Annotated in this window: 53 protein-coding genes and 2 pseudogenes (2 of these 55 cut by a window edge); 26 read left to right on the forward strand and 29 right to left on the reverse strand. The window is 71.7% G+C overall.

Annotation, left to right across the window (positions count from 1 at the left end; all coding sequences use genetic code 11):
- Window positions 1–589, forward strand: partial view of a hypothetical protein gene (locus AB0G56_RS14540; RefSeq protein ID WP_360969115.1) — the 3' portion only. 707 nt of this gene lie to the left of the window's left edge; the window shows 589 of its 1,296 coding nt (coding positions 708–1,296); the start codon falls outside the window, past its left edge; the stop codon is at window positions 587–589.
- Window positions 590–641: 52 nt separating this feature from the next.
- Here AB0G56_RS14540 and AB0G56_RS14545 read toward each other — a convergent pair whose 3' ends face one another.
- From AB0G56_RS14545 to AB0G56_RS14555, 3 genes are all read right to left on the reverse strand, one after another.
- Window positions 642–1,775 carry an amidase domain-containing protein gene (locus AB0G56_RS14545; RefSeq protein WP_360969118.1) on the reverse strand — a complete coding sequence of 378 codons (1,134 nt, stop codon included), beginning with the start codon at window positions 1,773–1,775 and terminating at the stop codon, window positions 642–644.
- Between the two features lie 175 nt (window positions 1,776–1,950).
- The gene (locus tag AB0G56_RS14550; protein WP_360968778.1) at window positions 1,951–3,255 is read right to left on the reverse strand and encodes a hypothetical protein; all 1,305 of its coding nucleotides are present in this window, start codon (window positions 3,253–3,255) and stop codon (window positions 1,951–1,953) included.
- A gap of 122 nt (window positions 3,256–3,377) precedes the next feature.
- Window positions 3,378–5,828, reverse strand: coding sequence for a transglycosylase domain-containing protein (locus AB0G56_RS14555; RefSeq protein WP_360968781.1), 2,451 nt, complete (start codon window positions 5,826–5,828; stop codon window positions 3,378–3,380).
- 633 nt (window positions 5,829–6,461) lie between these two features.
- Here AB0G56_RS14555 and AB0G56_RS14560 point away from each other — a divergent pair.
- Window positions 6,462–6,677, forward strand: coding sequence for a zinc ribbon domain-containing protein (locus tag AB0G56_RS14560; RefSeq protein WP_360968784.1), 216 nt, complete (start codon window positions 6,462–6,464; stop codon window positions 6,675–6,677).
- A 46-nt stretch (window positions 6,678–6,723) separates the two neighbouring features.
- Here AB0G56_RS14560 and AB0G56_RS14565 read toward each other — a convergent pair whose 3' ends face one another.
- From AB0G56_RS14565 to AB0G56_RS14575, 3 genes are all read right to left on the reverse strand, one after another.
- Window positions 6,724–7,539 carry an HAD family hydrolase gene (locus tag AB0G56_RS14565; RefSeq protein ID WP_360968787.1) on the reverse strand — a complete coding sequence of 272 codons (816 nt, stop codon included), beginning with the start codon at window positions 7,537–7,539 and terminating at the stop codon, window positions 6,724–6,726.
- The gene (locus tag AB0G56_RS14570; RefSeq protein ID WP_360968789.1) at window positions 7,536–10,001 is read right to left on the reverse strand and encodes a phosphoribosyltransferase; all 2,466 of its coding nucleotides are present in this window, start codon (window positions 9,999–10,001) and stop codon (window positions 7,536–7,538) included. Before AB0G56_RS14570 ends, AB0G56_RS14565 begins: the two co-directional genes overlap by 4 nt.
- Window positions 10,002–10,199: 198 nt before the next feature.
- Window positions 10,200–11,369 (reverse strand): HpcH/HpaI aldolase/citrate lyase family protein, encoded by a 1,170-nt coding sequence (locus AB0G56_RS14575; protein WP_360968791.1) that lies wholly within the window; start codon window positions 11,367–11,369, stop codon window positions 10,200–10,202.
- 171 nt (window positions 11,370–11,540) lie between these two features.
- Between AB0G56_RS14575 and AB0G56_RS14580 the strand changes: the two genes are divergently transcribed.
- A complete protein-coding gene (locus AB0G56_RS14580; RefSeq protein ID WP_360968793.1) occupies window positions 11,541–12,356 on the forward strand; it encodes a TerD family protein in 816 nt (271 codons plus the stop codon).
- A gap of 27 nt (window positions 12,357–12,383) precedes the next feature.
- On the opposite strand, the gene AB0G56_RS14585 is transcribed toward AB0G56_RS14580, so the two are convergent.
- The 7 genes from AB0G56_RS14585 to AB0G56_RS14615 form a co-directional block, all read right to left on the reverse strand.
- The gene (locus AB0G56_RS14585; protein ID WP_360968796.1) at window positions 12,384–12,554 is read right to left on the reverse strand and encodes a hypothetical protein; all 171 of its coding nucleotides are present in this window, start codon (window positions 12,552–12,554) and stop codon (window positions 12,384–12,386) included.
- A 388-nt stretch (window positions 12,555–12,942) separates the two neighbouring features.
- The gene (locus tag AB0G56_RS14590) at window positions 12,943–13,680 is read right to left on the reverse strand and encodes a Tellurium resistance (protein ID WP_360968799.1); all 738 of its coding nucleotides are present in this window, start codon (window positions 13,678–13,680) and stop codon (window positions 12,943–12,945) included.
- A 138-nt stretch (window positions 13,681–13,818) separates the two neighbouring features.
- Entirely contained in the window at window positions 13,819–14,967 is a 1,149-nt protein-coding gene (locus AB0G56_RS14595) for a DUF475 domain-containing protein (RefSeq protein ID WP_360968802.1), read from the reverse strand.
- Window positions 14,968–15,017: 50 nt separating this feature from the next.
- Window positions 15,018–15,596: a TerD family protein gene (locus AB0G56_RS14600; protein ID WP_360968805.1), complete on the reverse strand. Its 579-nt coding sequence runs from the start codon at window positions 15,594–15,596 to the stop codon at window positions 15,018–15,020.
- A 99-nt stretch (window positions 15,597–15,695) separates the two neighbouring features.
- Entirely contained in the window at window positions 15,696–16,271 is a 576-nt protein-coding gene (locus AB0G56_RS14605; protein WP_360968808.1) for a TerD family protein, read from the reverse strand.
- Window positions 16,272–16,421: 150 nt separating this feature from the next.
- Window positions 16,422–16,880: a peroxiredoxin gene (locus AB0G56_RS14610; RefSeq protein ID WP_360968811.1), complete on the reverse strand. Its 459-nt coding sequence runs from the start codon at window positions 16,878–16,880 to the stop codon at window positions 16,422–16,424.
- A gap of 138 nt (window positions 16,881–17,018) precedes the next feature.
- The gene (locus AB0G56_RS14615; protein WP_360968813.1) at window positions 17,019–17,453 is read right to left on the reverse strand and encodes a DUF3052 domain-containing protein; all 435 of its coding nucleotides are present in this window, start codon (window positions 17,451–17,453) and stop codon (window positions 17,019–17,021) included.
- 442 nt (window positions 17,454–17,895) lie between these two features.
- Here AB0G56_RS14615 and aceE point away from each other — a divergent pair, with 442 nt between their 5' ends.
- Window positions 17,896–20,643 carry a pyruvate dehydrogenase (acetyl-transferring), homodimeric type gene (aceE, locus tag AB0G56_RS14620; protein WP_360968816.1) on the forward strand — a complete coding sequence of 916 codons (2,748 nt, stop codon included), beginning with the start codon at window positions 17,896–17,898 and terminating at the stop codon, window positions 20,641–20,643.
- A gap of 90 nt (window positions 20,644–20,733) precedes the next feature.
- Here the strand turns inward: aceE and AB0G56_RS14625 are convergent, their stop codons facing one another.
- Window positions 20,734–21,042 (reverse strand): small hydrophobic protein, encoded by a 309-nt coding sequence (locus AB0G56_RS14625; protein WP_360969121.1) that lies wholly within the window; start codon window positions 21,040–21,042, stop codon window positions 20,734–20,736.
- 297 nt (window positions 21,043–21,339) lie between these two features.
- A complete protein-coding gene (locus AB0G56_RS14630) occupies window positions 21,340–22,956 on the reverse strand; it encodes an MFS transporter (RefSeq protein WP_360968819.1) in 1,617 nt (538 codons plus the stop codon).
- A gap of 123 nt (window positions 22,957–23,079) precedes the next feature.
- On the opposite strand from AB0G56_RS14630, the gene AB0G56_RS14635 reads away from it, so the two are divergent.
- From AB0G56_RS14635 to AB0G56_RS14645, 3 genes are all read left to right on the forward strand, one after another.
- A complete protein-coding gene (locus AB0G56_RS14635) occupies window positions 23,080–23,760 on the forward strand; it encodes a TetR family transcriptional regulator (RefSeq protein WP_360968822.1) in 681 nt (226 codons plus the stop codon).
- 139 nt (window positions 23,761–23,899) lie between these two features.
- A complete protein-coding gene (locus tag AB0G56_RS14640) occupies window positions 23,900–25,117 on the forward strand; it encodes an alpha/beta hydrolase (RefSeq protein WP_360968825.1) in 1,218 nt (405 codons plus the stop codon).
- Window positions 25,118–25,183: 66 nt separating this feature from the next.
- A complete protein-coding gene (locus AB0G56_RS14645; RefSeq protein ID WP_360968827.1) occupies window positions 25,184–26,035 on the forward strand; it encodes a DUF4429 domain-containing protein in 852 nt (283 codons plus the stop codon).
- 79 nt (window positions 26,036–26,114) lie between these two features.
- On the opposite strand, the gene AB0G56_RS14650 is transcribed toward AB0G56_RS14645, so the two are convergent.
- Window positions 26,115–26,585 (reverse strand): MerR family transcriptional regulator, encoded by a 471-nt coding sequence (locus tag AB0G56_RS14650; RefSeq protein ID WP_360969124.1) that lies wholly within the window; start codon window positions 26,583–26,585, stop codon window positions 26,115–26,117.
- Window positions 26,586–26,709: 124 nt separating this feature from the next.
- Between AB0G56_RS14650 and AB0G56_RS14655 the strand changes: the two genes are divergently transcribed.
- Window positions 26,710–27,180: a GNAT family N-acetyltransferase gene (locus AB0G56_RS14655; RefSeq protein ID WP_360968830.1), complete on the forward strand. Its 471-nt coding sequence runs from the start codon at window positions 26,710–26,712 to the stop codon at window positions 27,178–27,180.
- Window positions 27,181–27,283: 103 nt separating this feature from the next.
- Complete coding sequence (locus AB0G56_RS14660; protein WP_360968833.1) at window positions 27,284–28,102, forward strand: serine hydrolase domain-containing protein; 819 nt, start codon at window positions 27,284–27,286, stop codon at window positions 28,100–28,102.
- Window positions 28,103–28,114: 12 nt separating this feature from the next.
- Here AB0G56_RS14660 and AB0G56_RS14665 read toward each other — a convergent pair whose 3' ends face one another.
- From AB0G56_RS14665 to AB0G56_RS14675, 3 genes and pseudogenes are all read right to left on the reverse strand, one after another.
- A complete protein-coding gene (locus AB0G56_RS14665) occupies window positions 28,115–28,429 on the reverse strand; it encodes a helix-turn-helix transcriptional regulator (RefSeq protein WP_360968836.1) in 315 nt (104 codons plus the stop codon).
- A 5-nt stretch (window positions 28,430–28,434) separates the two neighbouring features.
- Window positions 28,435–28,659: pseudogene (locus tag AB0G56_RS14670) on the reverse strand (type II toxin-antitoxin system RelE/ParE family toxin); the annotation flags it as partial.
- 26 nt (window positions 28,660–28,685) lie between these two features.
- On the reverse strand, window positions 28,686–29,345 hold the full coding sequence (locus tag AB0G56_RS14675) for a pirin family protein (RefSeq protein WP_360969127.1): 660 nt from the start codon (window positions 29,343–29,345) through the stop codon (window positions 28,686–28,688).
- A gap of 142 nt (window positions 29,346–29,487) precedes the next feature.
- On the opposite strand from AB0G56_RS14675, the gene fasR reads away from it, so the two are divergent.
- The 5 genes from fasR (at window position 29,488) to fabF (ending at window position 34,479) form a co-directional block, all read left to right on the forward strand.
- Window positions 29,488–30,693, forward strand: coding sequence for a fatty acid biosynthesis transcriptional regulator FasR (gene fasR / locus AB0G56_RS14680; protein ID WP_360968839.1), 1,206 nt, complete (start codon window positions 29,488–29,490; stop codon window positions 30,691–30,693).
- Between the two features lie 89 nt (window positions 30,694–30,782).
- Window positions 30,783–31,700: an ACP S-malonyltransferase gene (locus AB0G56_RS14685; protein ID WP_360968841.1), complete on the forward strand. Its 918-nt coding sequence runs from the start codon at window positions 30,783–30,785 to the stop codon at window positions 31,698–31,700.
- A 29-nt stretch (window positions 31,701–31,729) separates the two neighbouring features.
- Window positions 31,730–32,761, forward strand: coding sequence for a ketoacyl-ACP synthase III (locus tag AB0G56_RS14690; RefSeq protein WP_360969130.1), 1,032 nt, complete (start codon window positions 31,730–31,732; stop codon window positions 32,759–32,761).
- 100 nt (window positions 32,762–32,861) lie between these two features.
- A complete protein-coding gene (locus tag AB0G56_RS14695; protein ID WP_360968844.1) occupies window positions 32,862–33,110 on the forward strand; it encodes an acyl carrier protein in 249 nt (82 codons plus the stop codon).
- 88 nt (window positions 33,111–33,198) lie between these two features.
- Window positions 33,199–34,479: a beta-ketoacyl-ACP synthase II gene (fabF, locus tag AB0G56_RS14700; RefSeq protein ID WP_360968847.1), complete on the forward strand. Its 1,281-nt coding sequence runs from the start codon at window positions 33,199–33,201 to the stop codon at window positions 34,477–34,479.
- A 137-nt stretch (window positions 34,480–34,616) separates the two neighbouring features.
- Here the strand turns inward: fabF and AB0G56_RS14705 are convergent, their stop codons facing one another.
- Complete coding sequence (locus tag AB0G56_RS14705; protein WP_360968850.1) at window positions 34,617–35,111, reverse strand: DUF3145 domain-containing protein; 495 nt, start codon at window positions 35,109–35,111, stop codon at window positions 34,617–34,619.
- Window positions 35,112–35,359: 248 nt separating this feature from the next.
- Here AB0G56_RS14705 and AB0G56_RS14710 point away from each other — a divergent pair, with 248 nt between their 5' ends.
- Both AB0G56_RS14710 and AB0G56_RS14715 read left to right on the forward strand, forming a co-directional pair.
- Window positions 35,360–36,253 (forward strand): SGNH/GDSL hydrolase family protein, encoded by an 894-nt coding sequence (locus AB0G56_RS14710; RefSeq protein ID WP_360968853.1) that lies wholly within the window; start codon window positions 35,360–35,362, stop codon window positions 36,251–36,253.
- Window positions 36,254–36,267: 14 nt separating this feature from the next.
- A complete protein-coding gene (locus tag AB0G56_RS14715) occupies window positions 36,268–37,248 on the forward strand; it encodes an aldose epimerase family protein (protein ID WP_360968856.1) in 981 nt (326 codons plus the stop codon).
- A 158-nt stretch (window positions 37,249–37,406) separates the two neighbouring features.
- Here the strand turns inward: AB0G56_RS14715 and AB0G56_RS14720 are convergent, their stop codons facing one another.
- From AB0G56_RS14720 to AB0G56_RS14730, 3 genes are all read right to left on the reverse strand, one after another.
- A complete protein-coding gene (locus AB0G56_RS14720; protein ID WP_360968859.1) occupies window positions 37,407–38,285 on the reverse strand; it encodes a hypothetical protein in 879 nt (292 codons plus the stop codon).
- A gap of 228 nt (window positions 38,286–38,513) precedes the next feature.
- Window positions 38,514–38,903 (reverse strand): RidA family protein, encoded by a 390-nt coding sequence (locus AB0G56_RS14725; RefSeq protein WP_360969133.1) that lies wholly within the window; start codon window positions 38,901–38,903, stop codon window positions 38,514–38,516.
- A gap of 20 nt (window positions 38,904–38,923) precedes the next feature.
- Window positions 38,924–39,757 (reverse strand): NAD(P)-dependent oxidoreductase, encoded by an 834-nt coding sequence (locus AB0G56_RS14730; protein ID WP_360968862.1) that lies wholly within the window; start codon window positions 39,755–39,757, stop codon window positions 38,924–38,926.
- Between the two features lie 49 nt (window positions 39,758–39,806).
- On the opposite strand from AB0G56_RS14730, the gene AB0G56_RS14735 reads away from it, so the two are divergent.
- The gene (locus AB0G56_RS14735) at window positions 39,807–40,808 is read left to right on the forward strand and encodes a LysR family transcriptional regulator (protein ID WP_360968864.1); all 1,002 of its coding nucleotides are present in this window, start codon (window positions 39,807–39,809) and stop codon (window positions 40,806–40,808) included.
- 232 nt (window positions 40,809–41,040) lie between these two features.
- Here AB0G56_RS14735 and AB0G56_RS14740 read toward each other — a convergent pair.
- The 3 genes and pseudogenes from AB0G56_RS14740 to AB0G56_RS14750 all read right to left on the reverse strand — a co-directional run.
- Window positions 41,041–41,799: pseudogene (locus tag AB0G56_RS14740) on the reverse strand (EI24 domain-containing protein); the annotation flags it as partial.
- A gap of 114 nt (window positions 41,800–41,913) precedes the next feature.
- The gene (locus AB0G56_RS14745; protein WP_360968867.1) at window positions 41,914–42,333 is read right to left on the reverse strand and encodes an organic hydroperoxide resistance protein; all 420 of its coding nucleotides are present in this window, start codon (window positions 42,331–42,333) and stop codon (window positions 41,914–41,916) included.
- Window positions 42,334–42,514: 181 nt separating this feature from the next.
- Window positions 42,515–43,537, reverse strand: a complete 1,023-nt coding sequence (locus AB0G56_RS14750) for an NADP-dependent oxidoreductase (RefSeq protein ID WP_360968870.1) — start codon at window positions 43,535–43,537, stop codon at window positions 42,515–42,517.
- Between the two features lie 119 nt (window positions 43,538–43,656).
- Here AB0G56_RS14750 and AB0G56_RS14755 point away from each other — a divergent pair, with 119 nt between their 5' ends.
- Window positions 43,657–44,106, forward strand: a complete 450-nt coding sequence (locus AB0G56_RS14755) for a MarR family transcriptional regulator (protein ID WP_360968873.1) — start codon at window positions 43,657–43,659, stop codon at window positions 44,104–44,106.
- Between the two features lie 58 nt (window positions 44,107–44,164).
- On the opposite strand, the gene AB0G56_RS14760 is transcribed toward AB0G56_RS14755, so the two are convergent.
- Entirely contained in the window at window positions 44,165–45,166 is a 1,002-nt protein-coding gene (locus AB0G56_RS14760) for a hypothetical protein (RefSeq protein WP_360968876.1), read from the reverse strand.
- 190 nt (window positions 45,167–45,356) lie between these two features.
- Between AB0G56_RS14760 and AB0G56_RS14765 the strand changes: the two genes are divergently transcribed.
- The 7 genes from AB0G56_RS14765 (at window position 45,357) to AB0G56_RS14795 (ending at window position 54,297) form a co-directional block, all read left to right on the forward strand.
- Window positions 45,357–46,520 (forward strand): mandelate racemase/muconate lactonizing enzyme family protein, encoded by a 1,164-nt coding sequence (locus AB0G56_RS14765; protein WP_360968879.1) that lies wholly within the window; start codon window positions 45,357–45,359, stop codon window positions 46,518–46,520.
- On the forward strand, window positions 46,517–47,524 hold the full coding sequence (locus AB0G56_RS14770) for an alcohol dehydrogenase catalytic domain-containing protein (protein ID WP_360968881.1): 1,008 nt from the start codon (window positions 46,517–46,519) through the stop codon (window positions 47,522–47,524). The genes AB0G56_RS14765 and AB0G56_RS14770 overlap by 4 nt, the downstream gene beginning before the upstream one ends.
- A 204-nt stretch (window positions 47,525–47,728) precedes the next feature.
- Window positions 47,729–48,697, forward strand: coding sequence for a hypothetical protein (locus AB0G56_RS14775; protein ID WP_360968884.1), 969 nt, complete (start codon window positions 47,729–47,731; stop codon window positions 48,695–48,697).
- 396 nt (window positions 48,698–49,093) lie between these two features.
- Complete coding sequence (gene chvE / locus AB0G56_RS14780; protein WP_360968887.1) at window positions 49,094–50,206, forward strand: multiple monosaccharide ABC transporter substrate-binding protein; 1,113 nt, start codon at window positions 49,094–49,096, stop codon at window positions 50,204–50,206.
- A gap of 42 nt (window positions 50,207–50,248) precedes the next feature.
- Window positions 50,249–51,808 carry a multiple monosaccharide ABC transporter ATP-binding protein gene (gene mmsA / locus AB0G56_RS14785; protein ID WP_360968890.1) on the forward strand — a complete coding sequence of 520 codons (1,560 nt, stop codon included), beginning with the start codon at window positions 50,249–50,251 and terminating at the stop codon, window positions 51,806–51,808.
- A complete protein-coding gene (mmsB, locus tag AB0G56_RS14790; RefSeq protein WP_360968893.1) occupies window positions 51,805–53,049 on the forward strand; it encodes a multiple monosaccharide ABC transporter permease in 1,245 nt (414 codons plus the stop codon). The genes mmsA and mmsB overlap by 4 nt, the downstream gene beginning before the upstream one ends.
- Window positions 53,050–53,121: 72 nt before the next feature.
- Window positions 53,122–54,297 (forward strand): aldose epimerase family protein, encoded by a 1,176-nt coding sequence (locus AB0G56_RS14795; RefSeq protein ID WP_360968895.1) that lies wholly within the window; start codon window positions 53,122–53,124, stop codon window positions 54,295–54,297.
- Between the two features lie 56 nt (window positions 54,298–54,353).
- Here the strand turns inward: AB0G56_RS14795 and AB0G56_RS14800 are convergent, their stop codons facing one another.
- On the reverse strand, window positions 54,354–54,551 hold the full coding sequence (locus tag AB0G56_RS14800; RefSeq protein WP_360968898.1) for a hypothetical protein: 198 nt from the start codon (window positions 54,549–54,551) through the stop codon (window positions 54,354–54,356).
- A gap of 202 nt (window positions 54,552–54,753) precedes the next feature.
- On the reverse strand, window positions 54,754–55,617 hold the full coding sequence (locus AB0G56_RS14805; RefSeq protein ID WP_360968900.1) for a helix-turn-helix transcriptional regulator: 864 nt from the start codon (window positions 55,615–55,617) through the stop codon (window positions 54,754–54,756).
- A 101-nt stretch (window positions 55,618–55,718) separates the two neighbouring features.
- Between AB0G56_RS14805 and AB0G56_RS14810 the strand changes: the two genes are divergently transcribed.
- Window positions 55,719–55,907, forward strand: the 5' end (the start) of a protein-coding gene (locus AB0G56_RS14810; protein WP_360968903.1) for an SDR family oxidoreductase. It continues 573 nt past the right edge of the window; only the first 189 of its 762 coding nucleotides appear in the window; it begins with the start codon at window positions 55,719–55,721; its stop codon lies beyond the right edge, outside the window.

A 55,907-nucleotide genomic window follows, 5' to 3' on the forward strand; every position in this document is an offset into this window, starting at 1 on the left:
GGCCGCCGAGGTCGACCACCGGCTGGTGTCGCTGCGCACCCGCGCGCAGGCGCTGACCACCCGCAGCGGCCAGGTGGAGCCGGTCCTCAGCGAGCTGCGGCGCCGGTTCACGGCCGCCTGCTGGCAGGACCTGCAGCACGTGCCGGAGCAGGCCGCCGAGAACGTCCGGCAGGCCGAGGCGAAGCTGAAGGAGGCGCAGGCCGCGCGGGACGCGCAGCGCTGGCCGGACGCGACCTCACTGCTGTCGACGGTGCGGGCGCTGCTGAACACCACCGACGAGGCGGTGTCGGCGGCCGGGGACCGGCTGACGCGGCTGAACTCCGTGCAGAAGGATCCGCAGGGCGAGATCGAGAAGACCCGGTTCGCGATCCGGGACGCGCAGCGGCTGGCGATGACGGGCCGTACGACACCGGATCCGCGGGACGCGCGTCCGCTGGACGAGGCGGTGGCCCGGCTGGAGCGGGCGGTCGGCGGCCTGGAGGGCCGCCATCCGGACTACTGGCACTTCCTGACGGAGACCGACGCGGTCCGGCGGGCGGTGGCCCGGGTGGTGGCGCGGATCCGCGAGGAGCGGGGAGCCGGTCACTGAGGGCAGGGCCCGCGGCGGCCCGGCCCCCGCTCCGTTAACGCACCGGCACCGCTCACGTGCGGTAGGCGTAGTAGTACGCGTTCGGGTACGACGCGATGAGGCTCGCCACCGACCTGTTGTAGGTGTTGGTGGAGTGGTACGACACGTACGGCACGCCCTGCGGACTGCGGTAGGTGACGATCATGGAGTGGTCCTTGGACCCGTCCCGGTTGAAGTCCATCTGCAGCACGTCACCGACGTCCATCTGGTAGACGTAGGGCAGGCTGGTGACCCGCTTGGAGGACAGGGCGAACCAGGAGAACTCGTTGACCCCGATGAACGAGTCCGACTGGATCTCGTTGTTGCCGAACCACTTGTGGAAGTCGGTCGTGTAGCCGGGGACGTGCTTCCAGCCGCCGGCCTTCAGGGACTGGCTGACGAAGTTGGTGCAGTCGCCGCCGGCACCCTGCCCGTTGAAGTTCGGGTAGTCCGGGTTGTAGTTGCTCCAGTACTTCTTCGCGTACGCCGCCATGGCGTTGTAGTCGTACGTGCCCGAAGTGAGGTTCTTCTTGTTGGCCGGCGTGCTCTTCGCCGTGGACGAGCGGGGCGCGTCCGGCGGGTTGCCGTCGTCGGCGGCCGTGGCGGGTTTCGCGGCCGGCGGGGCGGCGGGCTGGTTCACGGCCACGCCGTCGTCGGTGTCGCGGATGCCGGTGAGCTGCCAGTCGCCGTGCTTGTCGGCGTGGAACGACAGCTCGTGGTGGGCCTGGAAGCCGGTGTTCTTCGGCTCGTTGCCGCGGACCTTCTCGTAGGTCAGGGTCGTGCTCTCGGTGACCGCGACCTTGGCGTCGTGCCCCTTGACCCGGGTGGCGTCCAGCGTGACGGTGGTGCTGCCCGCGCTGTACTTCTCGCCCAGCTTCTCCAAGCGGTCCTTGCGGCCGCGCAGTTCGGACAGCGCGGAGTCCTCGTGGTGGGACTGCGTGCCGGACAGGCGGACCCTGCCGGAGAAGCGCGAGGACAGCCGGTCGTGGTGCCCCTTCTTCCCCTGCTTGCCGCCCGACGCGCCGTCGACCAGGGCCTGCGTGCGGTCGGTGAAGACCGCGTCCGCGAGCTTCTGGAAGGTGGCCTTGGTGGCCGCGTCCACCGTCGGGTCGTCGGTGACCGCCGCACCCGCGCTCCAGTTGGGCACCAGCACCACGCCGGCGACCACCGAGGCGGCAGCGGCGGTGACTATGGTGGCGCGGCGCCGCTTACGGCTCAGTTTTCTTGATTTCAATGATGTTCCCCTCTACGCCGGTACACCTACCGGGCGGTCGCATCTTCGCATGACACGCGCGCCGGATGTGAAGAGGGTGTGCACAAGTGCAACCAAGGGGTTACCGGCCTCACTTGACCACCGAGGACCAGTCGGGCGACTGCGCCGGGTCCAGGCCGCGCAGGGCCTGCAGCGTCTCGGGCTTCTGCACGTCCATCCAGTCCGCGAGTTCCTTGAACGAGACGCACTTGACGCCCTCTTTGGCGCACACGTTCTTGATGACCTGGTCGATGGACTTCATGTAGATGCTGCCGTTCCAGTCCTCGAAGTGGTTGCCTATGAAGAGCGGCGCGCGGCTGCCGTAGTAGGCCCGGTTGAAGCCGGCCATGTACGAGTCGACGGTCTGCTTCTCCCACTGCGGGTACTTGGCCGGGTCGCCCTTGGTCTCGCCGGCGGACTGGTTGTAGAGGAAGTTGAAGTCCATGGACAGGCCCTGGTACTTGCCGGACTCGTACGGGAGCATCTGGAGCGGGAAGTCCCAGATGCCGTTCTTCTTCGTGGGCCAGATCTGGAAGTCGCCGGGCGAGGAGGCGTCGTAGCGCCAGCCGTAGTCCTTGATGGCCTTGAGCAGGTTGGGCTGGCCCTCCAGGCAGGGCGCCCGGCCGCCGGTGACCTCCTTCTTGAAGTCGAAGGGCAGCGGCGCGATGTCCTTGAAGCCGGTGTTGGTCTTCCACTTCTCCACGAAGTCGTAGAACTGGTCGATCTCGCTCTTCCACTCCTTCACGCTCCAGTCGCCGCCGCCCTTGGTGCCGCAGAAGTGGCCGTTGAAGTGGGTGCCGATCTCGTTGCCCTGGTCGTAGGCGATGCGCAGTTGCTCCAGGGTGTCGCGGATGTGCTCGTCGGTGGCGTAGTCGATGGCGGCGTCACCGGGCTTGTGCATCGGCGGGTGGTAGAGGGTCTTCTTGCTCTTGGGCAGCAGGTAGATGCCCGTGAGGAAGAAGGTCATGTGGGCGTTGTACTCCTTGGCCAGCTCCCGGTAGTGCGAGAACAGGTGGTCGCTGCCCTCCAGGGCACCGTCCCAGGAGAACACGACGAACTGCGGCGGCTTCTCGCCCGGTTTGAGCGGTACGGGCTTCAACTCGCCCTTCTGCGGGCCGGTGTACGAGGTGGAGCCGTCGCCGAGCACCTTGACCTTGCCGTCCCACGCCGGCTCCTTGCTCGCCGTGGGCGAGGGGGCGGCGGGGCCCGGGCTCCTGGTCGCGCCGCCCTTCGCCCCGTCGGAGGCGGTCGGCGTGGTGGAGTCGGGGCGGGTCAGCGCGAGGAAGCCGGCCACCACGGAGGCGACGACCAGGAAAGCGGCCAGGGTGATGAAGTGCGGTCGGGAGGGGCGGCGGCGCGCAGGGGCCTTGCGACGGCGGCCGTGGGGCGGCTTCATGGGCGGCTCGAATCTGCGTGGGGAGGGCTGCGGGAGTGTGCTGCCGGCCCCGCCTCGACGGCGGGGCCCGGCAGGGGTCGGCGGCTCGCGGGTCAGACGTGGGCGCCGGGGCGTCGCACGGGTCAGCCGAGTGGCGTCATGGCACCCTCCCAGATGGTGTACGGAACGCTGCCGTCGGCCGTCGTGCCGATCCCCTTCAGCGGCAGCGGTTCGAGGCTCTTGGCCAGGTCCATGCGGTAGACGACGACCGCGGTCGTCACCTTGCTCGCGGTGCCCACGTACCAGGCGGCGGTGTCGTCCTCGGTCGTGCCGGCCTTGCCCGTGATCCTCGCCGAGGCGGGTGCCGCGGTGGGGTGGGCGGTGCGGAAGGCGTCGGCGAGCGCGTCGTCGACCTGCTGGGCCGTGCGGGTGCCGACCGCCTGCCCGGACAGCGGGCGGTCCACCGGCACGGTGGCGCCGTTGCGGGTGATGCGGAGCACCGAGTACGGCTCGGTGTGCACGCCCGCGGCGGCGAAGGTGGAGTAGCCGCTGGCCATGCGGATGGCGCTCGGCCGGGCGTTGCCCAGGGCGAGTGCGGGCACCTGCGGTCCCATGGTGGAGGACAGCAGGCCGGAGGCGACGGCGGTGTCCTTCACCTTGTCCAGGCCGGTGTCCATGCCGAGCTGCATGAACGGCGTGTTCACCGACTGCGCGAGCGCCTTGCGCAGGGTGATCGGGCCGTAGGACTTCTTGTCGTCGTTGTGGGCGGCGACCTTGCGGCCGCTGCGGTCCCAGTAGGGGCCCTCGGGCGTGCTGACGGGCACGCCGTCGTCGCCGTTGTAGACGCTCTCCGGGGAGATCTGCTGCCGGGGGGCGTCGCGCTGCTTGATGACACCGTGCTCCAGGCCGGCCGCGTAGACGAACGGCTGGAAGGCCGAACCGGCGGGGACGGTGGCCGCGTTGGACTCGTTGAAGCCCTGCTTGCGGTGGTCGGGGCCGCCGTAGACGGCGACGACCCGGCCGTCGGTGGCCACCGAGGCGGCGCCGTAGTGGGCGGTCTTCGCCGTTTTCGGGTCGCTCTCCCGGGCCTTCTTGCGGGCCTTGGTGACGACGTCGGTGAGCTGCGCCTCCCGCTTGCGGTCGAAGGTCGTGTAGATCTGGTAGCCGCCCAGGTCGAAGTCCTTGTCGGAGAGGTGCGCGGAGTCCTTGGCGTACTGCGACGCCAGTTCGACCAGGTAGTCGCTCTGCTGACCGGTGTCGGAGAGCGGGTTGCGCTTGAGCGGCTCGGGGAACGTCGTGTACTTGGCCCGCTCGTCCTTGGACAGCTTGCCTATCTTGACCATGCGATCCAGGGTCCACTTCCAGCGCTTGACGGCGCGGGCGTGGTTCGTCGGGCCGAGCGTGGGGTCGTACAGGCCCGCGCCCTTGAGCAGGGAGGCGAGGAAGGCGGCCTCGCTGGCGTTGAGTTGCCCGACGTCCTTGCCGTAGTAGGCCTGGGAGGCGCGCTGGATGCCGTAGGTGCCGCGGCCGAACCAGCTGGTGTTCAGGTAGCCCTCGAGGATCTTGTCCTTGCTCATCTTGTTGTCGAGCTTGAGGGCGATCATCGCCTCGGTGAACTTGCGGCTGACGGTCTGGTTCTGCGTCAGGTAGACGTTCTTGACGTACTGCTGGGTGATGGTCGAGCCGCCCTCGGTGTCACCTTTGCCGACCGTGCGCCACAGGGCGCGGGTGATGCCCTTGAAGGAGATGCCCGGGTCGCTGTAGAAGCTCTCGTTCTCGGCGGCGAGCACCGCCCAGCGGACGTCCTCCGGTATGTCCTTGAGCGGCATCGCCTGCCGCTGCACCCAGCCGGTGCGGGCCATGGGGGTGCCGTCGGACCAGAAGTAGACGTTGTCCTGCTGGGTGGCGTACGAGTTCAGATTCTCCGGGATGTCCGTGGCGGCGTAGGCGACGACCAGGAACAGGGTGGTCAGGCCGATGCCGGAGAAGGCGAGGCCGATCCACTGCCGCCAGGATGGCATCCAGCGGCGCCAGCCGGTCCGCCCGCGGCGCGGGTAGACCGGTTTCAGTTTCCGGGCGTAGGGCGCGATCACCGCCAGGAGGGGGGCCGTGCGCCGGGCGAGCGGGCCGGGCTGGGCAGCGGAGCGGCGCGCTTTGCGGCGGTCGGCCCGGCGGCCGGGCTCCTGAGCGGCGTCGGTCTTCCGGTCTGTGGCGGTCTTCCGGTCTGTGGCGGTCTTCCGGTCCGGGGCGGATTTCTGCCGGAACACGCGCAGTTGCATGGTCTCGTGCGGCTGCGGCTGCGGCTCGTCCGCTTCCTGCCGCTCGCGCGGCTGGTGCGGATCGCGCGACTCGTCGGGCTCGCCCGTCTCCTGCCGCTGGCCCCGCTGGCCCCGCTGGTCCTGCTGGCCCCGCTGGTCCTGCTGGTCCCGCTCATCCCGCTCGTGCCGGTCCGCCGGGCGCAGCCGTCCGGGCAGCCGTCGGCGCAGGGCGTCGACCTTCAACTGCATGGTCTCGTCGGGCCGTCGCGGGGCTGCGTCCGAGGCCTCCCCCGCCGCACGCTCCGACCGGCGCAGGGCGTCGACGTTGAGCTGCATGGTCTCGTCCGCGCGCGCACGCGTGCCGGCCCCGTCCCGGTCGGCGTCCACTGGGCGCCCCGGCTCGTCGCCCTCCGGTTCATCGCGTCCCTGCTCGGACCGCCCCTGTTCAGAGCGCCCTGGTTCCGCGCGCCCCTGCTCGGAGCGCCCCGGTTCACCGCGCCCTGATTCCGCGCGCCCCTGCTCGGACCGCCCCGGTTCAGAGCGCCCTGGTTCAGAGCGCCCCTGCTCGGAGCGCCCCGGTTCACCGCGCCCTGATTCCGCGCGCCCCTTCTCAGAGCGCACCGGTTCCGCGCGCCCCTGCTCGGAGCGCACTGATTCCGCGCGCCCCTGCTCGGAGCGGCGCTTCCCGGGTGGGCGGCCTTCCTCCGGAAGGCCCTCCCCCTGCCCTGACTCGGTCACGACTGCGTCTCCCTCCGCACCCCGTGTTGCTCGCGCGGGTCGACACAGCCGCCGCAACCGCGGCCGCCTGCCCCCTCACTCCCAGCCGCCTCGCGGCTCTCACGGCCAGATAAAATTATCAGCCGTCTTTTCAATTCCTCCGCATGAGAACGGGACAGAAGCGAACACACAAGAACCACCTAGGTTTGTGTCTCCGGTCACGCCCGCCGGGGCCTGTCCTAACCTGGACGCATGCCTCGCTACGAGTACCGCTGCCGCAGCTGCGGCGACACCTTCGAACTGAACCGTCCCATGGCGCAGTCCGCCGACCCGGCGACCTGCCCCGCCGGACACGACGACACCGTCAAGCTGCTGTCCACCGTCGCGGTGGGCGGCTCGGCGAGCGCGCCCCGGGCCCAGGGCGGGGGCGGCGGAGGCGGCTGCTGCGGCGGAGGCTGCTGCGGCTGACGCGGCGCCCGGCGCGCGCGAGCCCCGGGCCCGCGCGCGCCCCGCGTCACTCCGGCGCCCCGGCCGCCGCGAGGAACTCCCGGACGATCCGCTCCCCGGCCAGCACCCCGCGCTCCGGCAGCGCGCTGATGCCGGGGGCGGTCCAGCCCGTGTCCGCCAACTCCCCGTGCCCCGGCCGCCAGCCGCGGCCGACGGCCAGGAGCAGGTCGGCGTCGAGCAGTGAGTCGCCTGCCCCGAGCAGGAGTTCGGCTCCGGTGCGGCGGGCGATCTCGCGGACGGCGGCGCTCTTGGTGAGCGGCGCGGGGACGGCGTAGAGCTTGCGGCCCTGGAGCGAGACGGTCCAGCCGCGCTCCCGGGCCCACGCGGCCAGCTCCTTCACCCACTGCCCGGGGAGCAGTTCGCGCTCGACGACGAGGTAGGCGAACAGGTCCTCGGCGACCCGCTGCTTGCGCACCCACACCGGGTCGGCGGTCCGCAGCAGGTGCTCGCACACCTCCTCCAGCGGCGCGCACTCCTCGGCCAGCCGCCCGGTCACCCGCCGGTGCCAGTCGGCGTCGGACACGCCGTCGACCAGCAGGTGGCCGCCGTTGGCGCAGACCGCGTACGCGGGAACGGGGCCGGGCAGGCCGACGCGCAGGTACTGCTCGCGGGTACGGGTCGTGGCCGGCACGAACAGCGCCGCCTCGCCGAGATCGGTGAGCAGCCGCGCCGCCGTCTCCGTCATGAACGACAACGGCCTGCCCTCGTACACCTCCACGCACAGCAGCCGCGGAGCCCGCGCGTCCGGCATGGTCAGCGCCAGCGCCCCGGACGAGTAGATGAGCGTACGGTCGAGGTCGCTGGCCACCAGGACCGGCTTCACAGCGCGACCGCCTTCCCGTCGGCGCCGGTCGCCCCGCGCGTGTAGCGGGGGTGGATCAGCCCCACACAGGTGTACGGCAGTCCGGCCACCTCCTCGACGGGGACCCCGCGCTGCTCGGCCAGCAGCCGCACGTGGTCCAGGTCCGCCCCGGCCCCGGCCCGCGCCAGGATCTTCCACGGCACCCGGCGCAGCAGCACCCGCGTGGTCTCGCCGACGCCGGGCTTGACCAGGTTCACGTCGTGGATGCCGTACTCCTCGCTGATCCGCTCGACCGCCGTCCAGCCCGCCCAGGTCGGCGCGCGGTCACCGGCCAGCAGTTCCTTGACGCTCACCCCGACGGCGTCGGCGACCTCGGGGAAGCGGGCGGCGACGGTGTCGAGGAAGACGTTCGACAGGTCGGCGCCGGTCAGTTCGCGGTAGAACTTCGCGCCGTGGAAGTCGTGCGGGCCGACCAGGTCGGCGCGCAGCACCGTGCGCGATATGAGCCCGGAGACAGTGGAGTTGAGGCAGGCGGAGGGGATGAGGAAGTCCTCCCGGGTGCCGTACGTCCGCACGCAGGCGCCCGGGTCGGCGAGCACCGCGATCTCGGGGTCGAAGCCGGCGGCCCCGCCCTCCTGCTCGAACTGCCCGATCGCCTCGGCGAGTTCCCGGGTGATGGCGCCCTTGCCGGTCCAGCCGTCGACGAAGACGACGTCGGCCGGGTCGTGGTGGGCGGCCAGCCAGCGCAGCGCGTTGGCGTCGATGCCCCGGCCGCGCACGATCGAGACGGCGTAGTGCGGCAGTTCGAGGCCGTGCCGGAACGCGGCCCAGCGGCGCATCAGCACCCCGACGGGCGTTCCGGCGCGGGCGAGGGACACCACCACCGGGCGGGGCGAGCGCTCGGCGAGGACGAGTTCGGTCACCGCGCCGACGGCCCGGGCGATCCGGTCCGCCGAGGCGCCGAGGGCCGCGTGGAACAGCTCCTGGTACTGCGCGCTGGGCTGGTACTCCACCGGCAGGGACTCGGCGTAGTGGGCGCCGCCGCTCTGGATGGCCTCCTCGCGTTCCTCGGTCGGCGCCTCCAGGGTGACGTCCGAGAGGTCCTGGAGCAGCCAGCCGACCTCCTCGGGCGCGTACGAGGAGAAGGCGGGGCCGCGCAGGGGCTCGGGCAGCATGGGGGGACTTTCCTGACGGGGGGCGGGGACGTACGACGGCACGACCGCGAGCAGGACGTGCGGGGTGTGGGCGGCGAGGCGGGCCAGCAGGCCCTCAGGGGCGTGCAGGTGCGGGGTGTCGGCGGCCGAGTCGACGACGAGGAGGACGGCGTCGAATCCCGCGCCCGCCACGTTGTAGGCGTAGCGCTCGCCGGGGCCGTCGGCCGGGTCGTCGTGGGCGGGGAAGACCAGCCGGCTGCGGATCGCGTAGCCGGGGTCGTCCACGGCGAGGACGGGCGAGCGGGTGGTGGTGGAGGTGCGCACCTCGGCCCCGGTGATCCGCTCCAGCTCGCGGGCCAGCCGCAGCGGCGCGTACATCAGCTCCTCGCAGCCGAGGACCAGGACCCGGCGGGCGTGCGCGGGCAGCGCTTCGGCGAGCCGGGCCGCCATGCCGGGCAGGGCGCGCTCCAGCCGGTCGCGGTGAGCCGGGGTGAAGCCGTGCCGGCCGCCGTCCGGGAGGCCGGGGGGCCAGTGCAGGGCGACCCGGGCGACCCGGCCGCCGGTCCCCGGGGCGGGCTGCGTGGCGGGCTCCGGAGGGGCCGGTGCCGTCCTCTCGTACCGGGCGACCAGTTCCCGGCCCTTGTCCAGGACGCCCTCGGGGAGCCGGACCGTGCCCGAGGCGGCGGCGACCAGGTCGACACGGGCTCCGATGCCGCGGGCGAAGTCGTCGAGCCGGGCGGTGTCGGCCGGGGAGCGCATGTCCACCAGGGCGACCACGACGTACCGTTTGCGCGGGTGGCGGGCGTGCAGGTCGCGGATGGTGTTCAGGACGGTGCTGCCGGTGGAGAACTCGTCGTCCACCAGTACCAGCGGCCCGCTCGTGGCGAGCAGCGCGGGGTCCTCGGGCAGGAGCAGGTGCGAGGTCGCGTGCGAGTGGGACTCCTCGAAACCGCCTGCCGGTCGCACGCCGGGGACGGGCCGGCGCGTGGAGTGCAGGTACGGGACGGGTCCGAGTCCGTCGGCGACGCAGTGGCCGAGGCCGGTCGCGGTCTCCGCGTAGCCCAGGACGACGGCGGAGGCGGCCTCCCGCTCGCCGAGCAGGTCCCGCACGCGGCGGCCCAGGGCGAGCCCGTGGCCGTACACGACCGACGGCGACTGGGGTACGTGCTTGCCGAGGACGTGGGAGACCAGGAGGTGGGCCCGCTTGGGGTTGCGGCGCAGGGCGAGGCCCAGCAGGCCGGTGAGTTCGTCGCCGCCCACGAGTTCGACGCCGAGTCGCTCGGCGACCCAGGTACCGGACCAGATCCCGTCGTGCACTGCCTTGTTCATGCGTTCCTTGGGGTGAGTGGGCGGGCGGGTGAGGGGGCGTGCCGGGGCCGCCCGGAGAGCAGGGCGGCCGGGCGGTCAGGGGCCGGGCGCCGGAGTCGGCCGAGGGCGGGCGGCCAGACGGGCGGACGGAGGCGGCCGGTCAGGCGGGCGAGCGGCCGGGGGCGGCCGGTCAGGCGGGCGAGCGGCCGGGGCGGCCGGTCAGGCGGGGATCCCCGCGGCGAGCAGTTCCACGAAGCCCACGTCCTCCCTCGCGACCCCGAAGGCCTCGGCGCGCAGCAGGGTCCGCTCGGCCCAGGCGCGGTGCGGCTTCACCTCGTTCATCTTGTTGGTGTACGCCGACCTGAGCACTCCCCCGCCGCCGCGCTCGGGCCGCAGTATGTCCGCCGCGTCGCTGTACTCCTCGTGACTGACGACCGACAGCGCGTGCACGGGCAGCACGTGCGAGGGGTGGATGCAGGTCTTGCCGAGCAGCCCGTTGGCCTGGTCCAGGGAGATCTCCCGCAGCAGCCCGTCCATCGCATGCTCGATCAGTGTCTCGCGCAGCCCCGCCGCCTGCACCTCAAGGAAGGGGCTCTGCCGCAACTGCGGCTTGAACATGCGCTCCTGTGCCCGGAAGTACTCCCACACCGGGCCGGTCACGGTGAACCCGGTGCCGTCGGCGCGGCCCAGCATGTTGACCACATCGGCGATCACGGAGGCGACGACCTGGACGTCGTAGGCCGTCATGTCGGGGGCCCTGCGCAGCCCGTAGGACGAACAGAAGTCCGTCACGCCCAGGCGCAGGGCGAGGACCCGGTCGCGGTACTTGTCGACGGCGCGGAAGATTCCCTCCAGGGTCTCCACGCGGGTCTCCCTGTACAGCAGTTCGGGCGATTCCAGGACCGGCATCGCGAACAGCCGGCGCCCGCTCGCCGTCTCGGCCGCCTGCACCGCCTCCAGGAACGCCAGGCCGCGCTCGCCGGTGAACTTCGGCAGGACGAAGCCGGACAGCAGCCGGACCGACTCTCCCATGCGTCGCACCAGGTCGGGTATCTGCCCGGCGGCACGGACCCGGACGAACAGCAGCGGGAGCGGCGCGGCGCCGGGGAGCGCGGCCAGGGCGGCGAACTGCCGCACGAGGTTCGCCTCGCCCTCTTCCACCTCCGCGTCGTCGATCGAGTCCTCCAGACAAAGCACCATCGAGACCACACCGCGGGCGGCCTGCTTGACGATGTCGTCGGCGAGGTGCGGGCGGGTGGCCGGGCTGTAGAGCGTGGCGCCCAGGGCCGCGGCGAGCAGCCGGGCCGGGGCGTCGGCGCTGAACTCCTGCGGCTCCCGGTGGAAGAGGCGCTCCCGCACCTCAGGAGCGAGGTGCCCGAAATGACGCATGTAGCTCCCCTGTGGTGGCGCGCGGCGTGGAAAAGGTGGCCGGTAATAGTACGTACGAATCAGTGTCGGTGGTTCCCGGAGGGCATGAACTTCTGGTAACGGGGCGAGGGCGGACGTGCGGTGGCGCGAGCCGCGTTGTCGTGACCAGGACCGAGAAGGCAGGATGACGACATGACGCGCGCGATGCTGAAGGGATCGAACGTCCCGCTGGAAGCGGCCACGGTAAGGGCCGTGGTGCGCTGGACGCCGGGCCAGGAGGTCCCGGACGTCGACGCGTCGGCGCTGCTCCTCGGCCCCGGCGGCCGGGTCCGCTCCGACGAGGACTTCGTCTTCTACAACCAGCCACGGCATCCCTCCGGGAAGGTCTGGCGGCTGGGCAAGCGCCGGGCCGGCCAGGTGCTCACCGACACGATCCAGACGGACCTGCTCGGGGTGGAGCCCGAGGTGGGCCGGGTCCTGCTGATCGCCTCGGCGGACGGGGTCGCCTTCGACCGGGTGCGGGGGCTGAGCATCGCGCTGTACGACGCGGCGGTCGCCGAGGGTGAGCCGCTGGCCTCCTTCGACATCAAGCCCGAGACCGGTCAGGAGACCGCGCTGATCTGCGGGGAGCTGTACCGGCGGGGCGACGCGTGGAAGTTCCGGGCGCTGGGCGAGGGCTACACGAACGGATTGCAGGGCCTGGCGACCGACTACGGCATCTCGGTGGACGAAACGGAGGGGGCCGCGGGGAGCGGCGGGCTCGACCGGACGGACAGGACGGCGACCTCGGTGGCCCAGCCGCTGCCGCCCGAGCAGCCCCCTCACGCCTGGCCGCAGCAGCCGCAGACGCCTCCGGCGCCCCAGCCGGCCTACGGGTACCCGCAGCCGGCGTACGGCGCCGCGCCGCAGCCCACGGGGGCACCCCACGGGTACCCGCCCCCGGTGACGGCGGCCCCCGACCCGGACTTCCGCCTGCCCCCGCAGGGGCCGCAGTTCATCGGGCGGTGACCCGCCGGTGGACCGCGGCCCCGGCGCTCAGCCCGGCCGGGCGAGCGCCGCGAGCAGCCGGGCCATCCGCTCCAGCGCCTCGGTGTACGCGCGGTAGTCGCTCACCAGCCTCACGTCGTGCGCCCCTTGCGGGGTGATCGAGTCGAGGTCGTCCCGGAGTGTCTGCGCCTCCAGGGCCGGCGCGTCGGCGTCGGGCACCTCGGCGCCGATCCGGCCGTCCTACACCTGTGTCGCGTACCCCGCGACGTACCCGTCGAGGTCGAGCAGGCGTGAGTTCCAGTCGCGCAGCTTTTCCGCACGGGGGGTGGTCGGGGTACGGCAGGGCCCGGAAGGCCTCGAAGGCCGCGCGGAACCCGTCTGCTGCCTGCGTCATGCCACCCGCCCAGGCCCTGTCGTCGAATTCCCGCCTGCCTCGCGACGCCATGCACGCACTCTCGCCGCACCGGGCCCGGACCCGAGTACATCCGGTACGGGGGTCAGGACCCGGCACTCCCCCAAGCTCTTCGAGCAGGGGGGACCCCCGGAGCACGCGCCTGACGCCGCGCGGCCGCCCTCCGGGCAGACGACGGGAATTCGACGACAGGACCTAGCGGTCCGCCTTCGACTTGTAGCCGCGGCCCCACTGGAGGCCCCACCCGTAGAGCCGGTCCAGTTCCGACTGGAAGCCGTAGACGAACTTGACCTCGCGGCGGACGGTGAGTTCGCCCTTCACGTTCTCGATGAGGACGACCGCGCAGGAGCGGGCCTGGGGGTGGCGCTCGTCGAGGCCGATCTCGATGCGCGGGCCGTTGCTCGGGTAGAGCGTGACGACGGCGTGGGTACGGTCGAAGGCCGGTGTCTGGTCGTAGATGTAGACGAAGACCAGCAGCCGTTTGATGTCGTCGCGGTGGTCGAGGTTGACGTAGATCGTCTCACCGGAGGCGGAGCCGAACCGGTCGTCGCCACTGAGCTTGACGTACGGCGGCGCGTTCACGTCGCCGAGGAGGCCGCCGAGGGGCTGGACGACGCCCTTGGTGCCGTCGGCCAGCTCGTACAGGCAGCCGAGGTCGAGGTCGACGTTGACCATGGACTGGCTGTGCCCGAGCACCTCGGGCGGCTTCAGCGCCTTGAAGGGGTGGCGCAGCAGACTCTGCCGGACGGAGCCGCCGAGGTCCGAGGTGCGCATCCGCCAGTTCAGGTTGATCCGCAGGTTCCCGGTGGCCGCGCCCTGTTTGGTCAGCGACACCTGGCTGTGCCGTTTGGTCAGTTCGATCGCGTTGGACGCGGCGCTGCCCGAGTCGAACTCGGCCAGGCGTCCGCCCCGCAGACCGTCGAAGAAGCCCATCTCCCGCCCCCACCTCCACCGCGTTCACTCACCCCCGCACGCATGCCGCGGGGCGGCCGCAAGGGTCTCACCCGGCCCGACTCGCCGAGTGGTCCCGTCGGCCGCCCCGTTCAGAGCGTTCCCGTACCGGGTGGGGCGTCACACCCCGGACTCGACCTCGGTCCTGTCGCCCGGGCCCGCCGCTTTCCCCTCGGCCGCCTCCAGCGCCCGGTTGCGGCGCACGGAGGACCAGAAGGACCAGGCGATCAGGACGACGCCGACCAGGCCGGTGATCACCTCGTTGATCTCGTACTGGATGGTGACCATGAGGATCACGGCCAGCGCGCCGATCGCGTAGTGGGCGCCGTGCTCCAGGTAGACGTAGTCGTCGAGGGTGCCCTGGCGGACCAGGTAGACCGTGAGTGAACGCACGTACATGGCGCCGATGCCGAGGCCGAGGGCCATCAGGACGATGTCGTTGGTGATGGCGAAGGCGCCGATCACACCGTCGAAGGAGAAGGAGGCGTCCAGGACCTCCAGGTAGAGGAACATGAAGAAGGCGGCCTGGCCGGCCAGCTTGACCGCCGAGCGCTGCTTGCCGCTGCGGGCGGCCTCTTCCTCCTCCTCGTGCTCGCGCTCCTCCTCTTCCTCCAGCCGGTCCTCGAAGAAGCCGGACAGACCACCGACGATCATGTACGTGATCAGACCGGCGATGCCCGCGATCAGGACGGTCTGCGCCTTGTCGGCGTGTGCGCCGCCGTGCTGGTGGGCGTGGGTGGCGAAGGTGAAGGAGGTGATCAGCAGGACGATCAGGGAGATGCAGACCGACAGCATGTCGACCTTGCCGAGCTTGGCCAGGGGCCGCTCGATCCAGCGCAGCCACTGGATGTCCCGGTCCTCGAAGATGAAGTCGAGGAAGATCATCAGCAGGAACATGCCGCCGAAGGCGGCGATCGCCGGGTGGGCGTCGGTGACCAGCTGCTGGTACCGGGTCTTGTCGTCGAACGCCAGTTGGACGGCCTCGACGGGACCCATCTTGGCGGTGATGGCGACGATGACGACGGGGAACACCAGCCGCATGCCGAAGACGGCGATCAGCACGCCCACCGTGAGGAAGATCTTCTGCCAGAAGGCATTCATCTTCTTCAGGATCCCGGCGTTGACCACGGCGTTGTCGAAGGAGAGCGAGATCTCCAGGACCGCGAGGATCGCCACCACCCCGAAGGCGGTCCAGCCCCCGTAGAACACAGCCGCGATCAAGCCGAGCACGGTGATCGCGAACGACCAGCCGAAGGTTTTCAGAAGCACTGGCTACCCAATCCGTTGTGTACGGGTCTCCCCCGTCGCCGTACCCGGCTTTACGAAACGTTGACTCCGAAGTCTAGAGCGATGCCGCGCAGTCCGGACGCGTACCCCTGTCCTACGGCCCGGAACTTCCATTCGCCCTGGTAGCGGTAGAGCTCGCCGAAGATCATCGCCGTTTCGGTGGAGGCGTCCTCGCTCAGGTCGTAGCGCGCGAGTTCCTGACCGTCGGCCTGGTTGACCACGCGGATGAAGGCGTTGCTCACCTGTCCGAAGGTCTGGCCGCGCTCGTCGGCCATGTGGATCGAGACCGGGAAGACGATCTTCTCGCACTGGACCGGGACCCGGCCGAGGTCCACCAGGATCGACTCGTCGTCGCCCTCGCCCTCACCCGTGAGGTTGTCGCCGGTGTGCTCGACCGAGCCGTCGGGGCTGGTGAGCTGGTTGTAGAAGACGAACCACTCGTCGCCCAGCACCCGGTTGCCGGCGCCGCACAGCAGCGCGCTGGCGTCGAGGTCGAAGGGGGCTCCGGTGGTGGAGCGCGCGTCCCAGCCGAGTCCGACCATGACGTTGGTCAGGTTGGGTGCGGCCTTGGACAGGGAGACATTGCCTCCCTTGGCGAGCGTGACGCCCATGATGCTGGTCCTCCCCGTGAATGGTGCGTGTGTCGGTGTCCTGCGCGTCCGGCGCCGCGCGAGAACGCGCGGCGCCGGACGGTCGGGCTGCTGCGTCGCTCAGACGTTGACGCCGAAGTCCTGGGCGATGCCGCGCAGGCCCGAGGCGTACCCCTGGCCGATGGCGCGGAACTTCCACTCGGCGCCGTGCCGGTACAGCTCGCCGAAGACCATGGCGGTCTCGGTGGAGGCGTCCTCGCTCAGGTCGTACCTGGCGATCTCCGCGCCGCCGGCCTGGTTCACCACGCGGATGTAGGCGTTGCGGACCTGGCCGAAGGACTGCTGGCGGTTCTCGGCGTCGTAGATGGAGACCGGGAAGACGATCTTGTCGACGTCGGCCGGGACGCCCGCGAGGTCGACCTTGATGACCTCGTCGTCGCCCTCGCCCTCACCGGTGAGGTTGTCACCGGTGTGCTCGACCGAGCCGTCGGGGCTCTTGAGGTTGTTGAAGAAGACGAAGTTCTGGTCGTTGCCGACCTTGCCCGAGTTGTTCAGCAGCAGGGCGCTGGCGTCGAGGTCGAAGTCGGTGCCGGTCGTCGTCCGGGCGTCCCAGCCCAGGCCGACGAGGACCGCGGTCAGGCCCGGGGCCTCCTTCGAAAGCGAAACGTTGCCGCCCTTGCTGAGGCTGACTCCCACGAGTCCTCCATTGGTGTCCGGGGGCGGGGAGCCCCGTCGTGCATCGGATATGGGATCAACGTCTCGATCCTAGTGACGGGTTCCCGCACCACGCAGGCCCTGTGGCCGAAGATTCCCAGGTGTCGGGTCTCCCGAACCCCGGGGCGCGGCTCACAGGGTGTCGAGCGCCTTCACGTACTCGTTCAGGTCGCGCGCGTCCGGCAGCCCGTTGACCACGGTCCACCGCACGACGCCCTCCTTGTCGATGATGAAGGTCCCGCGCACGGCGCAGCCCTTGTCCTCGTCGAAGACGCCGTAGGCGCGCGAAGTGTTGCCGTGCGGCCAGAAATCGCTCAGGAGGGGGTACTCCAGGCCCTCCTGCTCGGCGAAGACGCGCAGGGTGTGGATGGAGTCGTTGGAGACGGCGAGCAGCTGGGTGCCGTCGTTGACGAACTTCGGCAGGTTGTCGCGCAGCGCGCACAGCTCGCCGGTGCACACGCCGGTGAAGGCGAACGGGTAGAAGAGCAGCACCACGTTCTTCTCGCCGCGGAAGTCGGACAGCCGCACGGTGCGGCCGTGGTTGTCCTTCAGCTCGAAGTCGGGTGCCTTGTCGCCGACCTGGATCGCCATGGTGCTGCTTCCCTTCGGTGGGGCTGTTCGGGTGGGACCACCCTACGCAGCCGTCACCGCACGCCCGCGGACGGGCCGACCGCGTCGGCCCGTCCGCGGGCGTGCCGGGCGCCGGGGCGCCCGGGGCGGGGGTGGGAGCTACTTCTTCTTGGCGGCCTTCGGCGTCAGCAGCCTGGTGCCGTTCCAGTCCTTGCCCACGCTGACGCTCTTGGTCTGCGACAGGCCGGCAGTCGTCGCGGCCTCGCCGATGTCGCTGGGTTCGACGTACCCGTCCCGGCCGGTCTTCGGCGTCAGGAGCAGGATCACGCCGCCCTCGTCGAGGAACCCGAGGGTGTCGACCAGCGCGTCCGTCAGGTCGCCGTCCTCGTCGCGGAACCACAGCACCGCGGCATCGGCCACGTCGTCGTAGTCCTCGTCGACGAGTTCGCTGCCGATGACTTCCTCGATGGACTCGCGGAGCTCCTGGTCGACGTCGTCGTCGTAGCCGATCTCCTGGACCACCTGCCCGGGCTGGAATCCCAGCCTGGCGGCCGGGTTAGTCCGCTCCTCCGCGTGGTCCGCGGTCGCGCTCACGGGTTGCCTCCTGATGGTGTTGCGATTGGGTCTTCAGCCACGCGCGTGCGCGAAGCATTGGCCGTAGTCCACACGGGCGGGCCGGATCGCGCAAGTACCCGGCGGTCGGGACCGCCGAAACGGTGACGTTCCTGGCTGTGTCGCCGCAACTCCTGACACGGTATCGCGATCAGCGGTGACACACACCACACCCTTCTGCCCGCTTTTGCGTGTTTGGGAACCCGCCATGAGCAGGAGATCCACCAGGGGACCCCTGATCTCCGGGCGTGTGGCGCCCCGGGACCCGGTTACCGACCAGTAAAGATGACGTTTGCCTCACACGAGGTACACGATGGGGAACGGTGCAGGCACACGCAGACAGAACGCCCCAAACCCAAGGAAACACCGGAAAAATCCCAGAAACGCCCCAGATATGTCAGCCCTCTGACAGGTAAGGAACAGCGTGGCTTCCGGATCCGATCGCAACCCGATCATCATTGGCGGCCTTCCGAGTCAGGTTCCTGACTTCGATCCCGAGGAGACCCAGGAGTGGCTCGACTCGCTCGACGCCGCCGTCGACGAGCGAGGCCGGGAACGGGCCCGCTACCTCATGCTCCGGCTGATCGAACGCGCGCGCGAGAAGCGTGTGGCCGTGCCGGAGATGCGCAGCACTGACTACGTCAACACGATCCCCACCAAGAGCGAGCCGTTCTTCCCGGGCAACGAGGAGATCGAGCGCAAGATCCTCAACGCGACCCGCTGGAACGCCGCGGTGATGGTCTCCCGCGCCCAGCGCCCCGGCATCGGCGTCGGCGGCCACATCGCCACCTTCGCCTCCTCCGCCTCGCTCTACGACGTCGGCTTCAACCACTTCTTCCGCGGCAAGGACGACGGCCGCGGCGGCGACCAGGTCTTCTTCCAGGGACACGCCTCGCCGGGCATCTACGCGCGCGCGTACCTGCTGGACCGGCTCAGCGAACAGCACCTGGACGGCTTCCGCCAGGAGAAGTCCAAGGCGCCGTACGCCCTCTCCAGCTACCCGCACCCGCGCTCCATGCCGGACTTCTGGGAGTTCCCGACGGTCTCCATGGGCCTCGGCCCGATCGGCGCGATCTTCCAGGCCCGGATGAACCGGTACATGCAGGCGCGCGGCATCGCGGACACCTCCGACTCGCACGTGTGGGCGTTCCTCGGCGACGGCGAGATGGACGAGCCCGAGTCGCTCGGCCAGCTCTCCATCGCCGCCCGGGAGGGCCTGGACAACCTGACCTTCGTGGTCAACTGCAACCTCCAGCGCCTGGACGGCCCGGTGCGCGGCAACGGCAAGATCATCCAGGAGCTGGAGTCGGTCTTCCGCGGCGCCGGCTGGAACGTGATCAAGCTGATCTGGGACCGCTCCTGGGACCCGCTGCTCGCGCAGGACCGCGACGGCGTGCTGGTCAACAAGATGAACACCACGCCGGACGGCCAGTTCCAGACCTACGCCACCGAGTCCGGCGGCTACATCCGCGAGCACTTCTTCGGCGACGACCACCGGCTGCGCGCCATGGTCGAGAACATGACCGACCACCAGATCATGATGCTGGGCCGCGGCGGACACGACCACCGCAAGATCTACGCGGCGTTCAAGGCGGCCGTGGAGCACAAGGGGCAGCCCACCGTCATCCTGGCCAAGACGGTCAAGGGCTGGACCCTGGGGCCCAACTTCGAGGGCCGCAACGCCACGCACCAGATGAAGAAGCTGACGGTCGACGACCTCAAGCGCTTCCGCGACCGCCTGCACCTGCCGATCTCCGACAAGGAGCTGGAGTCCGGCCCGCCGCCGTACTACCACCCGGGCCGCGACTCGGACGAGATCCAGTACATGCACGACCGCCGCAAGGGCTGCGGCGGCTACGTCCCGACCCGGATCGTGCGCGCCCAGCCGCTCGCACTGCCCGACGACAAGGCGTACGCGTCCGTGAAGAAGGGCTCGGGCCAGCAGTCCATCGCGACCACCATGGCCTTCGTGCGGCTCCTGAAGGACCTCATGCGGGACAAGGAGATCGGCAGGCGGTTCGTGCTGATCGCGCCGGACGAGTACCGCACGTTCGGCATGGACTCGTTCTTCCCGAGCGCGAAGATCTACAACCCGCTCGGCCAGCAGTACGAGTCCGTCGACCGTGATCTGCTGCTCGCCTACAAGGAGTCGCCGACCGGGCAGATGCTGCACGACGGCATCTCGGAGGCGGGCTGCACGGCCTCCGCGATCGCGGCGGGTTCGGCGTACGCCACGCACGGCGAGCCGCTGATCCCGGTCTACGTCTTCTACTCGATGTTCGGTTTCCAGCGCACCGGCGACCAGTTCTGGCAGATGGCCGACCAGTTGGCGCGCGGTTTCGTCCTGGGCGCGACCGCCGGACGGACCACCCTGACCGGTGAGGGGCTCCAGCACGCGGACGGCCACTCCCAGCTGCTCGCCTCCACCAACCCGGCGTGCGTGGCCTACGACCCGGCGTACGCGTACGAGATCGCGCACATCGTGCAGGACGGCCTGCGCCGGATGTACGGCTCCGACGAACAGCACCCGCACGGCGAGGACGTCTTCTACTACCTCACCGTCTACAACGAGCCGATCCGCCAGCCGGCCGAACCGGCGGACGTGGACGTCGAGGGCATCCTCAGGGGCGTCCACCGGATCAGCGAGGGCGCCGGGGGCGAGATCCCGGCGCAGATCATGGCCTCGGGCGTGGCCGTGCCCTGGGCCCTCGAGGCGCAGAAGATCCTCGCCGAGGAGTGGAACGTCAAGGCGGACGTGTGGTCCGCCACCTCGTGGAATGAGCTGCGGCGTGAGGCCGTGGCCTGCGAGGAGCACAACCTGCTGCACCCTGAGGAGGAGCAGCGGGTGCCGTGGGTGACGCGGAAGCTGAGCGGGGCCCAGGGGCCGTTCGTGGCCGTCTCCGACTGGATGCGGTCGGTGCCGGACCAGATCGCGCGCTGGGTGCCGGGTCCGTACCAGTCGCTGGGCGCCGACGGTTTCGGCTTCGCCGACACCCGTGGGGCCGCCCGGCGGTTCTTCCACATCGACGCGCAGTCGATCGTGGTGGGCGTGCTGACCGAGCTGGCGCGCGCGGGGAAGGTGGACCGTTCGGTCCTCAAGCAGGCGATCGACCGCTACCAGCTGCTCGACGTCACGGCGGCGCACCCGGGGGCGGCCGGGGGCGACGCGTAGGGGCACCGGAAGCGTCGAAGGGGCGGTGGAGCAAAACGCTCCACCGCCCCTTCGGTGTTCATCCGTTCCGCGCGGGGACCGGTCGGCCGGTCAGAGCACGCCGTGGCCCCAGGTCGCCGCTCCGGCGAGCGCGACCAGGGCCAGGAGCGTGTCGATGGCGCCGAGCGCCAGGGCGACCAGCGCCGGGACCGAGCGGCCCGCGCCCGTCCAGCTGCGCCCCATGGCCAGCCATCCGCAGACCACCGCCACCGGGCCGAGCACGATGCCCAGGGCGAAGAAGCCGGCGACCGCGCAGACGGTTCCGATGATTCCGAGCGTTGCGCGGTCCGGCCCTTCGCGATGCCACATCCGGCCCCGTGAACGGGGGTACCCGCGCGTTCCGTGTCCGAAGCCCGCCATCATCAACTCCCTGAACCCCGGGTCGGGTTGGAGTTCCATCGGGGTTCACCAGGCGGGTACCCCCATCCGGGCCGGCTATCGCACCGCCGTTCGCACCGGGCCGGCCGCCGGCGCGCTGCCCCCCTCCAGCAGCGCGCCGCGGCCGTCACCCCCGTTCCCCTGCGGAGGACTTGACCCACTGTCACCTGAGGCCGCGTACGGAGGCGACGATTCCGCGGTGCGGTCACCCTGATAGGGGAACCGCGGGGCGGCCCCGGTCCGCGCCGGTCCGCATCCGCCCGCGGCCGCCCGCACCGGTCAGATGTGCCCGACGCCCGCGCCCGCCTCCGCGTTGACCCCGCGCTTGGTGAGCAGTGCCACCAGGACGGCCACCACCGCGACACCGGCGGCGACCAGGGAGGCGAGGCTCATGCCGGAGATGAACGTGTCGTGCGCGACGGAGGTGATCTTCGCGGCGACCTCCGCCGGAACGCCCTTGGGCACCGGCGCGACGCCGACCTGGACCGCCTCGGAGGCCTGCGCCGACTGGGCGGCGGTCAGCGGCGGGAGCCCCGCGTCCTTCCAGTTGCCGGCGAGGTCGTTGTCGACCTTGGAGGCCATCACGGCGCCCAGCACGGCCGTACCGAGGCTGCCGCCGATCTGCATGGCGGCCTGCTGGAGACCGCCGGCCACGCCGGACAGCTCCATGGGCGCGTTGCCGACGATGACCTCGGTGGCGCCCACCATGACGGGGGCGAGGCCGAGGCCGAGCAGGGCGAACCAGAGCGACATGGTGGCGCTGCCCGTGCCCGTGTCGAGGGTGGACATGCCGAACATGGCGACGGCGGTGAGGGCCATGCCGCCGGCCAGCGGGATGCGCGGGCCCGCCTTGGTGATCAGCGCGCCCGCGAGCGGCGAGCCGACGATCATCATGCCGGTGAGCGGCAGCAGGTGCAGACCGGCGCTGATCGGGCTCAGCCCGTGCACGTTCTGCAGGTAGAAGGTGACGAAGAACAGGCCGCCGAGGAACGCGATGGCCATCAGGACCATCAGCACGACACCCGCGGACAGCGGCACCGAACGGAAGAGGGCGAGCGGGATCAGCGGTTCCTTGACCCGCGTCTCCCAGAACGCGAACAGCGCGAAGCCGAGGACGGACCCGGCGAGGAACGCCCACGTCGTGCCGTCGCCCCAGCCCCACGCCGGCGCCTTGATGAGCGCCCACACCAGGCAGAACATCGCGGCGGAGAGCAGGACGATGCCGAGGACGTCGAAGGAGCGCGGCGCGTTCTCGGCCCGGTGGTCGAGCAGGATGAGCGTGCCCAGGACGAGGGCGAGGGCGCCGACCGGCACGTTGATGAAGAACACCGACTGCCAGTTGACGTGCTCGACGAGGACCCCGCCGAGGATCGGGCCGCCCGCGGTGGAGGCGCCGATGACCATGCCCCAGATGCCGATGGCCATGTTGAGCTTCTCGGCCGGGAAGGTGGCCCGCAGCAGGCCGAGCGCGGCCGGCATCAGCAGCGCCCCGAACAGGCCCTGGAAGACACGGAAGGTGACGACCATGGCGATGCTGTTCGACATGCCGATGGCGCCCGAGGCGGCGGCGAAGCCGGTCACGCCGATCAGGAAGGTCTGCCGGTGCCCGAAGCGGTCACCGAGCTTGCCCGCGGTGATCAGGGAGACGGCGAGCGCGAGGAAGTAGCCGTTGGTGATCCACTGGACGTCGGCGAAGCTCGCCTTGAGGTCCTTCTGGATGGCCGGGTTGGCGATGGCCACGATGGTCCCGTCGAGGGCCACCATCATGACCCCTACGGCGACGGTGATCAGCGTGAACCACGGGTGTCCGCGCATCCCCTTGGCCGGTGCGGGGTCCGACAGGGCTGACGCCTTGTCCCCCGGCCCTGTCGTGTCGACGGTGGTCTGACTAGTCATACATTCGAGGCTAATGTCAGCCGCTGACAAATGACAAACCAATTCACAAGTCGGTAACTGACACGTCACCCTCCTATAGGCTGAACTGGGGAAACAGTTCGCAGGAGAGGTCCGGAGAGGTACATGGAGACGGCGGGGACCGCCGAGGCGGCACCACGGCCGGGGCTGCGCGAGCGCAAGAAGCAACGCACCCGGGACGCCCTGCTGCGGGCCGCCCTGGAGCTGTTCACCACCGTGGGGTACGAGCGGACGACCGTGGACGAGATCGCGGAGGCCGTCGGCGTCTCGCAGCGCACCTTCTTCCGCTACTTCCCCGGCAAGCAGGAGGCCGCCTTCGCCGTGCAGGACATGGTCGAGGCGCACTTCGTCGAGTCGCTGCGCGCCCGCCCGGCCCGGGAGGCCCCGCTGGAGGCGCTGCGCCGGGCGGTCCTGGAGGGCTGGGAGACGATCAGCGACGCCGTGCTGAGCGTCGTACCCCTCGAGCTGTACCTGCGCATGTTCCAGGTGATCGAGTCGACACCCGCCCTGCTCGCCGCGCACCTGCGCCGTTCGGTGGAGACCGAGGAGCAGATCGCGCGGCTGCTCGCCGCCCGCGAGGGGCTCGACGTGGACACCGATCCGCGCCCCCGCCTGCTGGTGGCCGTCTTCGGCGGCGCGATGCGGGTGACGGGCCGTCAGTGGAGCACGGGCCCGGACCTCAGCCTGGAGGCGATCCGGGCGCTCACGGCCACGTACCTCGATCAGGTGGGACCGGCGCTGACCGGGAACTGGCGCACCACCCGTCCGTCGCCGGACGCCACTTGAGCGGCGGATCATGAACTGCCGTACGCGCCACCGATCTTGAACACGTGTACGGCCGGAGAACTTCGTCACGCCACACGAAACGTGATCCCCATCACTCGATTGACGCGAGACCCTCTCGTTCTCCTAGTGTGTCCTCCCAGTGACTTCCTTCGAGACCTCCCCGCAGCTCAACGTCTGGCGCGCGCTGCTCGCGCTGGCCGTGGTCTTCGTGATGCTGGCGACCACCGGCTGGACCGCCGTGCGCCACCAGCGCGGGACCACCGCCCTCCAGGCCTCCCTGTCCGCCTGGGACCACGGCCGCCTGCACGGGCACCGGCTGCCGGACCCGGACGCCGACCCCGCCCGGCTGACCCGCTTCTTCACCTCGCTCACCGCACAGGACGGCGCCCGGCTCGCCCACCGCTACCCGCTCGCGGTCGGCAACATGAACGGCGCCCCCGTCCGGCTGCGCTACCTGGCCAACCGCATCGCGCTCGGCCAGGCGCGTGACATCGAGCGGGGACGCACGCACGACAACAGGCTCTCCCCCGTCGGACAGCAGGCCGCGGACCGGCGGATGCACCGCTTCGCCAACCTGATGACCCCGGGCCGCCAGATCCTCGCCTTCGACCCGGCCGGCTCCGGCCGCGTCGCCGAGGTCTTCGGGGACCTGCCGCGCGCCCGGCGGATCTCCGTCGTCGTCCCCGGCGTCGACACCGACCTGATCACGTTCCGCAAGACCTACCGCCCCTACTCGGCGCCGTACGGCATGGCGAGCTCGCTGTTCGCCGCCGAACACACCGCCGACCCCGGCACCCGGACGGCCGTGATCGCCTGGGCCGACTACACCGCGCCCAGCGGCATCGGCGTGGACGCGGCCACCGCCATGCGCGCCGAGGAGGGTGCCGTCCGGCTGAACGGGCTGCTGCGCGGGCTGCCCGGCACCTCGCCCGTCGCCCTGTTCTGCCACAGCTACGGCTCGGTGCTCTGCGGTGTCGCCGCACACGCCCTGCCCGGCCGGGTCTCCGACATAGCGGTCGCCGGGAGCCCGGGCATGCGCGCGGCGCGCGCCTCCCACCTGCACACCTCGGCCCACGTATGGGCGATGCGGGACGCCACCGACTGGATCCGGGACGTGCCGTACCTGGAACTGGGCGGCCTCGGCCACGGCGCCGACCCGGTCTCCTCGGCGTTCGGCGCCCGGGTGCTGTCGGCCGACGGGGCCGAGGGCCACGCGGGCTACTTCGAGCCGGGCACCGACAGCCTGGCCAACTTCGCCGAGATCGGCGTGGGGGCGTACGGGTCCGTGCAGTGCGCCCATGACAATGACGGGTGCCGGGCGGGATTGCCCGGCACGACGACGGCCGGACGCGCGTAGAGACAGCAGGAAGTGCGGTCCGCGCGAGGAGGGACGAAGCAGCTCGTGCCGCCTACGATGAGCCGCATGGGTGACGTACTGGCCGGATTTCATGCTGCCTGGGAGTTCGAGTCCGATTCCGTGCTCATCCGCTACGAACGGGGGATACGGACACCGAAGCTCTTCCAGGCGCTCGGCGAGCGCCGCGTTCCGCTGGCCGCGCTCGCGTCGGTGACGCTCACGCCCGGCCGGCGCGGGACCGTCGTCCTGCGCGCCGAGCCGCGACCGGGCGCCGACCCGCTGATGGACGCGGCCGACGGCCAGCTCAAGGAGGGCTCGGACCCCTACCGGCTGGTGCTGCCCGCCGAGCGCGAGTCGCTCGCCGAGCACTACGCCGGCGAACTGCGCGCCCGGCTCGCCGGGAGCGGGCCGGCCGGTCACCACCTGGTGGCCGCGCCCGAGCCGCCGCTCCAGTTCAAGGCGTACGACGGCAAGGCGTCCTTCGACGGCGGCGCGGTCCGCTTCCGCTGGTCGTGGACGGGGGCGTCGTCGACGAAGTGGAAGGCCGGCGACCAGAGTTTCCCCGTCGACGAGCTGGGCGGGGTCCAGTGGCGTTCACCGGAGGTGTTCGAGGGGCACCTGCGGCTGCTGCGGCGCGATGCGGGCGCCGCCCCGCCCCCGCAGCCGGACCAGGATCCGGCCGCGGTCGTGTTCGGGCTCGGGTACGGGCCGGTGCACGAGTCGCTGCCGTTCGCGGCGGCTGTGCTGGCCGCCGTGCGCGTGGCCGCGCCCGCCCCCGCCCTGTCCCTCACGGCGGGCCGCCGCGACCCCGCCGACATCGCCGAGCGGATCCGCCACCTCGGGGAGCTGCACCAGGCGGGGCTGGTGACGGACGAGGAGTTCGCGGTCAAGAAGGCGGAACTGCTCGCCGAGCTGTGAACACCCTGCGCCGCCGGTGGGTTAAGGCAGACCGCCCGGTGCGCTCAGCAGGCCCGCACGCTCAGCGGGGCCCACACGCTCAGCGGGCCCGGCTCCCGGCCTCGGCGTAGAACATGATCTTGCGGTCCAGTACGGAGAGGGTGTCCTGGAGTTCGGTGATCCGGGCCAGGACGTCCCGGCGGGTCGCCTCCAGCAGCTCGAACCGCTCCCCGTACGTGCTCTCGCCCTCACGCACCAGCTCCGCGTACCTGACCATGTCGGCCACCGGCATGCCCGTCAGCCGCAGCTTGCCCACCAGGTCCAGCCAGTCCAGATCGCGGTTGCTGTAGCGGCGCTGCCCGGTGTGCGAGCGGTCGACGTGCGCCATCAGCCCGATCCGCTCGTACCAGCGCAGCGTGTGGGCCGTCAGCCCGGTGAAGGCGACGACCTCGCTGATCGTGTAGCTGTCCTGTCCGTCGGGGCGCGGATGCCGCCGGGGCGGGCCGGAGCAGAGGTCGGCTCGGGTGGGGGCGCTCTCGGGCTGCTGCGTGTCCCGGGTGTCCACGGCCATGGTCTGCGTCACCGTCATGGTCCCAACGCTATGGCCTTCGAGTGCACTCCAGGCAAGGAGGACCCGTCGACTCCGTGGAAAAGCGCGGGACAGGCCCCGGCCGCGGTGACTAGCGTGCGCAGTCATGAGTTTCGTACGACGTGCCGAGCCCGCGGACGCCGAGGAAGTGCTGCGGCTGCGCCAGGTGATGATCGACTCGATGTTCCGGGCCGACCGGTCGACCGAGTGGCACACGGAGTCCCTGCCCACCCTGCGGTCGCGCCTCGGGGCGCCGGACGGCGACTTCGCGGCCTTCGTCGTCGACCACCCCGAGCGGCCCGGGGTACTCGCGGCCCTGGTGGCCGGAACGATCGAGTACCGGATCGGAAGGGCCGCCGACCCCACCGGCACGGTCGGCTTCGTGTTCAGCGTCGCCACCGACCCCGGCGCCCGCAGACGCGGGTACGCGCGCGCGTGCATGGAGACACTTCTGGAGTGGTTCCGCGAGCGCGGTGCGCGGCGCGTCCAGCTCACCGCGTCCGCGCAGGCCGCGCCGCTGTACGCCTCGCTGGGCTTCCTGCCCAAGCCGGACCCGCTGCTGGAACTGCGGCTCTGAGGGGTGCCGGGCGAGGGCGCCGCCGAGCCGGGCACGGCCCCGCCGCGGGGCCGCCCGGCGCCCCACCCGAGGAGTTGCCCGCTCCTCGTCGTAGGCTCGGGCCATGTCGTTGAACAGCCTGGCGTCGATCGAGAACTGGCCGGTACCCACCGCCGCGGCGGGCGTGGTCCGCGCGGACGGCACGATCGCCGGCACCCACGGCCCGACCGGGCACCGCTTCCCGCTGGCCTCGGTGACCAAGCCGCTGGCGGCCTACGCGGTCCTGGTCGCGTACGAGGAGGGCGCGGTCGAGCTGGACGAACCGGCGGGCCCGCCCGGGGCCACGGTCCGCCACCTCCTCGCCCACACCTCCGGCCTGGCCTTCGACGAGCACCGGGTCACGGCCCCGCCCGGCGAACGGCGGCTGTACTCCAACGCCGGTTTCGAACAGCTCGGCGACCACGTGGCCAAGGCGACGGAGATCCCCTTCGCGGAGTACGTGCGCCAGGCGGTGCTGGAGCCGCTGGGCATGACGCGGACCACCCTGGAGGGCTCGCCGGCGAAGGACGGCGTCTCCACCGTCGACGACCTCCTCCGCTTCGCCGCCGAACTGCAGGCCCCGCGCCTGCTCGACGCGCGCACGGTCGCCGAGGCGATGACCGTCCAGTACCCCGGCACCAAGGGCGTCCTGCCGGGCTACGGCCACCAGAACCCCAACGACTGGGGCCTCGGCTTCGAGATCCGCGCCGCCAAGTCCCCCCACTGGACGGGCACTTACTCCTCCCCCCGTACGTTCGGCCACTTCGGCCAGTCCGGTACGTTCCTGTGGACCGACCCCGACGCGGGCGCGTCCTGCGTCGCCCTGACCGACCGCGCCTTCGGGCCGTGGGCGATCGAGGCGTGGCCGGGGTTCACGGACGGGGTGCTGGGGGAGCTGCGCTGAGGGCGCCGGCTCTCAGGCGGCGTTGCCGTGGGGGGTCAGGTTGATCGTCAGATCGGCGTCGAGGGCGTGCGCGAGACGCCGCAGAAGAGGAATGGTCGGAACGGTGCCGCCGCCTTCGATGCGAGAGATCTGGGGCTGCTTCATGCCGCAGCGTTCAGCCAGTTCGGTCTGGGACAGACCGAGGGCGGTACGCCGGTCGTAGACCATCCGGCCGAGGTCGTGGGCCAGTTCGGCCTCTTCGTAGAGGCGGTCGTACTCGGGATCGTCCTCGGCTCCTTCACCCAGGAGCCTGCGGTGGCGGCGGGTCTTCCACTCGGCGTGGTCCATCGCAGTTCCTTCTTCACGTCTCGACTGTAGACGGTGTGTTCGCCAGCCGGTTCATGGCAAGCTTCGCAGGCGGCCTGAGCTCGTTCGACCTCCGCCGTCTCACGCATCCGGTTCTTGCGGAGCACCGTCACAAGCACGATGCGGCGACCGGGCGCGATCCAGTAGGTGACACGCTGGGCGTTGCCGTCGAGGTCGAAGCGCAGCTCGCGGAGCTTGCCGCCGAGATGGCGGGCGCTCCTGGCGGAACACGGTCCGCTCAGCCGGCCCTCATCTCCCACACCAGGAACTCCGCGTCCCCCACCGCCACCATCTCCCGGCCCCCGACCGGCTCCGTCAGTCGTGCCGCGTCCCCCGCCCCCAACCGCTCCCCCGCCAGCTCCACTTCGCCGCGTACGACGTGGACGTACACGAAGGCGGCCGGTGGGAGGGCCGTGCGCTCTCCGGACGCCAGGCGGCGGACGTGGAGGGTCGCCCCGGCCTCCGGGACGGCGTACGGCGTGGTGTCCGCGAGGGCGCGTACGACCTCGTAGCGCGGCTCGCCGCCCGGGTTTCGCGGGGTCAGCCACATCTGGACGAAGGTCAGGGGGCCGGCCGCGTCGTTGCGTTCGACGTGGCGGACGCCGGCCGCCGCGGACAGGTGCTGGAGGTCGCCGGGGCGGATCACCGTGGCCCGGCCCGTGGAGTCGCGGTGGGTCAGTTCGCCCTCGACGACCCAGGTGACGATCTCGGTGTGGCTGTGGGGGTGCTCGGCGAAGCCCGCGGCGGGGGCCAGGCGTTCCTCGTTGCAGGCGATCAGGGCGCCGAAGCGGAGGTTGTCGGGGTCGTAGTGGGGGCCGAAGGAGAAGGCGTGCCGGGTGGTGATCCCGGCGCCCTCATCGCCCCCCGGGTAGCGGTCCGCCGCGCGGCGTACGTCGATCGTCACGGTTCCCACCGTAGGTCGTCACGGACCCGCCGGAGGCCGTCACGGGCCCCGACCGCGGGGCCCTGCCGACCGGGGTGCGGGCGTCCAGTCCGACCCGCGGCACGCACGCACGTCCGGATAAGGCAGTCTTGTCCCCGTGCCCGAACCCGAATCCCGTGGCCCCGAAGCCGCGCCCCGCCCCGCCCATCCGCACTCCGCGACCCTGAAGCGGCTGGAGAGGTCCTCCGGGTCGCTCGCCGCGCAGGCGATCGCACGCATGGACGAGACGTTGCCGTGGTACCGGGCCATGCCCCCGGAGAACCGGTCCTGGATCGGGCTCGTGGCCCAGGCGGGCATCGCGGCCTTCACCGAGTGGTTCCGGCACCCCGACGCCCCGCAGGCGATCTCCACCGACGTGTTCGGGACGGCGCCGCGCGAGCTGACGCGGGCGATCACACTGCGGCAGACCGTGGAGATGGTGCGGACCACCATCGAGGTCATGGAGTCCGCCATCGACGAGGTGGCCGCCCCCGGCGACGAGTCCGTGCTGCGCGAGGCGCTGCTCGTGTACGCCCGGGAGATCGCCTTCGCCACCGCGCAGGTCTACGCCCAGGCCGCCGAGGCACGCGGTGCCTGGGACGCGCGGCTGGAGTCGCTGGTGGTCAACGCGGTGCTGAGCGGGGAGGCCGACGAGGGTGCCGTGTCGCGGGCCGCCGCGCTCGGCTGGAACTCGCCCGAGCACGTGTGCGTGGTGCTGGGCACCGCTCCCGACGGGGACTCCGAGCTGACCGTGGAGGCCATCCGGCGGGCCGCCCGGCACGCCAAGCTCCAGGTCCTCACCGGGGTCCTCGGGGACCGGCTGGTCGTGATCGCGGGCGGCAACGACAATCCGCTGGCCGTCGCCAGGTCGCTGATCGGGCCGTACGCCGCCGGGCCGGTGGTGGCCGGGCCGATCGTGCCCGACCTGCTGGCCGCCACCCGCTCCGCGCAGGCCGCCGCGGCCGGGCTGAAAGCCTGTTTCGCCTGGCAGGACGCTCCGCGTCCGGTCCTCGCGGACGATCTCCTGCCGGAGCGCGCCATCGCCGGTGATCCGGGGGCGCGGGAGCAGCTGGTAGAGGAGATCTACAGACCGCTGGAGGAGGCCGGCTCCGCGCTCCTGGAGACGTTGAGTGTCTACCTGGAGCAGGCGAGCAGCCTGGAGGGCGCCGCCCGGATGCTCTTCGTTCACCCGAACACCGTGCGCTACCGGCTCCGACGTGTGACTGACGTCACCGGATGGTCCCCCTCCGATGTACGATCCGCGTTCACACTGAGGATCGCGCTGATCCTGGGGCGTCTGGCCGACGGAGATCCCCAGGCCTAGCCTTTTGTCGGGGGTCAACAAAACCCCTTCGTGTTCTTCGTCCCTGTCCCCACGGGCGGCCATGCCCGTCCCCAAGAGAGAGTGTGAGAGTGCTCGTACTCGTCGCTCCCGGCCAGGGCGCCCAGACGCCCGGCTTCCTGACCCCCTGGCTCGAACTGCCCGGTGCCGCCGATCGCGTGGCCGCCTGGTCGGACGCCATCGGCCTGGACCTCGTCCACTACGGGACGCAGGCCGACGCGGACGCCATCCGTGACACCGCGGTCGCGCAGCCGCTGCTCGTGGCCGCCGGGATCCTGTCGGCCGCGGCGCTCGGTGACGTGGCACCCGATGCCGTCGCCGGGCACAGCGTCGGCGAGATCACCGCCGCCGCCTTCGCGGGCGTGCTGGGCGACACCGCCGCGCTGACCCTGGTGCGCCGCCGCGGTCTGGCGATGGCCGAGGCCGCGGCCGTCACCGAGACGGGCATGTCGGCGCTGCTCGGCGGCGACCCCGAGGTCTCCGTGGCGCACCTGGAGAAGCTCGGCCTGACCCCGGCGAACGTCAACGGCGCGGGGCAGATCGTGGCCGCGGGCACCATGGAGCAGCTCGCCGCGCTGAACGAGGACAAGCCGGAGGGCGTGCGCAAGGTCGTGCCGCTGAAGGTGGCAGGCGCCTTCCACACCCACCACATGGCCCCCGCGGTCGACAGGCTCGCCGAGGCCGCCAAGGCGCTCGAACCGGGCGACCCGAAGGTCACGTACGTCTCCAACAAGGACGGCCGGGCCGTGACGAGCGGGGCCGAGGTCGTGGAGCGGCTGGTCGGCCAGGTCGCCAACCCGGTCCGCTGGGACCTGTGCATGGAGACGTTCCAGGAGCTGGGCGCGACCGCGCTGATCGAGGTGTGCCCGGGCGGCACGCTGACCGGTCTCGCCAAGCGGGCGCTGCCCGGCGTCAGGACGCTCGCGCTGAAGACCCCCGACGACCTCGACCAGGCCCGCGAGCTCATCACCGAGCACGCGTCCGCCTGACGCCCGAAGGAGCCGAACCGAACATGCCGATGTCGAAGATCAAGCCCAGCAAGGGCGCCCCGTACGCGCGCATCCTCGGCGTGGGCGGCTACCGGCCCACGCGCGTGGTGCCCAACGAGGTGATCCTCGAGAAGATCGACTCGTCCGACGAGTGGATCCGGTCGCGCTCCGGCATCGAGACCCGGCACTGGGCGTCGCCGGAGGAGACCGTCGCGGCCATGTCGATCGAGGCCTCCGGCAAGGCGATCGCGGACGCGGGCATCGACGCCGGGCAGATCGGCGCCGTCGTCGTCTCGACCGTCTCGCACTTCAGCCAGACCCCGGCCGTCGCCACCGAGATCGCCGACAAGCTGGGCACGGACAAGGCCGCCGCGTTCGACATCTCGGCGGGCTGCGCCGGCTTCGGCTACGGCCTCACCCTCGCCAAGGGCATGGTGGTGGAAGGTTCCGCCGAGTACGTGCTCGTCATCGGCGTGGAGCGCCTCAGCGACCTGACCGACCTGGAGGACCGGGCGACGGCCTTCCTGTTCGGCGACGGCGCCGGCGCGGTCGTGGTCGGCCCCTCCCAGGAGCCGGCGATCGGCCCGACGGTGTGGGGCTCCGAGGGCGACAAGTCCCAGACGATCAAGCAGACCGTCCCGTGGGACCGCTTCAGGATCGGCGACGTCTCCGAACTGCCGGTCGACAGCGAGGGCAACGTCAAGTTCCCCGCGATCACGCAGGAGGGCCAGGCGGTGTTCCGCTGGGCCGTGTTCGAGATGGCGAAGGTCGCGCAGCAGGCGCTGGACGCGGCCGGGATCAGCCCGGACGACCTGGACGTCTTCATCCCGCACCAGGCCAACGTGCGGATCATCGACTCGATGGTGAAGACGCTGAAACTGCCGGAGCACGTCACGGTCGCCCGTGACATCCGCACCACCGGCAACACCTCGGCCGCCTCGATCCCGCTCGCGATGGAGCGGCTCCTGGCGACCGGCGAGGCGAAGAGCGGCGACACCGCGCTCGTCATCGGCTTCGGGGCGGGTCTCGTCTACGCCGCTACGGTCGTTACCCTCCCCTAGGCACTCCGTGCCGGATCATGCGTCCGGGACGGCACCGCCACACCTGCCGCTGCCGCGGCGGGCGCCACACCCTTACGGAACACAACGAAGGAGCGCCGACATGGCCGCCACTCAGAAGGAGATCGTCGACGGTCTCGCCGAGATCGTGAACGAGATCGCCGGTATCCCCACCGAGGACGTCCAGCTGGACAAGTCCTTCACCGACGACCTGGACGTCGACTCGCTGTCCATGGTCGAGGTCGTCGTCGCCGCCGAAGAGCGCTTCGACGTCAAGATCCCGGACGAGGACGTCAAGAACCTCAAGACGGTCGGGGACGCCACCGACTACATCCTCAAGCACCAGGCCTGATCTACCGATCACTGCTGTGGGCTGACTGCCCCGCCACCCGGCGGTGGCGCCGTTTCCGATCCTCGTTCCCGTTGGAGAAAGAATTCCCGTGAGCCCGACCAATCGCACCGTGGTCGTCACCGGTATCGGCGCAACCACACCGCTGGGTGGCGACGTAGCCTCTACCTGGGAGAAGCTGGTCGCCGGCAAGTCCGGCGTCAAGCCGCTGACCCAGGACTGGGCGGCCGAGCAGGCCGTCCGTATCGCGGCCCCGATCGCCGTGGAACCGACCGAGACCATTCCGCGGCCGCAGGCCCGCCGCCTGGACCGTTCGGCGCAGTTCGCGCTGATCGCCGCCCAGGAGGCCTGGCAGGACGCCGGTTTCTCCGGCAAGGCCGGTGAGGACGGCAGCGACGGCGCCGTCGACCCCGACCGGCTCGGTGCGGTCATCGCCTCCGGCATCGGCGGCGTGACGACCCTGCTGGACCAGTACGACGTGCTGAAGGAGAAGGGCGTACGCCGCGTCTCCCCGCACACCGTCCCCATGCTGATGCCGAACGGCCCCTCGGCCAACGTCGGCCTGCTCGTGGGCGCCCGCGCGGGCGTGCACACCCCGGTCTCCGCCTGCGCGTCGGGCGCCGAGGCCATCGGTTACGCCATCGAGATGATCCGTACCGGCCGCGCCGACGTGGTCGTCGCCGGCGGCACGGAGGCGGCGATCCACCCGCTGCCGATCGCCGCGTTCGGCAACATGATGGCGATGTCCAAGAACAACGAGAACCCCGAGAGCGCCTCGCGCCCCTACGACGTCGACCGGGACGGCTTCGTCCTCGGCGAGGGCGCGGGTGTGCTCGTGCTGGAGTCCGCCGAGCACGCCGCCGCGCGCGGGGCCCGCGTCTACGCGGAGGCGGTCGGCCAGGGCATCTCCGCCGACAGCCACGACATCGTGCAGCCGGAGCCCGAGGGCCGCGGCATCTCGCACGCGCTGCAGAACCTGCTGGACCGCAACGACCTGGACCCGGCCGAGATCGTGCACGTCAACGCGCACGCCACCTCGACGCCGGCCGGTGACATCGCCGAGCTGAAGGCGCTGCGCAAGGTGTTCGGCGACGACGCGGACCACATGGCGGTCTCCGCGACGAAGTCGATGACCGGTCACCTGCTCGGTGGCGCGGGCGGCGTGGAGTCGGTGGCGACCGTGCTGGCCCTGTACCACCGGGTGGCTCCGCCGACCATCAACCTCGACAACATCGACCCCGAGGCCGAGGCGAACGCGGACGTGGTCCGCGGGGAGGCGCGGAAGCTGCCCGTCGAGGGGCGGATCGCGGCGCTCAACGACTCGTTCGGGTTCGGTGGGCACAACGTGGTGCTGGCGTTCCGCACGATCTGATGCGCACGGCGGCGGCCCGGACCCCGGTGGGGTTCGGGCCGCCGCCGTTCGTCTTCGGTTGCCGGCCGGCCGCCGGGCCGGTGGGGGTCGTCCGCGCGGCTCCCGCCCCTGGCGGGGCGCTTGTCGGGGCGGAGTCCTCAGACCACCTGGTGGAGCCAGCGGACCGGGGCGCCCTCACCCGCGTAGCGGAAGGGTTCCAGTTCGTCGTCCCAGGGCTTGCCCAGGAGCCTGGCGATCTCCGCCTCCAGGTCCGTCTCGTCGCGCTGGGAGCGGGTGAGCGCCGCGCGCAGCCGGTCCTCGGGGATGAGGATGTCGCCGTGGATGCCGGTGACGGCGTGGAAGATGCCCAGGTCGGGGGTGCAGCTGTAGCGCTCGCCCTCGGCGGTGGCGCAGGGCTCGGCGGTGACCTCGAAGCGCAGCAGCTGCCAGCCGCGCAGTGCGGAGGCGAGCTTGGAGGCGGTGCCCGCCTCGCCCTGCCAGGAGAACTCCGAGCGCCAGGTGCCGGGAGCGGCGGGCTGGCGGATCCAGTCCAGGCTGACGCGCGTGCCGAGCACCCCCGCGACGGCCCACTCGACGTGCGGGCACAGCGCGCGCGGCGCGGAGTGCACGTACAGAACTCCACGTGTCGTCACCGGGACCTCCGGGCAGAGCGGGACAGGGGGCGGGCGGGCGGCAGTGGCGCGGCGGCCACGTGAGGCCGAGGCTACCGTGCTGGGGGCCGGGGAGTGTGACGTACCGTCGGTCCCGGGGCCCGGAAACACCCCGCATTCACCCGGGGGGACGCTTGTACGGGTGCGCGCCGTCACCTCGGGTGAGGCTGGGAACCCTCAGGCGTTGTCATTGAAGGGACCACCGCACGACGACGAGGGGAACACCCGGAATGCGGAAGCGAAGTCACCGGCTGCGGGCCGCTCATGCCGTCGTGGCGGCTGCCGTGCTGGCCGTCGCCGGGTGTGACACGCTCGGTGACGGTGTGGCGGGGCAGCGGGACGCCGGGGGCCGGCCCGCCAGCCCGTCCACGTCGCCGCTGTGGGACACCCGCCCGGACTCCATCGCCGCTGTGGGCGACTCCATCACCCGTGGCTTCGACGCGTGCATGGTGCTGACGGACTGTCCGGAGGTGTCCTGGGCGACGGGCAGCGACGCGGGCGTGGACAGTCTGGCGGTGCGGCTGCTCGGGGTGGCCGGCGCGGCGCAGCGCAGCTGGAACCATGCGGTGACAGGGTCCCGGATGGCCGACCTGCGCGGCCAGATGACGCAGGCGGTGCTGCACAGGCCGGAGCTGGTGACGGTGATGGCCGGGGCCAACGACGCGTGCCGCGACTCCACCGGCCAGATGACGTCGGTAGCGGACTTCCGCAGGCAGTTCCAGTCGGCGATGGACGCGTTGCGGCAGGCGCTGCCGAAGACGGAGGTGTACGTCTCCAGCGTGCCGGACCTGAAGCGGCTGTGGTCCCAGGGCCGGACGAACGCGTTGGGCAAGCAGGTGTGGAAGCTGGGCATCTGCCCGTCGATGCTGGGCGACGCGGACGCGCTGGGCCCGGCGGCGACCCAGCGGCGGGACGCGGTGCGGACCCGGGTGGTGGAGTACAACAAGGTGCTGGCCGAGGTGTGCGCGAAGGACCGCCGCTGCCGCTTCGACCACAACGCGGTCTTCGACTACCAGTTCGATACGAAGCAGCTCAGCCACTGGGACTGGTTCCACCCGAGCCGCAACGGCCAGGCCAGGCTGGCGGAGATCGCCTACCGCACTGTCACCGCCGAGCGCCAGTGACCTAGGGTTCCCCCATGAACGAACTTTTCAGCACACTTTCCGACGGCACGCCGGTGCACCGCTGGACGCTGGAGCGGGCCGGGGTGCGGGTGCGGGTGCTGTCGTACGGCGGGATCCTGCAGTCGGTCGAGGTCCCGGACCGGGACGGGCGCACCGCGGACGTGGTGCTGGGCTTCGCCGGCCTGGACGGCTACCTGAGCCATCCGGAGCCGTATCTCGGCGCCCTGGTCGGCCGGTACGCCAACCGGATCGCCGGGAGCCGGTTCGCGCTGGACGGCCGGACGTACACGGTCACGCCGAACGAGGGCGCCAACTCGCTGCACGGGGGCGAGCGCGGCTTCGACAAGCGGGTGTGGGAGGTGACGCCGGTCGAGCACGGGGTGCGCCTGTCCCGCACCAGCCCGGACGGCGAGGAGGGCTTCCCGGGGCGGCTGGAGGTCTCGGCGACCTACACGCTGGACGCGGCGGGCGCCCTGCGCATCGCCTACGAGGCGGTCACGGACGCGCCGACCGTCTTCAACCCGACCAACCACACCTACTGGAACCTGGGCGGCGCGGGCTCGGGTGACGCGGCCGGGCACGAACTGCGCCTGGCGGCCTCCCGCTACACCCCGGTCGGCGCGGACCTGATCCCCAAGGGCGACCCGGCGGACGTCACGGGGACCCGTTTCGACTTCCGCCGGGCGCGCGAGGCGGGCCCCGGCTACGACCACAACTTCGTCCTCGACAAGGGGGTCACCCGGGCGGCGGAGGAGGTCGCCGAGCTGCACGACCCGGCGTCCGGCCGGGTGCTGACGGTGGCGACGACCGAGCCGGGCCTCCAGCTCTACACCGCCGGCCAGCTGAGCGCCGGTCCGTTCACGCCCGGCGCCGGGATCGCGCTGGAGACGCAGCACTTCCCCGACTCGCCCAACCGCCCCGACTTCCCGAGCACCGCGCTGCGCCCGGGCGAGGTGTTCCGCTCGGAGACGGTGTACGGCTTCTCGGTGCGGTAGGTCCCGCCTGTCTCACCCGATCGGCGGGAGGTCCGGCGTCCGTCCCGCCGTCGCCGGGCGGGCCCGCCGCCGTCAGGGGTTCTCGCCGCGCATCCGCTTGACCGCCCGGCCGAGCAGGGCCACCGCGCCGGCGCAGACCAGCAGTACCGCGCCGCCGATCAGCGTCGGCTGGGCGCGCCGCTCTTGATGCCCTCGCCGGTGACCGTGGCGGCGAGCACCAGGATGACGGAGTACAGGGCCCGGCCGACCTTCGCGCCGGCCGGGACGACCCGGAGCAGCTGCGGGACGGTCGTCGCCGCCCCGAGCCCCATGGCGAACGGGACGAAGGCCCCCGTCATCAGCGCCCCGAAGCCGAAGGAGTTGCCGTACGCGCCCCAGTCGGCGCCCTTCACCAGCAGCCAGCCGGTCGCGCCGAAGGACAGCAGGACCAGGACGCCGTTGACGTACGCGGCCACGGTGGCGGCCTTGCGGGCGCCGGGCAGGTGCGCGGCCGGGGAGCGCCAGGCGTCCGGGGTGATCAGCCGCAGTTGCCGCTTCATGGCCTGCATCCGGCTGAGCGCGAGGACCCCGACGGCCGCCAGCGCGAGTCCGCCGGCCGCCGCGGCGAAGCCGACGGGGGCGCGGGTGACGCCGTAGTGCGCGCCGCCGGAGGCGAGCGGGATGCCGAGGACGAAGCCGTAGGCGAAGAGCTTGGACCACTTCTGGATCCGGACGACCAGGGTCCGCTGGTCGGCGGTGAGGTTCGGGTCGATCCGCAGGCGCCCGTCCCCGAGCGGCTGGTGCGGGGCGGGGGGTTGCTGCGGGGCGTAGGGCTGCTGGGGCGGGTACGGCTGCTGGGGGACGTACGGGTCCCGCGGGGGCGGGGCGTAGGGACCCTGCTGTCCGTACGGGCCCCGCGGGGGCGGTCCGGGCTGCGCAGGCGGGGGCGGCCCCTGCTGTCCGTAGGGACCCTGTGCGTACGGTCCGGGCTGGTGCTGTCCGTACGCGCCGAGCTGGTGCTGTCCGTACGGGCCCGGTTGCCGCTGTCCCGGATGCATGCGCATTCTCCCCCGAACGTCCCCCGTGGCCGCCGCGAGCGGCCTTTCCGGGCCGGGAGTCTGCCACATCCCTGCCCCGACCGGCCGGGACGCCACGAGCCCCGGTCCAGGGGTCAGGTCCCGGGCCGGGGCTGTACGTGGGGAAGCCTGCCCCGGATCCGACCCTAATCGCCGGGAGACCGTGACGACCTGTGAGGGGGCGCCCGGCCGGAACCTCGTACGAACCCTTCACAAACGGCCGGGCACGGCGGCCACGACCTCCACCTCGATCTGCGCCTCGGGCCGGAACAGCCGGGGCACCTCGACGGTCAGGCTGGTGGGCGGGGTGCCGGTGAGGAACCGCTGCCGTACGGCGCCGTACTCGGCGAGCCGGCCGATGTCGGTGAGGAAGGTGCGGATGCTGATGACGTCCGCCAGGCTCGCGCCGTGCGCCGCCAGCAGCGCGGCGATGGCCTCGAAGACGCCCTGGCTCTGCTCGGTGAGCGTCTCGCCCTCGGCGATCTGGCCGGAGACGAACAGCAGGGCGCTGCCGTCGGCGTGTCCGACCCGGGCGACCTGGGAGTAGTAGGGGCTGAGCGGCTGGGGCGCGTCGGCGGGGTTGTCGACGGTGACCTGCACGGTGTTGTTCATGCTGTTCCTCACGCGGGGACGGTGGTGCGGGTACGGATCCGGGCGGCGGCCCGGGAGAGGTCGGCGGCGGCGACGCCGGGATCCTGCGCCGCGTGCCGGAGTGCGGCCGACACGGCCTGCACGGCGGGTAGTTGGGTGGTCGCCGTGGCGAGCCCGAGGTCCTTGACCGCCAGCGTGGTGGCGAAGTCGGCGTTCTCGGAGAAGGCGCGGGCGACCGCTCCGGCGAGCGGGCCGTCGGCGAGCGCGGCGTGGGCGGTGTCGCCGTCGATGCCGAGGGCGTCGGCCAGCCGCAGCGTCTCGGCGACGAGCGCGACGCCGCTGATCACGGCGGTGTTGACGACCAGTTTGAGCGCGGCGCCGGAACCGGCCGGACCGGTGCGGGTGACGGTGCCCAGGCGGGCCAGGATGTGCTCGACCCCGGCCGTCGCGCCGCCCGCGAGGATACCGAGGCTGCCGTCGGCGGCCCGGTCGGTGCTGCCGGTGACCGGGGCGTCCACGAGGACCACCCGGCCGCCGAGGCGCGCGGCCAGCGCGTGCACGGCGTCCGGGCCGACGGTCGACATCTCCACCCAGTGCACGCCCTCGGGCAGCGCGGGCAGGACCGCGTCGGCGACCTCGGTGAGCGCTTCCGGACCGGCCAGCATGGTGATCACGACGTCGGCGTCCCGGACCGCGTCGGCGGGGCGGGCGGCGTGGGCCGCACCCTCGGCGACCAGCGGGCCGGTCCTGGCCGCCGTACGGTTCCAGACGGTCAACGGGTGCCCGGCGGCGAGGAGTCGGCGGGCCATGGGCGTGCCCATGCGGCCGAGCCCCAGAAAGGCGATCTTCTCCCTGTGCTCCATGCCGTCGACGCTAAGGTCGGCCCCATGATGCGACAAGCGAATCTCTGGCATGGCTGAGATGCCGGACCTGCATGCCGGGAACGGGCCGGGACACGACAGGGCCGGGGACGACGGCGCCGCGCCCGACCTGTCCACCCTCTGGCTGCGGGTGTTCCTCGAAGTGACCCGGCACGGGTCGTTCACCGTGGCGGCGCGGACGCTGGGCTGGACCCAGTCGGCGGTGTCCCGGCAGATCTCCGCGCTCGAATCGGCGCTCGGCGGCACCCCGTTGTTCGACCGGCTGCCGCGCGGGGTGCGGCTCACGGAGGCGGGGCGGACACTCGCCCCGCACGCGCAGGCCGTCGCCGAGTCGCTGCACGGCGCGGTGCGCGAGCTGACGGCGCTGCGCGAGGCGACGGGCGGGCGGCTGCGGTTCGGCGCGTTCGCCTCGGCCGACGCGGCGCTGGTGCCGTGGGCGCTGGCTGCCTTCCGGGCCCGGCGGCCCGGCGTACGGGTCACCCGCGAGGAGGGCCTGACCGCCCGGCTGCTGGACCGGCTGACCGCCGGGCATCTGGACCTCGCGGTCGTCTCGACGACCGGAGGGGCCCCACTGGAGACGTACGCGCTGCACCACCTGCTCGACGAGTCCCTGTACGTCGCCGTCCCGGCCGGGCACCCCCTGACGGACCGCACCGGGCCGGTCCGGCTGCGTGAACTCGCCGACGCCGACTGGGTGTCGGGCAGTTCCCGCCCGGAGGGCACCCTGCTCGACGCGGCGCTGCGCGCGGGTTTCCGGCCGCGGGTCGCCCACGTCGTGGCCGAGTGGACCGCCAAACAGGGCTATGTGGCGGCCGGTCTCGGGGTGGCCCTGGTCCCGGCGCTCGCCGCCGCGTCCGTACGGCCCGACGTCACCCTGCTCCCGGTACGGGACAAGGACGCCCCGGCCCGGGCGGTGTACGCGGCGACCGTGCGGGGGCGGTCGCCGTCGCCGGCCGCGGAGGCGTTCATCGGCGTGCTGCGGGAGGCGGCGGTGGCGGTCATGGGGACGGGGCGGGGGCGGGGGCGGGGCTGAAGGGGGCGCGCGGTGCCGCGCGGGGGCCTGCCTGGCGAGGCGGCGAGCCCTGACGGGACTGCTGCGCATACTGCTGCGCGTCCTGCGAGTGCTGCGGGTCCTGCGAGTGCTGCGAGTGCTGCGGGTCCTGCGAGTGCTGCGAGTGCCGCTGGTCCGGGATGAGCGCCGGCCCGCTGTCCGTCCCGCTCCCGCCCGTGCCCCCGTCGCCCCGCCCCCCGTCCGACTCGTCGTCCGCTCCCTCGCCCGTCTCCTCGTCCAGCAGGTCGCGGGCGAGCAGGGTGGCGCCCGCGACCGCGCCCGGCATGAGGAACACGGCGACGAACGGCACGAGGAAGGCCAGGCCCAGCGGGGTGCCGAAGCCCCAGACCAGCGTCTTGCGCGAGCGCAGCAGCCGCAGCCGGGCGCGGAGTTCGACGCCCCTGCGCTGGAGGGCGACGGCGGCCAGTTCCTCGGTGAGGAAGAAGCCGGTGACGAAGAAGCCGATCACCGGCACGAGTGTCTGGCCGACGAACGGCAGGAAGCCCAGGGCGAACAGCAGCACGCCCCACAGCACGGCCCGGACGAGGACGCGGAGGCTGTCGCGGCCGGATACCCACAGTTCGCGCCCGAGCGAGAGACCGGACTCGGGCGCCGTGCCGTCCGGGGAGACGTCCCGGTCGACCTGTTCGGAGAGGTTCTCGTAGAAGGGCTGGCCGACCAGCAGGGTGACGGCGGTGAAGGTGACGACGGCCAGCAGCAGGGCGAGGGCGAACAGCACCGCCGTGAGGAAGCCGCGGAAGAGGCCGAGCCAGGGGCTCGGCCAGCCGTCGGCGAAGGGGGTGGCCCAGCCGACGGCGTCCGCGCCCCACAGGGCGAGCGCGGTGAGCGCCACGGCGTACAGGACGAGGGTGATCAGGCCGGGGAGCAGCCCGAAGCCGAACGACCTCCGGTGCCGGGCCATCCACCGCTGGCCCTTCAGGAGATACCCGAAACCCACCCCGAGATCACGCATGGGGCCACTGTAGCGAGGGGTCCCGGAAGCCCCGGCTCCCCCCGGGCATGCGACGACGGCGGCCGCACCCCACGTCCAGAGGTGCGACCGCCGCCGTCTTGGGCAACGACCGGTTCAGGCCAGCGTCACGGTGATGTTGCCCCGGGTCGCCTTGGAGTACGGGCACACCTGGTGCGCCTTCTCCACGAGGCTCTTGGCGGTGGCCGCGTCGACGTTCGGGATGGCGGCCGAGATCTCGACGATGATGCCGAACCCGTCCTCGTTCTTGCCGATGCCGACCTTCGCGGTGACGGTCGAGCCGGAGATGTCGGCGCCCTCCTGGCGGGCGACGACGCCGAGGGCGCCCTGGAAGCAGGCGCTGTAGCCGGCGGCGAACAGCTGCTCGGGGTTGGTTCCGGTGCCGCTGCCGCCCATCTCCTCGGGCGGGTTCACGACGACGTCGATCTTGCCGTCGGCGGTGGCGACCCGGCCGTCGCGTCCGCCCTCGGCGGTGGCGACGGCGGTGTACAGGACGTCGGACTGCTGGATGGCCATAGCGTGCGTCTCCTCCTCGGTCCGCCGCGACTCGCGCCCACGGTCGCCAGCGGTTTCGGAAAGAAGTTACCGCATGTCGGAAATTCAGGGAACGCCTGCCCGGCGGGGAGCGCCGCCCGGCGGACGACGCCGGCCCGGCGGGGACCACCTGCCGGGCCGGGGGGACCGCCTGCCCGGCGGCTCAGAGCTTGACGACCATCTTTCCGGTGTTGTCGCCGCGCAGCACCCCGAGGAAGGCCTCCAGGGTGTTCTCCACCCCTTCGACGAACGTCTCGCGGTACTTCAGCTCACCCGAGCGCACCCACGGGCCGACCTCCCGCACGAACTGCGGCTGGAGGTCGTAGTGGTCGCCCACGAGGAAGCCCTCGATCCGGCCGCGGGTCTGGATCAGCCGGGCCATGTTCCGCGGGCCGGGGGCGGGCTCGGTGTTGTTGTAGACCGAGATGGCGCCGCAGACTGCGATCCGGCCGTCCCGGTTGAGGGAGCCGATGGCGGCCTCCAGGTGGTCGCCGCCGACGTTGTCGAAGTACACGTCGATGCCGTCGGGGGCGGCGGCGCGCAGCTGCTCGGCGACGGGGCCGGCCTTGTAGTTGAAGGCGGCGTCGAAGCCGTACTCGTCGACGAGGAGCTTGACCTTCTCGTCGGACCCGGCCGAGCCGATGACCCGCGAGGCGCCCTTGAGCCGGGCGAGCTGTCCGACCTGGCTGCCGACCGCGCCGGCCGCGCCGGAGACGAAGACGGCGTCGCCCTCCTTGAAGGAGGCGGTGCGCAGCAGGCCCGCGTAGGCGGTCAGGCCGGTCATGCCGAGCACCCCGAGGTACGTCGACAGCGGCGCGGCCTCGGGGTCGACCTTGACTGCGTGGGCGGCGTCCACGGCCGCGTACTCGCGCCAGCCGCCGAAGTGCAGGACGTGGTCGCCGACCGCGATGCCCTCGGCACGGGAGGCGACGACCTCACCGACGGCTCCGCCCTGCATGGGCTCGTTCAGCTCGTAGGGGGCCACGTACGACTTGGCGGCACTCATCCGGCCGCGCATGTACGGGTCCACGGAGAGGTACTCGTTCCGTACGAGGACCTGGCCCTCGCCCGGCTGCGGCAGCTCGGCCTCCACCAGGGCGAAGTCCTCGGGCTTCGGCCAGCCGACCGGACGGCTGAGCAGGTGCCATTCGCGGCTGACGGCGGGAAGTGTGGGGGTGTCGGACACGGGGGCGCCTCTCGTCGGTGCGGCTCGGCCCGTCCGGGCGGAGCGGAATACTTCAGTACCTGAAACAACCATGCGCCTGGATATTTCAGGTTGTCAAGTAAGCGGGTACCCTGGACGCCATGGTCCCCACTCCCCCGCACACCCGCCGCCCCGACGCCCTGACCATGGAGGTCGTCGAGCTGATCGGTGACGTCGTGGCCCGGTTCTACGCGGACTACGAGGAGGCCGCGGGCGAGCACGCGCTGACCGGCCCGCAGGCGCGGCTGCTGAGCCTGCTGTCGCTGGAGCCGCTGCCGATGCGGAAGCTGGCGCAGAAGCTGAAGTGCGAGCCGTCGAACGTGACGGGGATCGTGGACCGCCTGGAGGCGCGCGGCCTGGTGGAGCGGCGGCCCGATCCGGCCGACCGGCGGGTGAAGCTGGCGGCGGCGACAGAGGACGGGCGCCGGGTGGCCCGGGACCTGCGGGAGGGGCTGCGCTTCGCGCGCGAGCCGCTGGCGGCGCTGAGCGACACCGAGCGGAGCGTGCTGCGGGACCTGCTGCGGCGGATGGTGGGCGACGGGGCCGCCTGAGCGGACCTGAGCGGCTACGCCCCCGCGTGCGCGACTCCTGCTCCTGCCTGTGCGACTGCTACGTGCACCACCACAGGAACCGGTTGCACGTGTGCGTCGGCGTCGGGGACGGGTGCGGTGCCGGTGCCGACGAGGTCGGCGCGGCCGGGGACTGCGGGGCGTCCGGAGCCGCCGGGGTCGGTGCGCCGCCTCCGGAGGTGCCGCCCGCGCCGGTCACCGCGCCCGCCGGTGACGTCACCGAGCGGCCGGGCGCGCCCTGCCCGCTCGCACCCGGCCGGGGCTTCGTGTCCGTCCCGGAGGCGGACGGCGAGGCCTGACCCGAGGCCGACGCCGAGGCCTTCCCCGCGCGCACACTCGCACTGTCCCCGGAGGCGTCACCGAGCGGCCGTGCCGTGCCCGTCGCACCCCTGTCCGCGTCCGGGCTCGCGGTGCCGCCGTCGGCCGCCGCGTCGCCCGCCGCCTCGGGGCCCGGTCCCGCCAGGCCCGGCAGGACGGGTGCGTCGGAGCCCAGTTCGGCCAGGCTCAGCCCGCCCGCCGCGAGCACGAACCCCGCGGTGATCAGCAGGACCTTGCGGCGGCGCCTGCGATGGGCCGCGGCCTTGCGGTCACGGCGGCTCGCCCTCCCGGCGCGGCTCCCGCCCGTACGCTCGTCGGTGCTTGCGTCCGGGTGCCCGTCGGCGCTTCCGCCGGTGTGCCCGTCGGCGCTTACGCCCGTACGCCCGTCGGTACTCCCGCCCGTGCGCCCGTCGGCGCTTACGCCCGTACGCCCGTCGGTACTCCCGCCCGTGCGCCCGTCGGCGCTTACGCCCGTACGCCCGTCGGTGCTCCCGCCAGGGCCGCCCGCGCTCCCGCCCTGCCGTGCCCGGCGGCGTGCCGCGCGGCCCGGCGCCGGGGCGTGGCCGGCGTCGCCGTCCAGCTGCTCCGTGGCCGCGAACTCGGCGTACCGCGCGGGGGGTTCGGCCTCCTCCGCGTGCGCCGGGAGGGACTCGGCCGGGGTGCCGCACCCCGGGCAGGCGAGGGCGCCGTTGAGATGGCGTCGGCAGGGGTGGCAGTAGTTCATGACGCGGGAAGACTAAGTTCCGGGCGGGTGCCGTTCCTAGGGGCGTCTGTGAAGGTTCCGTGGGGAACGAGCGGGCTTGCCGAAACCGTTACCGGTCCGCCCCATTGACACTCCCCGCACCCCGTCCTTACTGTCACGCCAGCATTTCGAACGCGTGACGAAATATCGAACACAGTGAAGGGCAACCGCCGTGCGCATCACCGGAATCAGCACACACGTGGTCGGGACGCCGTGGCGCAACCTGACCTACGTCCAGGTGCACACCGACGAGGGGATCACGGGGGTCGGCGAGACCCGGATGCTGGGTCACACCGACGCGCTGGTCGGCTACCTGCGGGAGGCCGAGGCCAACCACATTCTCGGTGCCGACCCCTTCGCCGTCGAGGACCTCGTGCGCAGGATGAAGTACGGCGACTACGGCCGCGCGGGCGAGATCGTCATGTCCGGCATCGCGGTCGTGGAGATGGCGTGCTGGGACATCAAGGGCAAGGCGCTGGGCGTCCCGGTCTGGCAGTTGCTCGGCGGGAAGGTGACCGACAAGGTCAAGGCGTACGCCAACGGCTGGTACACGACCGAGCGGACCCCCGAGGCGTACCACAAGGCCGCGCAGGGGGTCATGGAGCGCGGGTACCGGGCGCTGAAGATCGACCCGTTCGGCACCGGGCACTTCGAGCTGGACCACGAGCAGACCCTCTACGCCGTCTCGCTGATCGAGGCCGTACGGGACGCCATCGGTCCGGACGCCGAGCTGATGCTGGAGATGCACGGCCGCTTCTCCCCCGCCACCGCCGTCCGGCTCGCCCGGGAGATGGCGCCCTTCAAGCCGGCCTGGCTGGAGGAGCCGGTGCCGCCGGAGAACCTGAAGGCGCTGGAGAAGGTCGCCGCGAAGGTGGACGTACCGGTCGCCACGGGTGAACGCATCCACGACCGGATCGAGTTCCGCGAGCTGTTCGAGAGCCAGGCCGTCGACATCATCCAGCCGGACGTCGGCCACATCGGCGGCATCTGGGAGACCCGCAAGCTGGCGGCCACCGCCGAGACGCACTACATGCTGGTGGCCCCGCACAACGTCGGCGGGTCCGTGCTGACCGCCGCCTCCCTCCAGGTCGGGTTCACCTCCCCCAACTTCAAGATCCTGGAGCACTTCAACGACTTCGCGGACGCGGAGATCAAGAAGGTGGTCAAGGGCGCCCCGCAGGTCGACCCGGAGGACGGCTGCTTCCACCTCTCCCAGGCGCCCGGCCTCGGGGTGGAGCTGGACGTCGACGCGGCGGCCGAGTTCCCGCAGCAGCAGGCCCGGTTCGACCTGTGGGCCGAGGGCTGGGAGACGCGCAGGCCCAAGGGCACCCAGTGAGCACCGCCGTCGTCGTCCAGGCGCCGGGCGAGCACCGGCTCGCCCCGCACACGCCCCGCGAGCCGGGTCCGGGCGAGGCCCTGGTCGCGGTGCACGCGGTCGGCGTCTGCGGCAGCGACCGCGAGGTGTACCAGGGCAACCGGCCCGAGGGGTACGTCCGTTACCCGCTCACGCCCGGCCACGAGTGGTCCGGCACGGTGCGCGCGGTGGGCGCGGGGGTGCCCGGCGGGCTGGTCGGCCGCAAGGTCGTCGGGGAGGGCTTCCGCAACTGCCAGGTCTGCGACCGCTGCCACGCCGGCCAGACCACCCTGTGCACCGCCGGGTACGAGGAGACCGGCTTCACCCAGCCCGGCGCGATGGCGGGCACGCTCACGCTGCCGGCCCGGCTGCTGCACGTCCTGCCCGACGGCGCCGACCTGACCGCCGCCGCCCTGCTGGAGCCCGCCGCGTGCATCGCCGCCGCCGTGCTGAAGGCCGGGGCCCGGCCGGGCGAGCGGGTGGCCGTGGTCGGCACCGGCACGCTCGGGATGTTCGCCGTGCAGTTCCTGAAGGCCCTCTCCCCCGCCGAGCTGCTGGTGGTGGGCGTCCACGACGAGCGGGAGGCGCTGTCGCGGCGGTTCGGCGCCACGGACTTCCGTACCAAGGACGATCCCACGTTGCCGGACGGCTTCGACGCGGTCGTCGAGACCGCCGGGTCCGCGGACGCGGCGCGCGCCGCCGCCGCGCTGCCGCGGCGCGGCGGACGGCTGGTGCTGACGGGCATCCCGGCGCCGGGCGCCGAAGGACTCGACCCGACCGACCTGGTGGTGCGGCAACTGGAGGTGCACACCGTCTTCGGGGCGCCGCCGGACGCCTGGGCGCACACCGTCCGGGTGTTCGCGGCCGGCCTGCTCGATCCGCTGCCCCTGGTCACCCACGAACTCCCCCTCACCGAGTTCGCGCGCGCCGTCGAGCTGGCCGGGTCCGGTGATCCCGGGGTCGGCAAGGTCCTGCTGCGCCCGTGAACCGTGCACCGGTCCGCCCGCGGCCGTTTACCGGTCCGTGCGTCGCCGTACGCCGGGCCTTTCCTGACCGTACGCCGGTCGCGGGGCGACCCGAGGGCCCGCTGACCGCGGTGTACCACCACTCCTTTCCACGCCCTGAGCAGCGAACCCTGTTCGACATACCGGACGGACGCGCGGCTCGCTCAAGACCTTTAAGGACAGCTCGTGACCGACGCTCCCGACACGGCAGCCCGCAGGCCCGGTGAGCCGGCGCTCACCGCGCTCGGCCTGGCCGCCCCCGCCCCCGATCCCGCCGACGCCTCCCCGCACACCTTCCCCGGCGGGGGCCGCTGGCGCACCGAGATCCCCTCGTGCGAGGGCCCCGAGGCGCTGGCGGTGGTCCTGAAGGAGTCCTCGCGGCTCGACGTCCCGATCCACCGGATCAGCCAGGGCAGCGGCGTGTGGATGCTGACCGACGCCGAGATCACGGAGATGGTCGAGGCGACCGCCGAACGCGGCATCGAGCTGTGCCTGTTCACCGGTCCGCGCGGCACCTGGGACACCGGCGCCTCGGTGCGCTCCGACTCGCGCGGCGCGGGGCCGCGCGCCCGCGGCCACGACGCGGTCGCCGGGTGCGTCGAGGACGCGGTACGGGCGACGGAACTGGGCGTCAAGTGCCTGCTCGTGGCCGACGAGGGCGTGCTGTGGACGCTGCACCGGGCGCGGCTGGCCGGCCTCGTCCCGGCCGACACCACCCTGAAGGTGTCCGCGCTGATCGGTCCGGTCAACCCGGCCTCGTACGCCGTCTACGAGCATCTGGGCGCCGACTCCGTCAACGTGCCCAGCGACCTGACGCCGGCTCACCTCACGGAGATCCGGCGGGTGTCGGCGGCGCCGATGGACATGTACATCGAGGCCCCGGACGACCTCGGCGGCTATGTGCGGATGTACGAGGTCGCGGAGCTGATCCGGCGCGGGGCGCCGCTGTACCTGAAGTTCGGGCTGTCCAAGGCGCCCGGCATCTATCCGTACGGGCACCAGTTGCGCGAGGTGACGCTGGCGAGCGCGCGGGAGCGGGTGCGGCGCGGCAGGCTGGCGCTCGACCTGCTGGAGCGGCACGGAGCGGGCGGTGACATGGCGCCGCTGGGCTCCCGGCTGCCGGGCGCGCTCACCCGCTTCGACACACCGGCATAACGTTCCGGAAACTGAGCTTCACAGAAGCCGACACAGCCGCGCACAATCCCACACATCTGTTCCCGGTCCCTCAGGGCACCGTTCGCCGCACCACTGCCCGGCACGACCCACCTGGCACCACGGCACCACGGCAATACCGGCACCACCGGCACCACCGGCACCACCGGCACCACCGGCACCACCGGATCCACCGGATCCACGGCACCACCGGCACCACGCCAGGGACCACGGCACCACAGCACCACAGCACCACAGCACCACAGCACCACCCCCAGCGTCGCCGCACCGCCCCGCACCGCCTGCACCGCCCCGCACCGCCTGCACCACCCCGCACCGCCTGCACCGCACCGCACGCACCGCCGGACCCACCCCGCACCCACATCAAGGATGATGACCATGCGCAACCGCAGAGCCGCACTCGCCGCGACGGCCACCGCCGCCTCCCTCGCCCTGGCCCTGTCCGCCTGCGGACAGAACAGCGACGGCGGCAGCAAGGAGGACAAGAGCAGCAGCAAGGGCGGGACGATCGGCGTCGCGATGCCGACCAAGTCCTCCGAGCGGTGGATCTCCGACGGCAAGAACGTCGTCAAGGACCTGGAGGCCAAGGGCTACAAGGCCAAGCTGGTCTACGGCGAGGACGACCCGGACACCCAGGTCTCGCAGATCGAGAACCTGATCACCCAGGGCGTCAAGGGCCTCATCGTCGCGGCCATCGACAACAAGTCCCTGAACAACGTGCTCCAGCAGGCCGCCGACGCCAAGATCCCGGTGATCTCCTACGACCGGCTGATCCTGGGCACCAAGAACGTCGACTACTACGCCTCCTTCGACAACGAGAAGGTCGGCCGGCTCCAGGGCACGTACATCGCGCACCGGCTCGGCCTGGACAGCGGCAAGACGGGCCCGTTCAACATCGAGCTGTTCGCCGGCTCCAACGACGACAACAACACCCGCTACTTCTTCAACGGCGCGATGAGCGTGCTCAAGCCGTACATGGACAAGAAGCAGCTGGTGGTCAGGTCCGGCCAGACGCAGCTCAACAAGGTGACCACCCTGCGCTGGGACGGCGCCACCGCCCAGCGGCGGATGGACGACATCCTCACGTCCTCGTACAAGAGCGAGAAGGTCGACGCCATCCTCTCGCCGTACGACGGCATCTCCATCGGTGTGCTGTCCGCGCTGAAGTCGGACGGCTACGGGTCCGGCAGCAAGCCGCTGCCCGTCATCACCGGGCAGGACGCCGAGCTGGCCTCCGTGAAGTCGATCATCGCGGGCCAGCAGACGCAGACCGTCTACAAGGACCTGCGCAAGCTCGCCGACGTCGCCTCCACCATGGTCGACGACCTCATCAACGGCAAGAAGCCGCAGGTCAACGACACCAAGTCGTACGACAACGGGACCAAGGTCGTGCCCTCCTACCTGCTCCAGCCGGTGAGCGTCGACAAGAGCAACTACGAGGACGTCCTGGTCAAGGGCGGCTACTACACCGACGCCCAGCTGGGCAAGTAAACCCGCCGCACCCACCGAACCGACCGACTGGAAGGCACGACCATGGCGGGACCCGTCCTGGAAATGCGCTCGATCGTCAAGACCTTTCCCGGTGTCAAAGCGCTGTCGGACGTCACCCTGACCGTCCGTCAGGGCGAGGTCCACGCCATCTGCGGGGAGAACGGCGCCGGCAAGTCCACCCTGATGAAGGTGCTCTCCGGCGTCCATCCGCACGGAAGTTACGAGGGCGAGGTCCTCTTCGAGGGGGAGGCCTGCCGGTTCCGGGACATCCGGGCCAGCGAGCAGCACGGCATCGTCATCATCCACCAGGAGCTGGCGCTGGTGCCGTACCTGTCCATCGCGGAGAACATCTTCCTCGGCAACGAGCACGCCACCCGCGGGTTCATCAACTGGACTGACACGCTCAAGCACGCCGCCGAGCTGCTGCGCCGCGTCGGCCTGAACGAGCACCCGGAGACCCGGGTCTCCGACATCGGGGTCGGCAAGCAGCAGCTGGTGGAGATCGCCAAGGCGCTGTCGAAGTCCGTGAAGCTGCTCATCCTGGACGAGCCGACGGCCGCCCTCAACGACGAGGACAGCGACAAACTCCTCGATCTCATCCTGGAGTTGAAGAACCAGGGCATCACCTCGATCATCATCTCCCACAAGCTGAACGAGATCCGCAAGGTCGCCGACTCGGTGACGATCCTGCGCGACGGCCGCACCATCGAGACCCTCGACGTGAAGGCGGCCACGACGACCGAGGAGCGGATCATCGCCGGCATGGTCGGCCGCGACCTGGACAACCGCTTCCCCGAGCGCACCCCGCACCGGCCGGAGGAGGGTGCGGCGCCCGCCCTGGAGATCCGCAACTGGACCGTGTTCCACCCGATCGACCAGCAGCGCAAGGTCGTCGACGACGTGTCGATCCAGGTGCGCCGCGGGGAGATCGTCGGCATCGCGGGCCTGATGGGCGCGGGCCGCACCGAACTGGCCATGAACGTCTTCGGCCGCTCCTACGGACGCTACGCGGGCGGCACGGTCCTCAAGGACGGCACCGAGATCCGCACGAAGAGCGTCGCGGAGGCGGTCGGGCACGGCATCGCGTACGTCACCGAGGACCGCAAGCACTACGGCCTGAACCTCATCGACACCATCAACCGCAACATCTCGCTGACCGCCCTGCGGAAGGTCGCCAAGCGGGGTGTGGTGGACGAGCACGAGGAACGCCAGGTCTCCGAGGGCTTCCGCAAGTCCATGAACATCAAGGCGCCCACCGTGTTCGAGCCGGTGGGCAAGCTGTCCGGCGGCAACCAGCAGAAGGTCGTCCTCAGCAAGTGGATCTTCTCGGGTCCCGACGTGCTGATCCTGGACGAGCCGACGCGGGGCATCGACGTGGGCGCCAAGTACGAGATCTACACGGTCATCGACCAACTGGCCGCCCAGGGCAAGGCGGTCGTCTTCATCTCCTCCGAGCTGCCGGAGCTGCTCGGGATGTGCGACCGCATCTACACCATGTCCGCCGGCCGGCTGACCGGCGAGGTGCCGCGGGCCGAGGCCACCCAGGAAGTGCTGATGCGTCGGATGACGAAGGACACCCAGGACAAAGAGGTAACGCGATGAGCACGGATGTGACCGCCAAGAGCCCGGCCCCGGCGCCGCCGGGCGGCAGCGGAGCGGCGGCCGGCGGCGGCCTGCTCCAGATGATGCTGAACGGACTGCGCCGCAACATGCGCCAGTACGGCATGCTGATCGCGCTGGGTCTGATCGTCATCCTCTTCGAGGCATGGACCGGCGGCGACCTGCTGCTGCCGCGCAACGTGTCCAACCTGGTCCTGCAGAACAGCTACATCCTGATCCTCGCGATCGGCATGATGCTGGTGATCATCGCGGGGCACATCGACCTGTCGGTCGGCTCACTCACCGCGTTCGTCGGCGCCTTCGCGGCCGTGCTGACCGTGGAGCACCACATGGCCTGGCCGGTCGCGCTGGTGCTGTGCCTGGTGGTGGGCGCGGTCGCGGGTTCCGTCCAGGGATTCCTGATCGCCTACTTCGGCATACCGTCGTTCATCGTGACGCTCGCCGGGATGCTGATCTTCCGGGGCCTGACGGAGATCCTCCTCGCGGGTCAGACCCTCGGCCCCTTCCCGAACGGCCTGCAGAAGATGGGCAACGGGTTCCTGCCCGAGGTCGGCCCCAACACCAACTACCACAACATCACCCTGCTGCTGGGCCTCGTCCTGATCGTCTTCACGGTCGGGCAGGAGGTCCGTGACCGCCGGCGCCAGCAGGAGTTCTCCCTCGACGTGCCGCCGTTCAAGCTGTTCCTGCTCAAGCTCGTCGCCATGGTCGCCGCGATCCTCGTCGTCACGATGCTGCTGGCCAGCTACAAGGGCGCGCCGATCGTGCTGCTGGTCCTCGGTGTGCTGGTGGTCGGCTACGGCTACGTGATGCGCAACGCGGTCTTCGGCCGCCACATCTACGCGATCGGCGGCAACCTGCCGGCGGCCAAGCTGTCCGGCGTGAAGGACAAGAAGGTCACCTTCTACGTCTTCCTGAACATGGGCGTGCTCGCGGCCCTGGCCGGTCTGGTGGTCGCGGCCCGGCTGAACGCGGCGTCCCCGAAGGCGGGCCTGAACTTCGAACTGGAGGCCATCGCCTCCTCGTTCATCGGCGGCGCGTCCATGAGCGGCGGTGTCGGCACCGTGCTCGGCGCGATCATCGGCGGTCTCGTCCTCGGCGTCCTGAACAACGGCATGAACCTCCTCAGCGTCGGCACCGACTGGCAGCAGGTCATCAAGGGCCTCGCCCTGCTGGCCGCGGTCGGCTTCGACGTGTGGAACAAACGCAAGTCCGGTTCTTGACCCAGACGGGCCCCGCCGGACATCGCTCCGGCGGGGCCCCTTCCTTTGACGTCCTTCCAACGGGAGCCGCACATGTCGCACACGGAACTGAACAGGCGCACGGTCATCGCCGGTGCAGCGGCGGCGGGCCTCGCCGCGAGCGCGCTGGGCGGCACCGCCCACGCCGCCGGGCGGGAGCCCTCCTCCGGGGCCCGGAAACCGGTCAGGGAGCTCTTCGGCACCCTCGCCGACGGCACGAAGGTCCACCGCTGGTCGCTGGCGAACGGCGGCACCCGGCTGAAGGTCCTCTCCTACGGCGGCATCGTCCAGTCGCTGGAGATCCCCGACCGCCACGGCCGCTACGCCAACGTGTCCCTCGGCTACGACAACCTGGACGCCTACGTCGCCGGTACCACGTTCTTCGGGGCCGCCATCGGCCGCTACGGCAACCGCATCGCCAAGGGCCGCTTCACCCTCGACGGCAAGGACTACCAGCTGTCCGTCAACGACGGCGAGAACAGCCTGCACGGCGGTGCGCGGGGCTTCAACACGAAGGTGTGGGACGTCGAGCCCTTCACCTCCGGCTCCGACGTGGGCCTGCACCTCCACTACGTCAGCCCGGACGGCGAGATGGGCTACCCGGGCACGCTGCGCACGAAGGTGACGTACACCCTCACCCGGCACGGCGACTGGCGTATCGACTACGAGGCCGTCACCGACCGGCCGACCGTCGTCAACCTCACCAACCACACGTACTACAACCTGGCGGGCGAGGGCAGCGGCAGCATCTACGACCACGAGCTGTGGCTGGCCGCCGGACGCTACACCCCGACCGACGCGGGCCTGATCCCCACCGGCGATCTGGTCCGGGTCAAGGGCACGCCCTTCGACTTCACCCGCCCCAAGCAGATCGGCCGGGACATCCGCACCGGCCACCCGCAACTGGTCACCGCGAAGGGCTTCGACCACAACTTCGTGCTGGACAAGGGCGTCACCGCCCGCCCGGTCCACGTGGTCACCCTGCGCGACACGGACTCCGGCCGCACCCTGCGCATCTCCACGGACCAGCCCGGCGTGCAGTTCTACTCGGGCAACTTCCTCGACGGCACCCTGGTCGGCCCCTCCGGCCACACCTACCGCCAGGGCGACGGCCTGGCCCTGGAGACCCAGCACTTCCCGGACTCCCCGAACCACCCCGCCTTCCCGTCGACGGTCCTGCGCCCGGGCCGGACGTACCGGACGACGACGGTCCACTCCTTCGACGCGTGAAGTCGACGCCGCTGCCGACGAGTTGAGCGCTGCCGGCGGTCGGCCGAGCTGCCCCCTCAGTCCCCCCGCACGTCCACGGCGTAGCCGTCACCGCAGCCCTCGAAGATGCTCGGGGTGCCGTGCGTGACGACCAGGACGTAGGAGTCCGGGATGAGGGGGCACTCGACCTCATGCCACTGGACGGCCAGGAAGGTCCAGACGACCGCCAGGACCAGTCCGACAACCCCTCCGACGCTGTACCGCCGCTCCGCCATACGGGCCCCTCCCCCTCGGCCCGCGTACGGGCACAAGCCCATGCTGGGGGTGCCGCTCACCGCGGCGCAAGAACCCTGCGCGCACGGCGCCGTCCTGGTGGCAGCCAGGGCACGCCGCTCCAAGACCTCATCTCCTGAAGCGCCGGTCGGCAACCGCCGCCGCGGGGGCTTTCGTCGCTCTCGCGGTACCCCCTCGATCGGTTCATCGGACTGGTTCGGTTTGCATCGCCTGTGTGCCCACGACGGTCAGCAGCGCGAGTTTCTCGGCGGTGCCGGTCCCGGCCCGTGGGGTGAACCAGAGCAACCGCCGGCGGCCGTCCTCGCTGAAGAGGCTGAGGCAGTCGAGGTCGAGCATGCCGACGGTGGGGTGGACGATCCGCTTGCGCTCGTCCCTGCGCACGCCCACGTCCTGGTCGGCCCAGAGCGCCTGGAACTCCGGCGACCGCCGCAGCAGCTCGCCCACCAGCTCGGTCGCCTCGGCGTCGCCCGGGCTGCGTCGCCCGACTGCCGCGCGCAGGTCGGCGACGAACGAGCGTGACTGCGGGGCGAGGTCCTCCTGCGGGTAGATCTGCCGCGAGGCCGGGTCGGTGAACCATCGGTAGATGAAGCTCGCCCCGCGGCCGTGGTGCGCGGACAGGTCACCGAGCATCGCGACGGCGAGCGGGTTCTGGACCAGAACGGTGTGCAGGTCGGTGCACACCATCGCCGGGGTCCCGTCGATTCGCGCCAGCAGGTCGAGCATCGCGGGGTGGACGTGTGCCGTCGTCCCGCCCTGGTTCGGGACCAGGCGGTTCGCCAACCGGTACAGGTGGTCGCGTTCGTCGCGACTGAGGCGCAGGGCGCGGGCGAGCGCGGCGAGCATCTGGTCGGAGGGCTGCGAGCCGGCACCGCGCTCCAGCTCGGTGTAGTACTCCACCGAGGCGCCGGCCAGAACGGCGACCTCGTCGCGACGCAGACCGGGGACGCGGCGCCGCGGGCCGGGCGCGAGCCCGACCTCCTCGGGGCGGATCCGCTCGCGTCGCGAACGCAGGAAGCCACCGAGTTCCGAGTACCTCGTGTTCGACATGGACACAGCCTCCCTGGGCGGCGCCGTCGGTGCCAGGGGATGGCGTCCCCACCTTCGGAAGCAACTGTCGCGGGTGCGCGCCGCGCCACAGAGTGGACGCCATGAACACCTCACCGACTGACACACTCACTGACTCCGGCGCATCGCCGGTCGCCGGAAAGACGGTCCTGATCACCGGTGGCACGAGCGGGATCGGCGCCGCGACCGCCCGGCTCCTGCTCGGGCGCGGCCACCGGGTCTCCGTCACCGGGCGCGACCCCGGCCGGCTCAAGGCCTTCGTCGACGAGGTC

The organism is Streptomyces sp. NPDC021356 (genome assembly GCF_040641015.1).
Lineage (GTDB): Bacteria > Actinomycetota > Actinomycetes > Streptomycetales > Streptomycetaceae > Streptomyces.

What these genes read in the sequence shown, in the direction of transcription:
- AB0G56_RS14715 (WP_360968856.1), top strand. Translation starts at nt 36,268, where the DNA reads ATGAACGAACTTTTCAGCACACTTTCCGACGGCACGCCGGTGCACCGC.
- AB0G56_RS14795 (WP_360968895.1), top strand. Translation starts at nt 53,122, where the DNA reads ATGTCGCACACGGAACTGAACAGGCGCACGGTCATCGCCGGTGCAGCG.
- AB0G56_RS14735 (WP_360968864.1), top strand. Translation starts at nt 39,807, where the DNA reads ATGGCTGAGATGCCGGACCTGCATGCCGGGAACGGGCCGGGACACGAC.
- AB0G56_RS14635 (WP_360968822.1), top strand. Translation starts at nt 23,080, where the DNA reads ATGGAGACGGCGGGGACCGCCGAGGCGGCACCACGGCCGGGGCTGCGC.
- AB0G56_RS14710 (WP_360968853.1), top strand. Translation starts at nt 35,360, where the DNA reads ATGCGGAAGCGAAGTCACCGGCTGCGGGCCGCTCATGCCGTCGTGGCG.
- AB0G56_RS14580 (WP_360968793.1), top strand. Translation starts at nt 11,541, where the DNA reads ATGACGCGCGCGATGCTGAAGGGATCGAACGTCCCGCTGGAAGCGGCC.
- AB0G56_RS14560 (WP_360968784.1), top strand. Translation starts at nt 6,462, where the DNA reads ATGCCTCGCTACGAGTACCGCTGCCGCAGCTGCGGCGACACCTTCGAA.
- AB0G56_RS14610 (WP_360968811.1), bottom strand. Translation starts at nt 16,880, where the DNA reads ATGGCGATCCAGGTCGGCGACAAGGCACCCGACTTCGAGCTGAAGGAC.
- AB0G56_RS14800 (WP_360968898.1), bottom strand. Translation starts at nt 54,551, where the DNA reads ATGGCGGAGCGGCGGTACAGCGTCGGAGGGGTTGTCGGACTGGTCCTG.
- AB0G56_RS14575 (WP_360968791.1), bottom strand. Translation starts at nt 11,369, where the DNA reads ATGCGTCATTTCGGGCACCTCGCTCCTGAGGTGCGGGAGCGCCTCTTC.
- chvE (WP_360968887.1), top strand. Translation starts at nt 49,094, where the DNA reads ATGCGCAACCGCAGAGCCGCACTCGCCGCGACGGCCACCGCCGCCTCC.
- AB0G56_RS14755 (WP_360968873.1), top strand. Translation starts at nt 43,657, where the DNA reads ATGGTCCCCACTCCCCCGCACACCCGCCGCCCCGACGCCCTGACCATG.
- AB0G56_RS14590 (WP_360968799.1), bottom strand. Translation starts at nt 13,680, where the DNA reads ATGGGCTTCTTCGACGGTCTGCGGGGCGGACGCCTGGCCGAGTTCGAC.
- AB0G56_RS14720 (WP_360968859.1), bottom strand. Translation starts at nt 38,285, where the DNA reads ATGCATCCGGGACAGCGGCAACCGGGCCCGTACGGACAGCACCAGCTC.
- AB0G56_RS14805 (WP_360968900.1), bottom strand. Translation starts at nt 55,617, where the DNA reads ATGTCGAACACGAGGTACTCGGAACTCGGTGGCTTCCTGCGTTCGCGA.
- AB0G56_RS14645 (WP_360968827.1), top strand. Translation starts at nt 25,184, where the DNA reads ATGGGTGACGTACTGGCCGGATTTCATGCTGCCTGGGAGTTCGAGTCC.
- AB0G56_RS14550 (WP_360968778.1), bottom strand. Translation starts at nt 3,255, where the DNA reads ATGAAGCCGCCCCACGGCCGCCGTCGCAAGGCCCCTGCGCGCCGCCGC.
- mmsB (WP_360968893.1), top strand. Translation starts at nt 51,805, where the DNA reads ATGAGCACGGATGTGACCGCCAAGAGCCCGGCCCCGGCGCCGCCGGGC.
- AB0G56_RS14665 (WP_360968836.1), bottom strand. Translation starts at nt 28,429, where the DNA reads ATGGACCACGCCGAGTGGAAGACCCGCCGCCACCGCAGGCTCCTGGGT.
- AB0G56_RS14570 (WP_360968789.1), bottom strand. Translation starts at nt 10,001, where the DNA reads ATGAACAAGGCAGTGCACGACGGGATCTGGTCCGGTACCTGGGTCGCC.
- AB0G56_RS14650 (WP_360969124.1), bottom strand. Translation starts at nt 26,585, where the DNA reads ATGGCCGTGGACACCCGGGACACGCAGCAGCCCGAGAGCGCCCCCACC.
- AB0G56_RS14745 (WP_360968867.1), bottom strand. Translation starts at nt 42,333, where the DNA reads ATGGCCATCCAGCAGTCCGACGTCCTGTACACCGCCGTCGCCACCGCC.
- AB0G56_RS14690 (WP_360969130.1), top strand. Translation starts at nt 31,730, where the DNA reads ATGTCGAAGATCAAGCCCAGCAAGGGCGCCCCGTACGCGCGCATCCTC.
- AB0G56_RS14730 (WP_360968862.1), bottom strand. Translation starts at nt 39,757, where the DNA reads ATGGAGCACAGGGAGAAGATCGCCTTTCTGGGGCTCGGCCGCATGGGC.
- mmsA (WP_360968890.1), top strand. Translation starts at nt 50,249, where the DNA reads ATGGCGGGACCCGTCCTGGAAATGCGCTCGATCGTCAAGACCTTTCCC.
- AB0G56_RS14655 (WP_360968830.1), top strand. Translation starts at nt 26,710, where the DNA reads ATGAGTTTCGTACGACGTGCCGAGCCCGCGGACGCCGAGGAAGTGCTG.
- AB0G56_RS14660 (WP_360968833.1), top strand. Translation starts at nt 27,284, where the DNA reads ATGTCGTTGAACAGCCTGGCGTCGATCGAGAACTGGCCGGTACCCACC.
- AB0G56_RS14695 (WP_360968844.1), top strand. Translation starts at nt 32,862, where the DNA reads ATGGCCGCCACTCAGAAGGAGATCGTCGACGGTCTCGCCGAGATCGTG.
- AB0G56_RS14600 (WP_360968805.1), bottom strand. Translation starts at nt 15,596, where the DNA reads ATGGGCGTCACGCTCGCCAAGGGAGGCAATGTCTCCCTGTCCAAGGCC.
- AB0G56_RS14555 (WP_360968781.1), bottom strand. Translation starts at nt 5,828, where the DNA reads ATGCAGCTCAACGTCGACGCCCTGCGCCGGTCGGAGCGTGCGGCGGGG.
- AB0G56_RS14760 (WP_360968876.1), bottom strand. Translation starts at nt 45,166, where the DNA reads ATGAACTACTGCCACCCCTGCCGACGCCATCTCAACGGCGCCCTCGCC.
- AB0G56_RS14630 (WP_360968819.1), bottom strand. Translation starts at nt 22,956, where the DNA reads ATGACTAGTCAGACCACCGTCGACACGACAGGGCCGGGGGACAAGGCG.
- AB0G56_RS14625 (WP_360969121.1), bottom strand. Translation starts at nt 21,042, where the DNA reads ATGGCGGGCTTCGGACACGGAACGCGCGGGTACCCCCGTTCACGGGGC.